This is a genomic window from Enterococcus sp. HY326, assembly GCF_026157065.1.
Classification (GTDB): domain Bacteria; phylum Bacillota; class Bacilli; order Lactobacillales; family Enterococcaceae; genus HY326.
On record NZ_JANLGQ010000003.1, the window covers coordinates 461,371 to 519,041 of the forward strand.

A 57,671-nucleotide genomic window follows, 5' to 3' on the forward strand; every position below is an offset into this window, starting at 1 on the left:
AAAAAAGCCCACAAGCAATTGGCTAAAGAAGCCAAGGAGCGGGCGCAGCAGTTGGCGACAGAGCAAAAATAATCACAAAAATATTCAATGGAAGTCTTTTCATGGCTAAATGCGGCAAAAAGATTTATTATAAAAGAAAGACTTGAGGAAGCTAGTAAAATCTGCAGGCTTATAAAGCATTCTTGCTGATGGCCGTAGGTTTTTAATAGCATGACAGAATGATAAGATGAGTGAGCTAAAGATTGTCTTCAAGTGGATACTTGATATTCGGCGGTCAATCCAATTGCTGCTTCATTTTAAAAATTGCAGCGCCTCAGGTAGTAAAATTTATAATTAATTATTCTAGGAGGAACTCCCATGAAAGAATTTTTTGTTGGGCAAGAAAACTTTTTAAAGGATTACCGCAAAGTTGCCAAAGATGAAGACCGCAGCGACGATGAAATTGTTGAAGGTGTCAGACGTTACTTGGATGAAAACTTCACCAGCCAATATATTTTACCGGCTGAAAAAAGTCTCACCAAAGGGGCCTATAGTTTTCCCTTCGATAAACAAATGTACACCGATGAATTGGATGAAACCTTGAAGAATCGCTATATTTATATCGGTGAAACGATTGAGCTGGAAACTCGCGAAGACGAACAGTTATAAAAAATTTAACCTCTGTAAAATCTATCCCTGCCACAAGGTGGGGTTGGGTTTTACAGAGTTTTTTTTCGCCTTCAGCCGGTTAATTTTTGACAGAAAAATAGCCCCTTGCTACACTAAATGCAGATTGAATATGAAAAATAGGTTGAGGTTATGATGAAATTAAGAAATTGGTTGTTGGGTATCGGTAGTATTTTGTTGCCGTTAGTGATGATGATGATCATTTGGGCCAGTTTAAATGTCGCGCCTTTTGGTGATGGCAATTTACTGGTGAGTGACACCGGAACCCAGTATTTAGAATTTATTCATTTATTTAAAAAATTTTTTGAAGAGGGCTTTAGCAGCTATTCCTTTTCCAATGGCATTGGCGGGTCCATTGAAGCTTTGAGCGGCTATTATTTAATTAGTCCTTTTAATTTAATTGCCTTATTTTTTGCCGATGAGCAGATGCCGATTGCAATTATTTGGATTATGACCACCAAAATTGCGCTGATTGGTGGCAGTATGTATTTTTATTTGGCCCGTCATTACCAAGAGACGAGCCTGTGGACATTAGTTTTTTCATCGGCCTATAGTTTTTGTGGCTTTGTTGTCGCCTATAGTTTAAATTTTATGTGGCTGGATGCGTTGATTTTCCTGCCGCTAGTCGCCTATGGTTTAGAGAAGCTTTGGCGCAGGGAAACGGGTTTTCTATACGGCATCAGTCTGTTGTTAACGATTGTTACCAATTATTATTTAGGTTATATGGTCTGTATTTTTGCAGTCCTCTATAGTTTGTATCTCTATTGGTTGGACAATCCGCAAAGAGAGGCTTGGCGGATAAAAATTTTATGGCAACGCTGGCGTAAGTTTTTAACGATTTCCATAGCAGCGGGGTTGGCCACCGGTTTTGTGTTGATTCCTTCTTTATATGGAATGCTGCAAACAGCTAAGACAGATTTTTCTTTGACCGATTTTCTACCGGTTCCCCGCTTTCTCTTTTCGGCTTTTTCACAGCTGGGGATGGGCACTTATAATTTTGAGATGCGCTTAGACCATCTGCCGACTATGTACACTGGTATTATCGTAATGCTGCTGTTTATCAGCTTTTTTATGGCAAATAAAATTGATCCGCGGGAGAAAAAGGGAGCCGCTTTTTTAGTCGGCTGTCTCTTTGCTTCTTTTATCATTGAATTATTTAATACCGTCTGGCATATGTTCCAAAGTCCAGCGGGATTTCCGTATCGCAATACGTTTATTTTCAGCTTTTTAGTTGTCCGCTTCGCCTATGAAGGTTTTTTACACCTGAAAAAAGATTATAACTATCAGCGGGCAACCCGCACGATTTGGAAGAGCGCTGCTATATTAAGCGGTCTCATTTTAATCGGGCAGCTGGGAATTATTTTTGAGGATGCTTGGTTTAATGAAAGCTATGTTGGCGGGAATTTTGTCGTCGAGTCCCTGCTGGTAATCTGGCTCGGTGGCTTGTTATTGGTTTTATTTTTTCAGCATCAGAAAAAAATCTGGCTGGTCTTAGCAGCGCTGTTGACCTTGGGTGAGCTGGGGGATAATTATCGTTATGCGATTCAAGATTTAGACTACGGCTCGCAAAAACAATATGCCAATTATTATCTAGCACAAGAAAATTTAGTTGATCAATTGACGGATGACCAGCCTCTCTTTCGAATCAATGAAAAAAGCGATGAGGAAAACAACGGCTATTCGATTGGCTATAACAGTTATAATGACGGCTTTTTATATAACTTTTCTGATATCTCCAGTTACACCTCGACTTTAGAAAAGGATGTCTTGGACACGTTAGTTAATTTGGGGATTTATTCAAAAAATGAGCGCCGCTTCACCTATGTAGATGAAAATCCGGTGTTAAATTTATTATTAAATGTCCGTTACTCAATCAAGCCAAATGAAATCAAAGACCGGACGCCAGAATTTGTTGAAAATAATTTATATGTGTATCAAAATGAAGAGGCTTTAGGCATGGGGCTCTTAGTCAATCGCTCAGATGTTGAACTGACCGCTGATCAGGTGATTGAAAATCAAGAAAAAATTCTTCAGTCGATTAGAGCAGAGGTGAACCCGTATTTCCGCAGCGCTGAATTAATTGATGTGGATACAGCCGTTGAAGGGCAAACGACGATGACCTTAAAGACTAGCGCCGCCGGAAATTTATTTATGTATTTGCCGAATGTCCGCTGGCGTCAAATTGATTCCTTTAAAGTCAACGGGGAAGAGCATCAAACCGATATCACGATTATGACCAATCAATTATTTAATCTGGGTTATTTTGATTCACAGGCAGAAATTGTTTTAACCTTTAAAACGGATAACGCATTTGATTATACAGATTGGCAGATTGCCACGCTAGCCCAAGATCAATTCGCTGAGTTATTAGCTGAGCAAGATCAGTTTGCGGTTCAGTTAAATAGCCAGCGGGATGATTATTTATACGGCAGTGTAACGGCGGCCTCTGACAATAAACGATTGTTTCTTTCGATTCCCTATGATGGCGATTGGACGGTTAAAATTGACGGCAAGCCTGTCACAACTGAAAAAGTGTATGGCAGTTTCTTATCAGTGCTAGTACCGGAGGGCACCCATGCCATCAGCCTAACTTATTTATCGAAACCGAATCTTTATGGGGGAATTTTATCCTTGTCGGTGATCGGCTTAACCGGAATTTATTATGGCGTGAAGGGCTTGCGTTGGTTAGTGAAAAGGAGTCGCAAATGAAAAAAATTGCTGTGATTGGCGGCGGGATTATCGGTCTGACCTTAGCAAATTATTTAGATACAACTAAATTTACTGTGACTGTTTACGATGAAGGACTTGGTCAAGCAACAAAAGCGAGTGCTGGAATTATTTCCCCCTGGCTGTCAAAGCGGCGCAATCAAAAATGGTACACTTTGGCTCGTGACGGGGCCGCCTTTTATCAAAAAGTAGTCCGTGATTTTAAATTGGAGCCGACAGTCTATAAAAAAAGCGGCACGTTAATTTTGCGCAAATCTCAGGAGGTAGCTGAGCTGGCTGAATTAGCGCTAGAGCGTAAAAAAACAGCACCAGCTATTGGAGAGATTCAACTTTTAACAGCTGGTGAAACAGCGGAGCGCAATCCGCTGTTAAAGCCGCAGCCGTCCTTATTGATTGACGGCGGTGCCCGCTTAGACGGCAAAGCCTATTTGCAGCAATTAAGAAAAATTGCTGTAGCCAAAGGAATTCAGTTTATTCCAGAAAAAGCGACTGTTCAGCGCAAAGCTTCAGCCTATGAAGTTTTAAGTTCACAGACCGGCAAAAAAGATTTTGATTTTATCGCCTTTACTAATGGGCCCCATCTACAAAACTCCTTAGACCCTTTAGGCTATCTCGCCAAGGTTCGACCGCAAAAGGGCCAGCTATTGGTTTTTCAAACTAATTTTTCTGCTAGCGGAAATTGGCCAGTGGCGATGTTAGATGGTGAAAGTGATTTGATTCCCTTTGAAAATGGAAAAATTTTAGTGGGAGCCACCCATGAAAATAATCAAGGGTTTGATTTAGAGCCAACCCCGGTAGCCTTTTCAGATTTACAACAAAAGACACTACCTTTTTTAGCTGAGGCCGCTTTGTTCAGCCAGCCGTATCACTATCGGGTTGGGACGAGAGCCTATACAGATGATTTTGCGCCGTTTTTTAATTGTTTGCCGGCTGATCCGGCCATTGCTGTAGCCAGCGGATTAGGTTCTTCTGGTTTAACTACAGGACCGCTGATTGGCTTTTTGTTGGCAAAATATTTTAACGAAGGCAGCAACGATTGGCAGCAGTATCAAAAGCCGCTGACAGATTATCTTGCAGTAAAATAAAAAACCGCTACTCAGTGGAACATTCCGATACTTTTGGAATGTTTCAGCTGGTAGCGGCTTTTTTTGCGACTAGCTTAATTATTTTTCAAAATAAACACAGACAGTTTCAGGGGCGAAGACATCTTTTTGTAAAAGTTTTAATTCGCCGGTTTCGCTATTGCGTTTGTAAAGCGTTAAATTGTCGGTATCTTGGTTAGCGGCAATTACGTATTCGCCATTTTGGTCCATGGCGAAATCACGGGGGATTTTACCTTCTGTTGAAACATGTTCAACTAGGGTTAAATGTTTGCCATCATCGCCAACAGCATAAACGACGATTGAATCATGACCACGATTTGAAGCGTAAACGAATAGGCCGTCTGGTGAAACCCGGATAGCAGCGCCGCCGTTAAATTCAGTGAAGCCCGCTGGCAGAGTAGAAATACTTTGCAATTCAGTAAAGCTGCCGTCCTTAGCATCATAGGAAAGGACTCTGACTGTGCTATCTAATTCGCCAAAGAGATAAGCAATCTTTTCATTTGGATGAAAGACGATGTGACGGGGACCTACGCTGGCAGCCGTTTTGAATTGGCTAGCCAAAGATAATTTTCCAGCGTCGCTAACATTATAAGTATAAACGATATCCGTACCTAAATCACAAACTACTAAGCGTTGGTCAGGCGTCAAGTCAGTGTAATGAACATGGGCCGTATTTTGATTTTCATGGGGACCAGTTGCTTCTTCATGGGTCACAGAGTCAGCAAATTCTAAGCTGCCGTCTGCCAAAATTTTATAGACAGTTACTTCGCCTTTATGATAATTAGCGCCATAGACTAATTGTCTTGGCTCATCGACTGCAACGTAACACAAAGGTGCGCCTTCTTCAGTGACAGCATTTAAAAAATTAAAGTCTTGATCATAGGCACCGCAACCGCCTTTGCCATCAACGGCAGTCACCGTGTATAAGTCGCCTTTTGAACTTTTAGTCAAATAAGTTGGACTGTTTTCCTTTGTTTCCAACTTTAAATCTGTCAGCGTTTCAGTCTCAGTATCTAAGACAATCGAATAAATTCCTTCACTGACACGACGGGTATAAGTACCCAGTAAAATTTTTTTCTTCATGCAGACTAACCTCCGTAAATTAATTTCCTTTTTTATTCTAACATATTCTAAAAAGCTGTGGAAAAAAGAACGCTTACTGTGCCAGTGAAATTTGGCTATGTTATAATGTGAAGTGAAAAATACCTTTGGGAGGAAGTTGTAAAATGATTCAAGCGAAAGTCAATGGGATTGGTAAAGCAGCAATGAGTGACGAACCGCTGCTACTTTTTTTTAATGACAGCGTCAAAGAAACAGAGGAATTAAAAAATCATGTCATCATTCAAGAAATTTCCGGAGAAGTACCGGAATTTGATCTTAAAAAAGGCAGTAGCATTTCTTTTGATGACCAAGAGTACCAAGTCGTTCACGTGGGGCCAGTTGCCAATCGCAATTTGACTGATATTAATCATGTGGCCTTTGTATTTACAGATGTGCCAACTGAGGATGCGATTTTAAACGGCGTTTACTTAACGCCGCAAGTTGTGCCGACAATTTCTGTGGGTACAGTGATTACTTACAAATAAAAAAGTCCGGTCGCTATTTTTAGTCTAAGTAGAAAAATGACTATTTGAGTAACACTCAGCTTAGATGGAATCTTGCGTTACCTAGAAATTATTTGGATTTTAAAGCTGAATATCAGCAAATAGGTTGTTATTCAACAGTAGTTTAAAAGCAGCTATAAGTGATTTTGCTGCAAAAAAATTTAAGGAGGCCGCCATGGGAGAGGAAAATAAAAAGAAGTTTTCTTGGTTTTGGCGCTGGTTCTTAAATAATCAAGTTGTCACGGCGCTGTTAATTGTCCTGTTGGTGCTATTAATTATTCTGACCTTTACGAAGGTGTCGTATCTTTTTGAACCAGTTGGTCAGTTTTTAGCAGTCGTTGGCTTGCCGATTATATTATCGGCCATCTTGTATTATTTATTAAATCCAGTGGTTGACTACCTTGAAAAAAAGAAAGTACCCCGCGTTGTCAGTATTATTTTAGTATTTATTTTAATTGTGCTGCTGCTTATCTGGGGAATTGTTGCCTTGATTCCACGGATTCAAGAACAGGTCTTAAGCTTTGCCAATAATTTTTCCAGCTATGCTAATACGCTGAACAATATGATTGATGAAATCACCAGCCATCCGATTTTTGGTGAACTCAGTACCCAGCTGGATGAAATCGGTCAGCAGATTAGCAGTTCAATTGGTAGTATTGTCCAAAATATTTCCCAAACGACTTTTAGAGGTCTGGGCAATATTGTCAGTACAGTCGCTACAATCGTGGTCGCCATTGTCACGATGCCGTTTATTCTTTTTTATCTGTTAAAAGACGGCAAACGCTTGGCGGATTATTTTCTAAAATTTTTGCCAACTAAATGGCGTCAACCGACCTATTCAGTCTTATCTGAAATGAATCAGCAGGTCTCTTCTTATATTCGTGGCCAATTAACGGTGGCCTTTCTGGTTGCCGTGATGTTTATCATCGGCTTTACGATTGTCGGCTTGGACTATGCCGTCACTTTAGGAATTTTGGCTGGCTTTTTAAACTTGATTCCGTATCTTGGTTCTTTTTTAGCGATGATTCCAGCAGTTTTTATCGCTTTAGTCATCAGTCCTTTTATGTTAGTCAAGGTCATCATCGTCTTTATCATCGAGCAAACGATTGAAGGCCGCTTTGTTTCTCCATTGATTTTAGGTAGTCAATTAGCGATTCATCCGGTGACGATTTTATTGGTGCTATTAACTTCTGGTCGACTCTTCGGCGTCGTCGGCGTCATTTTAGGAGTGCCGGTTTATGCCGCCGCCAAAGTTGTCATCAGCCATATCTTTGATTGGTATCGCAGTATTTCTTCTCTTTATCAAGAAGAGCCAGAGACAGATACCCAATCAGATAAAGAAATTAAAGAGTAAAAAAAATGTAGCACTTAGCGAAGACGAAGGTCGTTTTTGCTAGGTGCTTTTTTATTTTGGAAGAAAAAATCCTTTGGCTGGTATCAGCAGGTAATTGCCACGAATGGACAAGCCGTTCTTGAAGAAGTTAATCAAGTCAAACAAAGCCTGCAAGAGGTTTAAAAATAAAAGCGGCGCCAATCTGAAAAAAAACTGGCGCCGCTTTATAGGTTATGTGATAGACATCAAAGTTTTTTTGAGCTTAGAAATTCAAAGCTGCTTCTTTAGCTGCTGCTAAACCAGCGTTTAAGATTTCATCTTTTTGTTCTGGATGATGGTCGATACCTTCGATTTCGATTTTTGTCACGTCTGCAACGCCGACAAAATTCAAGATACCTTTAACGTATTGAGAAGCGAAATCTTGGCCGCCATACATGCCACCTGCAGATTGAATGTGCATTGCTTTTTTGCCAGAAGTCAAAGGACGAGGGCCATCAACTGTATAACGGAAGGTTTTGCCTGCCACGTTAACAGTATCAAACCAAGCCTTCAAGCGTGTTGGAATATTCAAGTTCCATAAAGCATTGATGATGACGACTTTATCAGCCGCTAGGAATTGGTCAGTTGAAGCATTAAAGCCGGTGATTTTACCTTGTTGTTCAGGTGTTAAGGCTGTAAATTCAGTACCAGTTCTTAAAGCTTCCCAGCCAGTTAAAACGTCTTTGTCGATTTCAGGCACGCCGTCTTCGAATAAGTTAATAGTGATGATTTCATCACTAGGATTTTTTTCTTTGTAAGTATCTAAAAAGACTTCTGCAGCCTTCAAAGATTTTGATTCCAAACCAGTTAATGGATGAGCATTGATAACTAAAACTTTAGACATGTAGTAATTCTCCTTTAAATTTTAATAACTAAAAGTAAGTAACGGGATTATTCTACCTGATAAATTTTTAAATGACAATAGTAATGCTCAAATAAAAACTTATCCCTCAAAATTAACGTAAAACAGCAGGAAATTTTCTGTATTTTTAAGCAAAAAAATTAGCGCATGCTGATAAGAAAATTTTTTTGTCGTAATTGTTTTTTTCGTGAATTAGTATATTTTTTCACAGTCCATTGGTGTAAAATAATTTTTATTGAGATTGTTTCAAGAAAGGATAGTGACATGTACACTCCATATGAAATCGGCGAAATCGCTGTCGAAACGGGCGTTAAAAAAACCAAAAAAACTTTATTAGAAAAATTAATTTTAGGCTTTATCGGCGGGGCGATGATTTCCCTCGGCTACCTAGCGTATATCCGGGTGATTTCTTCGGTGGCCCACGAATTAGGCAGCCTCGCATCTTTTATTGGTGCCTGTGTCTTTCCAGTTGGGCTGGTTGTTATTTTGATGGCTGGTGGGGAACTAATTACCGGCAATATGATGGTGGTAGCGATTAGTTTTTTTGCAAAAAAAATTAGTTTTCTAGATGTTGTCAAAAATTGGTTGGTGATTACTTTTGCCAATTTAGTAGGCGCCTTTTTTGTGGCTTACTTTTTTGGACATATTGTTGGCTTGACTGGTTCTGGGGTCTATCTTGAAGAAACGATTGCCGTGGCAGGAGCTAAAATCGATGCCACTTGGCTGCAGGCTTTTGTTTCTGGGATTGGTTGTAACTGGTTTGTCTGCTTAGCTGTTTGGTTATGCTATGGGGCAAAAGATGCCGCAGGAAAAATTTTAGGCATCTGGTTTCCTGTGATGACCTTTGTCGCTATTGGCTTTCAGCATAGCGTGGCCAATATGTTTGTGATTCCCGCTGCCATCTTTGAAGGCAGCTACAGCTGGTTAGATTTTTTTAACAATGTGATACCAGTTTACTTTGGCAATATTGTCGGTGGGGCAATTTTTGTCGGCTTCTTTTATTATATGATTTATTTGCGGAAGCCTCATTAAGAAAAAATTGAATGAAAAAACCTACTAAAGCTTAAGATAACCAGTCTTCCTATGACTGTTCTTAAGCTTAGTATGTTTTTTTATTTCTTCAACTGTTTTTTCAATTTCCAATATTTGTAAGCGAAGAAACCACCGCCGCCAATTGCCAGCGCAACAGCAATCACAATCACGATATAAAGTAAGGAATTATCGGTTGCCGTTGTGGCTGTTGCCGGTTCGGCACTCGTTGCATTCAAGTCAGCGGCCGTTTCTGGTGAAATCGTAAAATCAACCGTCTCCTGCCATTCCTGCTGCCCAGATATCGCTGTGACAACCATCTGATAATCGCCAGCTGTTAAGCTTTGATTTTCCATAGGAATAAAAAAATTAAAACGGGAGCTAGGAGCAAATTGTAAATTTTGACTGCTGTCTTCAAGAACTGTTTCATTCTCTCGTGTAATTGTGTAGCTGAGGTTAACCTGATTCAAATAGGCAGCTGCCTGATTATTGATTAGCAAATTAATGCCGTTGCGACCATTTTCTTGGGCAGCTTCGGCGTCTTCAAAAGTTAGCTCAGGTGTCACTGCAGTTTGATTTTCCTGTAGCAGCAACGCAATTTCTCGAGAAAATCGCTGTTTGACATTACTGTCTTCGCCACTCGTTTCAGCAGAGGAAATATAAATGCCACCGGCTAAAACCCCATCAAAGGATGTTTCTGGCATTGTGACGGTGAGGGGGACTTGAGCCGTTTCACCGGCGGCTAATGTTAATTGGCTAGTCTCCAGCTCAACAAAGTCCTCAATGTTTAAAGTCGGCTGACTTAAATCAGTATTGTTACCGGAATACTCCACCACGCCAACAATATTTGTGACAGCGCGATTAAAACTGAGATTCAAATTCAACTCCTCAGTCGAATCATTGGTCACATCAATTAGCAATTGGCTGCTGGTGCCGGCTGTTTGCAAAATATCAAAATAACTCGTGTTGTTGCCAATTTGATTTTCTGGGACTTCAATGGTAGCTGTGAAATTTCCTAAACTCGTGCTAGACGCCTGAGTAAAGGTCGGCTGAAATAAACAGAAGAAAATCCCTGCAATCAGCAGGGATAATAATTTTAACCAAGAACAACCTTTTATCTTCATAACTTCTCCTTATTATTTAGCAGAATTTGCTGGGGCAGAACTGAAAGTCCAATCCAATGTTGTGGTATATTCAGTCGCTAATTTCCGAGTGTTTTCCGCAATGTTCATCGCAAATTGGCTCAAGTCAACCGATGTTTCTCCTAAACCTTCACCAGCGCCAGCATTCAACACATCGTACGTAGTTCCTGGAATTAATGCTAAGTCACCAGCAGTTGCAAAATTACCGGCAATTGTGTTTTCTGTAAGGTTAGTGACTGCTGCATCGTGGGAAATAATTAATGACGTATTGTTTAAGGCTTCTCCGGTAGTTGCCGCAAATTGACTTTCTTGAGTCAATTTAATCGACCATTCACCAGCTGCATCGCCACGGTTATCGCTAACTGTGACAGTACCAGTGGTTGCGCCATCACTTTGCGTACCAGTTGTAGTAGCAGTTCTCGTTTCAGCTGCTGTCGTTTGAATGGATAAGGCACCAAAATTTAAACTTGTTGGAATGGTGTTTTCTCCATTAAAGGTGATACCAGCATCCTCATAATTCAACCCACCTGTTGTGGTCGTACTGGCCAATGCAATACTTCCTTGAATAAATAAAGCCCCCGCTAAAACGACCGTCGATAAAATATATTTCGTTTTCATGTTTTTCCTCCAAAAGTTAAAAGTTTTTTCTTTTCTGAGATTTAAAAATAATTCAGAAATGCTTTATGAACAATCTCTTTGCTTTTTCAAAATAATTGGTTGATGAGAGATTTTTATTTTCAGTAGGAAAAAAGGCTGATTTTTAAAGGCTTTATACCGTGATAGTAGCGGAGATGTCAAAATAATTCATTATTTTCCCCAAAAAATAAAATCGGAATCTCAAAAAAATGTGATGAACATTTTTTAGATAAGTGTGAAACTTTCATGCAAAATACTTGCCTTCTGCAACCATCGTGCTATAATGACAAAGCGTCATATGACATGTTGTCATATAAATTTGGTTGAGAGGAGACGAAAAAAATGCCCACCAATACTTTTTTCGGACTGCCACAGGAAAAACAGCAGCGTTTGTTGGATGCAGCCAAGATTGAGTTTTCTAGAGCTTCATTAAACGAAGCTTCGATTTCCAATATTATCAAGCTGGCTGAGATTCCCCGGGGAAGTTTTTATCAGTATTTCGAAAATAAAGAAGACCTCTACTATTATTATTTTGATCAGCTGCGGCATGATACCCGTCAAGAATTGCACAAGTCGATTCAAGCGGCTGATGGTGATTTATTGGAGGGAATAAAAAGCTATTCCAGCAAAATGATTTACGAAATTTTAACAGGAGAAAATTCGGCCTTCTTCAAAAATTTATTTATGAACATGGATTATCGTTTCTCCAGAAGAATGACTGCCCAGATGGATGGCGATGAGAAGGCAGAAAAACGCCGGCATCAACGACATCAAGAGGATTATTCTCTGTGGGATAGCATTGATCAGAGTCAATTGAAAGTTGACAATCAAGAGGACTTTCGCATGCTGCTGCATATGCTGATGACTCAAATGTTTATCATGATTGCCACCGGATATCGAATGCAGCAGAGCGATCCGGATTTTCAAGTGATGGACTTAATTAAAAAATTCCAAACGCAAATTAATTGGGTGCGGGATGGAATTTATCTACAGAAAGAAGGGGAATAAATGCTAAAAATTATTAAAAGAATTGCGCCAGCTTCCGCAATCGCTGCGTTTCTCTTTATGATTGTGCAAGTAATGGCGGATTTATATTTGCCAACATTAACCTCCAATATTATCGACAATGGCGTTGCCAAAGGCGACATTGATTATATTTGGCAAACAGGTTTTGTGATGATTGGTTTTTCTGTCATCAGTATTATTGCCGCCCTTGGCAATACCTTCTTTGCGACACGGGAATCGCAAAAGCTAGGCAAGGATTTACGAAGCGAGATTTATCAAAAGTCAGAAAATCTTTCCACCAATAGTTTTGATAAATTTGGGACAGCGTCTTTAATTACAAGAACGACTAATGACGTCACCCAAATTCAAATGGTCATGCAAATGTTTTTGCGGATGATGATTAACGCCCCGATTACTTTAATTGGTGCCAGCTTTTTAGCCTATCAAAAAGATGCCCAGCTGACTAAAATCTTTTTGATTGTCATTCCAATCATGATTGTGTTAATTGGTGCTATTATGTTTTTTGCAGTGCCGCTTTTTAAGAGCATGCAAAAGAAAAATGACCGTTTGAACTTAGTTTTTCGGGAAGGCTTAACTGGTGTTCGGGTTATTCGTGCCTTTAATAAAGCACCTTATGAAGAAAATCGTTTTGACGATGCCAACAAAGATTATTTGCACACAGCAGTGAAAGTCAACACAATTGTTGCTTTGATGCTGCCAATCATGACTTTGATTATGAGTGGAACCAACGTAGCAATTATTTGGATTGGCGGCCACTATGTAGCAGATATGAGCATGGAAGTCGGTAATTTAATTGCCTTTATGACTTATGCGACGCAAATTTTAATCAGCTTTATGATGCTCTCCATGATTTTTGTGATGGTGCCTAGAGCGCAAGCATCAGCCGCTCGGATCAATGAAGTCTTAGATGAAAAAGATCAAATCGTCGACCCGACTAATCCTGAGACTATTTCACCAGAAGGCACAGCTGCTAGCTTAGCCTTCGATCATGTTGACTTCCGTTACCATGGAGCTGAAAATTTGGCGTTAGAGGATATTGATTTCAAAGCAAATTCCGGCGATGTGGTCGCCATTATCGGCGGGACCGGTTCAGGGAAATCGACATTGGTTAACTTAATTCCCCGCATGTTTGATATCGATGAGGGTGAAATTTCGATTAATGATAAAAGTATCAGCAAGGTGACCCAGGAAAATCTGCGGGACAATATCGGTTTTGTCCCACAAAAGGCCGTCCTGTTTTCGGGAACGATTCGAGAAAATATGCAATATGGTCGTGAAGATGCCACTGATGACGAAATTTGGAAGGCTTTAGAAATTGCTCAAGCCAGTGACTTTGTTAAAAACTTAGAAGAGGGCTTAGACAGTCATGTGGAACAAGGTGGCGGTAATTTTTCCGGTGGTCAAAAACAACGGTTAGCGATTGCTCGGGCGTTAGTCAAACAAGTTGACCTATATGTGTTCGATGATTCCTTTTCAGCATTGGACTTTAAAACGGATGCCAATTTACGAAAAGCGTTGAAAGAAAATGTTACTGACAGTATCGTGGTGCTAGTGGCACAACGGGTTAGTACAGTAATTGATGCCGATACGATTTTAGTTTTAGACCAAGGGAAAGTCGTTGGTCAAGGAACGCATAAAGAATTATTGGCAACGAATGAAACCTATCAAGAAATTGTTCATTCTCAACTGAGAGAGGAGGACTTGGCATGAGCGAGAAAAATAGCACAACACCTCAACAAGGTCGGCCCGGTATGATGGGCGGCGGCCATGGTGGTGGTCCTGGCCGCAACATGGGTGCCAAAGGTCCAAAGGCGAAGAACTTTTGGAAAACCGTCCGGCGTTTGTTTGGCTATATGTCCAGTCGAATGATTGCTTTAGTCACAGTTTTAATTTTGGCAATCGCCGCAGTTATCTTCCAAATCAGAGCACCAAAAGTTTTGGGGGAAGCTACCACAGAAATCTTTAACGGAATTGTTACGGGTGTCAAACAAATGCAAGCTGGTCAAAAAATTACTTCTTATCCAATCGACTTTACTAAAGTCGGTCAGATTGTTTTAGTCGTGATTGCGCTGTATTTGACGGCAGCATTGTTTAGTTTTTTGCAACAGCTAATCATGACCCGAGTTTCTCAACGGACCGTGTATGATTTGCGTAAGGATTTAGAAGAAAAGATGAATCGGGTGCCGATTTCTTATTATGACACCCACACAAATGGTGACATCATGTCTAGGGCGATTAATGATATGGATAATATCGCCAGCACTCTGCAACAAAATTTAACCCAATTTGTGACTAGTATCGTCACATTAGTCGGTGTCATTATCATGATGTGGTCTATCAGCTGGCAATTACTTTTAGTCGCATTAGCAACCATTCCATTAAGTTTGGTTGTTGTGATGGTGGTTGCGCCTCGTTCGCAAAAATATTTTGCCGCACAACAAAAGAGCTTAGGTTTATTAAATAATCAAGTCGAAGAAACTTACGCCGGCCACACGATTGTCAAAACATTCAATCATGAAGATGCCGATCAAGAAGTGTTTGAAAAAGAAAATGAAAAATTATACAATGCCGGCTGGAAAGCGCAGTTTATTTCAGCGATTATTATGCCGTTGATGAACTTTATCAAGAACTTAGGCTATGTCTTTGTCGCCGTTCTTGGTGGGATTAAAGTGGCTAACGGAAATATGACTTTAGGGGACGTTCAAGCCTTCCTACAATATACCAATCAATTTTCACAACCGATTACCCAAATTGCCAGCCTGATGAATACCATTCAATCAACGGTGGCCTCAGCTGAACGGGTCTTTGAAGTGTTGGATGAAGCAGAGATGGATAACGAACCATCGAATTTACCAGTCGAAAAGGATTCACCTTATAAAGTTCGTTTTGAACACGTCCAATTTGGTTATTCTGAAAATGAACCATTGATGACAGACTTTAGTTTGGATGTTGAACCGGGTGAAATGGTGGCGATTGTTGGGCCAACTGGCGCCGGTAAGACCACGATGATTAATCTGTTGGAACGCTTTTATGATGTGAAAGGCGGTAGCGTTCGCTTTGATGGCGTGGATACACGGGATATGAAGCGAGAAGAATTGCGGGAACATTTATCAATGGTTCTGCAGGATACTTGGCTGTTCACCGGTAGCATCAAGGACAATATCAAATATGGCAATGAAGACGCCACAGAAGAACAAGTGTTGACAGCTGCTAAAGCGGCCCATGTGGATGATTTTGTTAGAAAATTGCCTGATGGCTATGACACTATTTTAAATGAGGATGCCAGCAATATCTCCCAAGGACAACGACAATTGATTACCATTGCTCGGGCCTTTCTAGCTAATCCAGATGTTTTAATTTTGGATGAAGCAACCTCCAGTGTTGATACTCGGACCGAAGTCTTGATTCAACGGGCGATGAGTCGTTTATTGGAAAATCGGACCAGCTTTGTCGTGGCCCATCGCTTATCGACAATTCGTGATGCTGACAATATTATCGTGATGAATCACGGTTCAATTGTCGAAACAGGAAATCATGATGAATTGATGGCTAAAAATGGCTTCTATGCTGATTTGTACAACAGCCAATTCAGTGAAGACGTCGCATAAAAATTATTAAACTAATTTGATAGAAACAAAAACGTCCCTGCAAAAGTTAGCTTTTAGCCAAACTTTTACAGGGACTTTTTTTTACAGCCATTTTTTCAGGCGGCGGTTGAAAAAAACCGCCGAAAATAAACTAAATTCAAAATAGATAGCCAACGCTAGCGGGTAAAGCTGATAGCGAAAAACATAAAAGAAATAGACGAGGGAAAACATCCCAAAGAATATGCCGATAATCCCAAAGCGCCAGCGTTGATAAAGAGCTAAGAGAGCGACACTGTAGCCACAGAGAAAAAAGCATAGACAACACAAAGCCAAGGCGACTAATTCAAAGATACTCATCAGTATTCCTCCTTTAGCTAAAGAAAAGCAGTCTTAAAAACTTTTTTTAGCCATAATTTTTTTGGCAATTAGGTAAGAGCAACCTAAAAGCAAAATGCAAAGGCCGAAAACGACAATCACCGATAAAACTGGTTCTTCAATCATTTTTTGTAAAATTGCTAGACCCTTCACCAGCCAGGCTTGCGGCAGCTGTTGAAAACCAAAGAAAATGACAATGATTACACCCATGGTTGCCACCAAGACGATACTTTGATTCTTTTCCCCTTGGAATTTTAATTGCAACGGCAGCGACACAGCTAAATACACACTGACAAAGAGCAAGCCCCCTAAAAGCACCAAGCCAAAACTTGGTAAATCGATGGGATTTTGTTTAATCGCAAAGAGCGCAACAATTAATAAAGCAGCCAATATCAACCCAACAACTGCTCCTATGAAACTCAGCAAGTATTTTTCCCTTGTATAAGTTTTGCGAGAAATCGGCAAACTGAATAGAAAACGCTCGCTGTTATCTGCACCATCCATGGCAATGGTGCCGAGGGTGATGGTCATTGTTAAAAAAGGATTGATAATAACCGCTAAATAAGGAATTGTTTGAACATTGAAGCTAAAGAGGAGCATAATCGCCAGATAGGTGATTAATTTTCGACGGTCGTTTAATAAAGCAATGTCTTTGATAAGTAACCCTTTCATCCTACAACCCTCCCTAAAACAATTTCCAACACATTATCCAATGTAGCTTTTTCAACCACTGCACTAGGATAATTATCCAAGAAAAATTGTCGCTGATTCGTTAAGCATTGATAGCCCCAGTTTTCCTTGGCTGTAAAGAGCAGATAATCTGGTTCCATGGCTTGATATTGCTCTGGCGTTAATTTCACGACGCCATAGAAGTCGGTGATAGCGGCAGTTTCTTCTTTAAAAATAATTTTCCCGTCATCAATTAGATAGATATAATCGCAAAGTCCTTCAAGGTCACTGGAAATATGGGAGCTGATTAAAATCCCGTGATTTTCCTCCTCCATAAACTGATGCAGTCGCTGTAACAAATCATTGCGAGCCATTAAATCAAGACCAGCTGTCGGCTCATCAAGAATTAGTAAATCAGCACCAAAGCTAGTGGCAATAATTATTTTTAATTTTGCCAGCATCCCAGTTGAATATTCTGCTAATTTTTGGCTGGGTTTTAATTTTTGGACCTGACAATCTGTTAAAAATTTTTCCTTTTGAAAATCCGGATAAAAGCCAGCCAAGATTTGTGCCACCTGTTTTAAGGTCAAATCCTTAGAAAAGCCGCTATCTGAGTAGGCGACGCCGATTTTTTCTTTATCCGTCGCTGTCAAAGTAGCAAACTCTCTATCGAAGAGTTTAATTTCACCCGCTTCATAGGACACCAAGTCCATTAATATTTTAAATAAAGTCGTTTTGCCGGCACCATTGCGGCCAATCAAGCCTACAACTTGATTGTTTTCCACCTGTAGGGAACAGTCTAACTGAAAGTCCCCATAATTTTTTTTTAGATGGTTCACTTCCAACAACATTACGATTCCTCCAATAACATTTCAAATAGTTCCAACAGTTCTTTTTTTGTAATACCGGCTTTTTCAGCCTTGGTGATAATCGCCTCAAAGGCTGTTTCAATTTCTTTGTTGACATCTTCTTGTACAAGATTTTGATTATTTGTGGCAATAAAAGAACCTTTACCATGAACCGTCACCGTGTAGCCTTCAGCCTCTAATTGGTCATAGGCCTTCTTGACTGTTAACGAAGAAATTTTGTGATCCTTAGCCAGAGAACGAATCGAAGGCAGCATATCATTTTCTTTTAGCTCGCCGGAAATTAAATTTTCTTTGATCTGTTCAATAATTTGCTCATAGATTGGTACCATCGATGAGTGATTGATAATTAAATGCATTGTCGACAACTCCTTGTAAACAGTATAGAACAGTTTGTATTCTGTTGTCAACTGTTTATAGTGTTTATCGAAAAAACTCCGAACGAAATGAAGAAAGCTCATGAAAAAATTAGTAAAGAGTTATACCTCAGCAGTTAAATGTGGTATATTCTAAACGGACAAAAGTCCAAAAAATATCAGAGTAGGAAACAAAGCGTTAAGTGCTGATGGGATGGGATGTTGCCCGTTGGACGAAGGAATTTATTTCCGCGGTTTTGTTTTCGCATTCGCTGCATAGCATGTAGCAGCTCTAAAAGGAGATGCTTGCAATGAAAAAATTGACGACGTATTCGATTGCAATTATGGGACTTCTAATTGCGTTGACGATTGTCATGACTAGACTGTTCTCTGTTGAAACAACTTTTCTCAGAGTAAGTTTGGGATTTGTCCCTCAGGTGATGATGGGCATTTTATTTGGCCCTCTGTGGTCTGGAATTGGTGGAGTACTGGCGGATTTTATCGGCATCACGCTGCTGGGGAAAGCTCCGTTTTTTATCGGTTTTACAATCAGTGCTTTTGTTGAAGGAAGTATTTACGGCTGGTTTCTTTATAAGAAAAATATTACCTGGCAGCGGACGATTGTCTGTGTGCTGGTAGTTTTTTTGGTCAGCCGATTATTTTTGACGCCTTTATGGTTGGGGCTGATGTATCATGTACCGTTTTTCAGCTGGATTATTTGGGGACAGCGACTGCTTAGTGCAGCAATTTCTTTTCCAATCCAAGTGGCAGTTACTTATCTAGTTGCCAAAAGTGTGCCCTATAAACGTTTGTTAAGAACTGCAAATTTATTTAAATAAAAAAAACTGAGCAGCCACATCCCGACTGCTCAGTTTTTTTTAATCGATATTTCTTAAATCAAGGACCATGCGACCACGAATTTTGCCGGCTTCCATCTCTTCAAAAATTGTATTGATGTCTTCCATGTCTCGCATGTGGTATTGAGGAACGACCTTGCCTTCAGCACCAAATTGGAAAGCTTCTTCCAAATCTTTTCTTGTGCCTACTAATGAACCAACCACTTCGATTCCGTCAAGAACAAGCCGAGGAATGCTCAGATCCATTGATTCAACCGGTAAGCCAACGGCAACCACTCTGGCTCCAGCTCTGACCGCATCGACAGCGCCATTAAAGGCTGATTTACCAACAGCCGTTACCACTGCACCATGGGCACCGCCAATTTTTTCTTGAATCACTTTACCTAAATCTTCCTTCAATGGATCCACAACCATGTCAGCACCAAATTCTTTGGCAAAGGCTAGTTGGTCATCATTGATATCAACAGCAATTACTTTTAAGTTAAAGACATTTTTTGCGTATTGCAAAGCTAAGTTTCCCAGCCCACCAAGACCTGAGATAATAATCCATTCACCAGGATGGACGTTGGATACTTTGATTGCTTTATAGGTAGTCACGCCTGCGCAGGTGATTGAGCTAGCAGCTTCTGAAGATAAGCCTTCTGGCACCTTCACTGCATAGTCGGCACTGACAATACATTTTCCGGCCATGCCGCCATCGGCTGTATAACCGGCATTGCGGACACTACGGCAGAGAGTTTCCCGACCAGTTGTACAGTACTCGCAATGGCCACAGCCTTCAAAAAACCAAGCTACAGATGCACGGTCGCCAACTTTAAGACTGGTGACGTCCTCAGCAACAGCAATGACTTTACCAATTCCTTCATGGCCTAAAATGACTCCAGATACATCGCCAAAATCTTGGTTTTTGACGTGCAAATCTGTGTGACAAACCCCACAGCATTCCATATCTAATAAAGCTTCTCCTGATTTTAAAGGACGGAGATCCTTTTCAACTACTTTGGCTCTTTTGTCTTCTCCAGCTACGATTGTTTTCATATAAATACACCTCTTCAAAAGTTTGTTATTTATTTCACATGATTATTACAACTCTGTAATTTTTATTTGTAAACGTTTTTTTTAGGAATATATTACGTTATTTATTTTCGGAAAATAAGTTGAAATTATCGGCTAGAATTACTTGTAAATTTTTTCCTTTCACAGATAGACCATCTGTGGGAAAATAAAGAAAAGAGAATTGAGGAGGGAAAGCAAATGAAAGCAAAACATCTTTTAGCCGCTGCCGGCCTTTCTGGTGCAGCTTATTTTGGTGCTGGAACTTATTTTTATGATTTAGCAATGAAGCGGGGGGATAAATTTTTTCTGCAGGACAATCCAAATTTACCGATGGGGACTAGCGGTACCGCAGAAGAGCAGGCGGACCGCCAAGCTAAAGTCAGTCAGTGGGTGGAAACGACCCCGAAAAAGAATATGGAGATGCTCTCTTTTGATGGGTTGCAGTTAAAAGGCACCGCCTTTTTGCAAGAGGGCGGCTCCCACGGCTGGATGATTATGGTCCATGGTTATATGGCTGATCAAAAAGCAATGTATCCCTTTGCCAGAGAATTTTATCAATTTGGTTTCAATATTCTAACAATCGATTGTCGAGGCTGCGGCAGCAGTGAAGGTGAGTATACGACGATGGGCTGGTACGATCGTTTGGATGTGAAAGAGTGGGCGGAGGCAATTGTCCGTTATGATTCAGACAGTGAAATTGTTTTATTTGGAATCTCAATGGGGGGCACAACTGTTATGATGACCGCTGGCGAAGAGCTGCCAGAAAATGTCAAATGTATTGTGGAAGACTGTGGCTATACCTCGATTCATGATATTTTAGCCTTCCAATTGAAACAAATTTTTAAACTACCGGAATTTCCTTTGATGAATGCTGCTAGCACAGTGGCCAATCTACGGGCAGGCTACCATTTGAAAGAAGCTTCCGCAGTCAAACAACTAGCGAAAAATAAACGGCCGATTATGTTTATTCACGGAGATCAAGATGCATTCGTGCCTTATGAAATGCTAGCAGAAGTTTATGCTGCCACTGATGCTCCGAAGGAAAGTTTAACTGTCGTTGGTGCTGCTCACGGTATGGCTTATGAAAGCGATCCAGAAACTTATGTCGCTAACGTCATGAATTTTATCGTGAAAAATATTTTATAAAAATAAACTCCTTTGCAAAAAGCGAATTGGCTTAATGCAAAGGAGTTTTTTCTTTATCTAAGCAAATAAATCGAAATTGGTTCTTATTCGCTAAATTGGGCATGGTAAAGCTGAGAATAATAACCGTCAATTTTTAATAAATGGTCATGGGTGCCGGCTTCAACAATTTGTCCTTGATCCATCACTAAAATTTTATCGGCATTTTTTATGGTCGACAGGCGATGGGCAATCACAAAACTGGTCTTGCCCTCCATCATTGCTAGAAAAGCCGCTTGAATATTTTTTTCTGTTAAGGTATCGACAGAACTTGTTGCTTCATCCAAAATCAGCATGGGTGGATTACTTAACATGGTGCGGGCAATTGTCAGCAATTGCCGCTGACCTTCGGAAATTTTTAAGCCAGAGGTACCGATGATACTATCGAGTTTTTTCGGTAATCGCATCACAAAATCATACATATACGTTTTTTTCAGAGCTTGATAAATTTCTTCATCACTGGCTTCAGCATTGCCAAATTGTAAATTTTCTCGGATGCTAGCGTCAAACAGCCAAGTATCCTGTAGCACCATGCCAAATTGTTGCCGTAGATTATCCCGCTTTAAATCGGTAATATTCGTATCATCAACCGTTATTTTCCCTTGATCAACCTCATAAAAACGCATCAGCAAGTTGACCAAAGTGGATTTGCCTGCACCAGTCCGCCCAACTATTGCAATTGTTTCACCAGGTTCAGCAACAAAATTAAAATCACTGATTAATTTTTGCTTTGGGTCATAGGAAAATGCCACATTTTCAAAGCTAACTTTGCCAGCAACTCTCTCTAAAACAAGTTGGCCATCATCTTTTTCCACTGGATTGTCCAAAATTTCAAAGGCCCGATCCAAACCGGCAATCGCCGTTTGGATTTGCGTGGTAATCCCTGATAGCTCAATAAACGGCTTGGAAAACTGGCTAGAATAGATAATAAAACTTGAAATCACACCGACAGTCACAGTCGAACTGCCATTTAACACCAATAGGCCGCCAATTAAGCCAATCATCAAATAAGCGCCGTGGTCGACAAAACGAGACAGCGGGTTTGTCAAGGAGGATGAAAACTGAGCTTTTTGTCCCTTGACGTTTAATTCCTGATTAAGAGTTTCAAAATTTTGCTGATTTTGTTGCTCCCTTTGAAAGGCAATCACAATTTTTTGATTGCTGACCATTTCACTGATAAAGCCAGACAGTTCACCGACAATCCGTTGCTGATTACCAAAGTTTTCTTGAGAAGCCTTCGTTACCAGCCAATTTACGATGAAAATAATCGGTGTGGTAACTAAAACAATCAAGGTCAGTGTCGGACTAAGATAAAGCATAAATCCAAGGGAGGCAATGACAACAGCAGCCCCGGAAAATAATTGATTAAAGACAGCAGAAGCGGCTACAGAAATATTATCCATGTCGTTGGTAAAGCGGCTGACGATATTGCCATGGGGCGTTTGGTCATAATATTTTAAAGGCAAAAAATTAAGGTGTTCAAAGACTTTTTTTCGTAAATCAGCAACAGAAAGATAAGCCAAATTATTACCTAATTTTTGAATGAAAAACTGACTGATGCTAGCGACAAAGACAATTGCGACAAACATCATCAAAATGGCTGCCAGTTGACTAAAGTCGACTTGGCCAACGCCAATCAGCTGATCAACACTGTGGCCGATTTCATAAGTTAGTAAAACGGTGGCGATTCCGCTGATGATTCCCAAGAAAATAGCGGAGATAATTTCCTTTTTATAAGGCATTAAAAAAGGTAGAAATCGTTTTAATGAGCTAAAAGTTCCTTTAGTTTTCATCGCTGACCTCCTGATCGGTTTCCGCTTGAGAAGCGACAATTTCACGATAGACCGCTGATTGCTGTAGCAAATCTGAATGGCGGCCCATATCCGCCAAGCGACCATTTTCCATGACCAAAATTTGGTCAGCCGATTGAATCGAGCGTACTCGTTGAGAAATGATGATGACGGCACCTTGATAGTCACGTTTTAAGGCTTGGCGTAAAAGTAAATCCGTTTGGTAATCCAGTGCGCTTAAGGAATCATCTAAAATCAAGAGCTGGCTTTGGGCCATCAAGCCACGGGCGATACACAGGCGCTGTTGTTGACCGCCGGAAAAGTTTTTGCCGCCTTCTTCTACTTTAGTGTCGAGTCCATTAGGAAGTTGCTGGACGAATTCTAGACACTGGGCGATGGCCAGCGCTTGATAGCATTCCTCGTCTGTGGCAGCGGCTTTTCCCCATTGTAGATTTTCTCTAATTGTTCCATTGAAGAGAACCGCTTTTTGCGGAACCATTGCAACTTGGCTGCGAAGTTTTGTTAAAGACCAATCTTTGACATCAATCTCCGCAAAGGTCACTTGCCCTGCTGTGGCATCATAGAAGCGGGGAATTAACTGTGTGAGAGTCGATTTGCCGCTACCGGTAGCGCCGATAATTCCTAAGATGGAATTATTTGCCATTGTGAAGCTGATATTTTCTAACGCTAAACCAGAATCCGCTGTGTAGCGAAAGTCAACATTGTTAAACGCCAATAAGGTTTTTGTTGAGCTAGTTTCTATCGCTTGACTGCCGTCAGCACTTAAATTGGTTTCACTTGCTAAGACTTCTTTGATCCGAGTGCTGCTGGCGGCCGCTCTGGTGAAAATTACCACCAAATTGGAAACGACAATTAGAGCCAACAGCATTTGGTTCATATAATTGACTAACGCAACGACTTCTCCTTGTTGCAAAGAACCGATATTAACCCGAATACCACCGAAATAAAGTAAGGCGACAATCCCCATGTTCATGATGAAGGTTGTTGCCGGACTTAAGAGGGCCGAAATATTTGAGACCCGCAGATAAACTTTCGACAAGTCATCTGTGCTGTCATTGAAATTCTTTTTTTCAGTATTGCGACGGGCAAAGGCGCGAATTACTCTGACCCCACTTAAATTTTGGCTGACCAGCTCATTAATTCGGTCAAGTTTTTGCTGAACTTGGCGGTATAGAGGAACGGTTTTAGTGACAATAAAAAATAAAATAATACAAAAAAGCGGTAGCAGCAAAAGAAAAATTAATCCCATCTGCCAGTTGATATAAAAGGCCATCACAACGGAGCCAATACTTAAAAATGGCGCCCGAATAACGAGGCGAATCAGCATCGCTAAGGCCAGCTGTAATTGATTAATATCGCTGGTCATACGGGTAATTAAAGTATCCGTGCCAAATTCATTTAGCTGGCTGTGGGAAAAATGATTGATTTTGTTCATTAGCTGATTGCGCAGCTCAGTCCCAAAACCTTGGGAAGCGATGGAAGCATAGTATTGGCAAATCATGGCACAAATCAATCCGACCACCGATAAGACAATCATCCAAATTGTCATGCGGATGACTTCGCTGCGATTGCCAGCCGTAATTCCTTGATCGATTAGGGCGGCCATTAATAAAGGCAGCAGCAGTTCAAAGACCGCTTCTAAAAATTTAAAAATTGGTCCGAGAATCACTTGTTTGCGATAATTTTTTGCATATTTTAATAATTGAACCATTTTGAACTCCTTTGCAGCAGTAAATTATTTAGTTTTACATAATAATAGAAGAAAGATACTCGTCTATTGTAGACTAACTTTTCCGGCAAAGAAAGTCTGGTGCTATATTTTAAGGCTGAAACGAGTGCTTTTTCGATTTTTTTGCTAAAATAGTTTTAAAATGAAAATAGAAATTGGAGAAAAATATGGATGAGTTTATTAAGGTAGTCTGGCTATTTTACATTTATTCTTTTATTGGATGGCTGTGGGAAACGGTTTATTGTTCTTTAAAGGCGAGGCACTTTGTTTATCGCGGCTTTTTAATCGGACCTATTACACCGATTTACGGCTTCGGAATTTTAGGGGTTTTGTATTTTATTGAACCTTACCAAAACAATTTGCTTCTATTATATGTATTGTCTGCTATTTTGGTGACAGTTTTAGAATATATTACTAGTTTTGCTTTGGAAAAACTCTTTAATGCTTCTCTGTGGGATTATTCCAAGGTACCGTTAAATATTAATGGTAGAGTGGCAATTCCCGTTTCCCTTTTTTGGGGTGTCGGTTGTGTCTTGATTGTCAAAGTTATCCATCCTCGGGTTTTAATGGCTGAAGGCTGGTTGGCTGCTCACTTTGGTGTCGTCATGCCGATTATTATGATTGTCATTACCTTAGCTGATTTAACTTATACAGTCACCAATATGGCTTCCTTCAAGAAAGTTACTAAGGAGATTGCGCAGGTGATTGAAACTTCGCAAGCAGAATTTGAAGCTCGCCGTCAAATGCGTCATCAAGAACTGCAGACAAATCTCCAAAATGTAAAGGATAAAATTGCCGGCCAAATTTCCGATGTCCAAAACGATTTAAGTCAAAGACGGAGTGAAGCCGCTAAATCTTGGCAGGAATACTTAACCAATAATCCTGATTTAAGAGAAAAATTGCCGAAATTCAACTTTAATCAACGGCGGATTGTGCGGGCCTTTCCTAATTTGAAGTATAAAAATCGCAGTAATATCAAAGATATCCAAGAACTGCTCTTGAAAAAAAGAGAAAAATAAAAAACTTCCAGAAATGTTACCAGAATGTTACAAGAAAGAAAATTAGAAAAAATTAAGAAAAACCTTGATTTGTTAAGGAGTTCTCCAGACTCTTAAAAAACTTTCATCGAATAAACTGGATTTCTGCTTTTTTTGTAACAAAATGTAATCTCACTGCAACAAAAAACCTTTTATTAATCTGTATAATTACTGCGGAGATCAAGTTGAGAAACTTTGATGAAAGGTGTGGGATTTAGTGAAAGCAAGAAAAAGCATAGTGTTACTATCTGCGTTACTTTTAACCAGTACGGTTTCACCAATGTTTGTGGGTGCCGATACAATTGATGATTTAAATTCACAAGAAAGTGATTTAAACAATCAAGCAGATTCAATCAACTCGCAAATTACCAGCGCAATGGATCAAGCGCAAGCAACTGCAGATCAAATCGATGCTTTAAGTACTTCGGTTGCCGATAACCAAGAAAAATTAGTACAAACCCAAGCGGATATCGAAACAACCAAAGCCAATATTGAAGAACGCAAAGCGGCGGTAGCCGAACGGATGCAGGATATTCAATTAAATGGTTCCAGCGAAAGAGACTGGCAGGCATTATTAGACGCGGAAAGTATTACTGACTTTGTCAACCGTGTATATGCAATGACAGTTTTACAAAGCGCTGAAAACGACAAAATTGAAAGTCTGAATACAGAACAAGCCAAGTTAGAAGAATTGGAAACACAATTGGCTGATACCCAAGCTGAGCTTGAAGCCAATCAGGCTGACTTGGAAACTCAAAGTGCGGCATATATCACGCAAGTGAATGACTTAAAAGTTCAGCTAGCGAATAATCAAGATGCTTTAGCCGGTGTTGTTGCCAGTAAAGAAGAAGAGGAAGCTCGCATTGCCGCTCAAGCAGAAGCGGATCGTTTAGCAGCCGAACAAGCTGCTGCAGATGCTCAAGCAGAAGCGGATCGCTTAGCCGCTGAGCAAAATCAGGCCGCTGAAAATACTGTGACTGAAACTGATACGGCTTCTAATACAGGCAACAGCGGTTCAACTGGAACAACTAACAATGACACTAGCAACAGCGGTTCAACTGGCGGTTCATCGACAGTTACTGATGCAGAAGAATTAGCAGCCAAAGAATGGATTGCCATGAAGGAATCGGGCGGTTCATATACTGTTTATTCTGCAAGCGGTCAGCATTATGGTCGCTATCAATTATTATTAAGCTATCTTGGCGGCGATTTATCTCCGGAAAATCAAGAGCGGGTTGCTGATAATTATGTGAAACAACGATACGGCTCATGGGTGGCTGCAAAAGCGTACCACCTAAGTCATAACTGGTATTAAAAAACTGACGCAAGTCAGTTTTTTTTTGCACTTTATTTAAACGACAGCCAAAAGGAAAACTTTTGTTCCCATCGTTTTTTATGTATAATAGAGAAGGATTAAGTGAGGGGAAGGACATGGCAAAAAAAAGAAAAACAAAAAAACAGCAAAAACAACAGGAACAGTTGATGCTAATTTTGATTGGCATTGGCTTTATTTTTTTAGCAGGCTTTAGTTTATTTCAATTAGGCTTTTTAGGACGCTTGGCCGCCAATGGCTTAAGATTAATTGGCGGCAATGCCTACCCGATTTTATCGGTACTCTTAGTGATTTACGGCGGCTTTTTAATTCTGCAAAACAAAACCTTCAAAATAAAAAACCCCCGACGACTTGCCGGTGGATCAATTTTTCTTTTGGGAATTTTACTTTTCCTGCACATCCGCTTATTCAGCGGAATGCAAACCGAAGGAAACGTCATTACGATTACGTGGGATCTTTTATTGCAGGATATCCGCCACAATCAAATTTCAGCTAATGTCGGCGGTGGGTTACTTGGGGCTGTTTTATACAGTGGTAGTCACTTCTTAGTAGCTGATTTTGGTAGCTATATCATTTGTTTAATATTATGGCTAATAGGAATTTATCTTTTCAGTGGCATGGGGCTGCAGCGGATTTTGGACTTTTTGCAAAAGATCAATGAGTGGCTTCAAGGAGATCCAAAGAAAGAGCAGAAAGCAACTAGACAGCAGAGAGCTACTGAGAAAAAAGCAGCAAAAACTAAAGCAGCTCCAGCTGAACCATCGTTCGCTGAGGGTGCTACGGATGATGAAGATTTAAGCTGGGCTCAAAAACGAAAACTAAAAAAAGCAGAACGAGTGGCAGCTCAACGGGAAGCTGCTGAGGCAGAAGTGGCCCGCCGCAAGCAAAATCAAGTGCGACCGTTGTCTCCTGGTGAAGAATTAGCTCAAGAGATGTATCGGGAAGAAGAAAACGAGCCGGTACCCGTACAGCTGGAAATTCCGATTGATAGCTTTCAAAATAATTCGGTTTCAACATCAGCTCAAAAGCATTACGAAGAGCCGGAAGCTGATAATGAAGATTTAGAATTTGCGATTCAAGCAGAACCGGAAGACCGGGATTATCAATTGCCGCCCTCCACCTTGTTAGATTCGATTCCGACAGCGGATCAAAGCGGTGAATACAAAAAAATTGAAGAAAATATCGGCGTGTTAGAAAATACTTTCAAAAGTTTTGGGGTTGAGGCCCGAGTGGTTAAAGCCAGCCTAGGACCATCGGTGACAAAATTTGAAATTCAACCGGCTGTCGGTGTTAAAGTCAGCAAGATTGTCAATCTTACTGACGATATTGCCTTGGCTTTAGCGGCCAAGGATGTCCGGATGGAAGCACCAATTCCAGGAAAATCACTGATTGGTATTGAAGTGCCGAATTCAACAGTCAGCACTGTTTCCTTCAGAGATATTATTGAAGCACAACCAGATCATCCAGATAAAATTCTGGAAGTGCCGTTAGGTCGAGATATTTCTGGCTTAGTTCAGGTGGCAGATTTAACTAAGATGCCCCATCTTCTGATTGCCGGTTCGACTGGTAGTGGGAAATCGGTAGCCATTAATGGAATTATTACGAGTATTTTAATGCGGGCCAAGCCCCATGAAGTAAAATTGATGATGATTGATCCGAAAATGGTGGAGCTAAATGTCTATAACGGGATTCCCCATCTGCTAACGCCGGTGGTGACTAACCCGCGAAAAGCTGCGCAAGCTTTGCAAAAAGTAGTCAAGGAAATGGAAGAGCGCTACGAAAAATTCGCTGCAACTGGAGTTCGTAATATCAGCGGATATAACGAATTGATTACCCAAAAAAATCTTGAGGATGGTCAAAACCATCCGATTTTACCGTTTATTGTGGTAATTGTCGATGAATTAGCCGACTTGATGATGGTAGCTAGTAATGAAGTCGAAGACGCAATTATTCGTTTAGCACAGATGGCTCGGGCTGCAGGAATTCATATGATTTTAGCAACGCAACGGCCAAGTGTTGATGTTATCACAGGGATCATCAAAGCCAACGTGCCTTCACGGATTGCCTTTGCGGTTTCCAGCGGGACTGATTCTCGGACGATTATTGACAGTAATGGCGCTGAAAAATTATTGGGTCGAGGGGATATGCTCTTTTTACCGATGGGAGAAAATAAACCGATTCGGGTGCAAGGAGCTTTTATCTCTGATCATGAGGTTGAACGAATCGTTAAATTTGTCACAGATCAACAAGAAGCTGACTATCAAGAAAGCATGATGGTGACAGAAGAAGAGGAGCCAACCTCAAATCCCAGCGAGCATCCTTTAGATGATCTATACGAACCGGCCAAAGAGTTGGTGGTGGATATGCAAACCGCTAGTATTTCTTTTTTACAGCGGCGTTTTAGAATCGGCTATAATCGGGCAGCAAGAATCGTCGATGAGCTAGAGGAAAATGGTGTGATTGGACCTTCAGTTGGCAGTAAGCCCCGGGAAGTCTATCTGCAAAAAGAACCGGAGACAGATGAGCCGGAGGTTTTTGAATAAACAGATTTTATTAAAATTGTGTTGGTTGATATAAAGTTCAACTGACACAATTTTTTTGTTTTTATTACGCTGCTTTTTGTTAAAATAGGGAGGAGTAAATAGAATGGGGTGGTTATTATGAAGAAAAATTTAAATCAGGCTGCTGCTAAGAATTTATGCAATGTCACTTGAATTAGATAAGAAAGAGGTTCTATGACACACTCAAATATCACATTAACACCAGTTACCAGGGAAAATATCGAGCAGATTTTGGCTTTGACTGTGGAAAAAAATCAAGAGAGCTACGTGGCGAGTACCTGTAAAAGCTTAGCCTATGCCTATGTTATGCGGGATTTCGTCAATCCCTATGGTATTTATTTAGCCGAGGAACTGATTGGCTACGTCTCAATTGTGTTTGATGAAGAGGACCAGATGTATAATATCTGGCATTTTCTAATAGACGCCCGTTTTTAAGGCAAGGGCTATGGCAGATTAGCTTTACTGGTTACCCTTGAAATTGTTAGAGAGAAAGCTCAAGGTCTAACAGAAATGTTGGCTCTAAGCGTTGAGCCGGACAATCAAGCTGCAATTCGTTTATATGAAGCAGTTGGCTTTTATAAAACCGGTGAAATTATCGAAGGGGAAAGCGTGATGCTTTTCAAATTGACATAAAAAAATTGCCGCTGATGAAAGAGCTGAAACAGCCCTCATCAGCGGCAATTTAGATTTATTTTTTACCAGCCGCCTGAGGAGCCACCGCCGCCGGAAGAACCGCCGCCGAAGGAACCCCACGAGCCGCCGCTACCAGATCCGGAGTTATTATTGTCGGACCAGTTGCTGGAATTATAGTTTGAAGCTAGATAAGCTGTTGTTAAAATGGTCCCGTCACTTGAATACAAGGTGTCGCCAATCAGCACGCGGCCTAAGCCTTTCGCTGTGGCTCCGGAAGTGTTCAAGAGCCGTCCTTGAATTACGGCACGCCGTATGCCTTGAAGAGTTAGGGCTAAGAAGAGACCGCTTTTTAAAATGTAAAATAAATCGGTTTTGCGAATGGCACTTGTTGATAACCGAGCAGTGTTTGCTTCAGAAATTTTTTCCTGATAATCCTGCAGATAATGTTTTAAGTAGCTGCGACTTCTTAACAAAAGAACAATCATCAATAGACTAATGAAGGCGAGTAGCAGCATGCTGATAATCAGCAGCCAATGAATTAATTTGGCTGTGCCTAGCTCGTCTTCAATTCGTGCAATATTTGAATCTACCAAAGCGGTTTTGGAATTCATCAAATTGAAGGTTTCATCCAGCACTTGATTGACGCCAGTATTGTAATCCTCATCTCTAAAAGCCTCAACCACAGCATCATCTTCGGTAATATCGCTAGCTAAGCTATCGGTAATCGTACCTTCCAGTCCATAGCCAACCTCAAGACGAAATTCTCGGTCGTCAACGGCGACTAAATACAAGACGCCATTGCTTTCTTCAGCGTTGCCGATTCCCAGCTGATTAAAAATATCATTCGCCAGTTCATCAATATCTTCACCAGCTAAATCCGGCAAGGTGACGACCATCAGTTGTGCGCCATTGGTACTGGCAGCCAATTCTTTATTTAAGGTGTATATTTTTTCCTTCGTTGCACTGTCTAAAATTCCCGCATTATCAGTGGCAAAAATATTGTTGCGATTGATGGCTAAGGTAATATTAGTGCCATCAATAGGAACCTGATAGCTGTCTTCATTGCTAGGATAATCCTTGAGATTAGCTAGATTATCTTCTAGTGTCTGATCAAAATCAACCGTCTCAGGCTCAATCGTGCCATCTAAAATGCCCTGACGCTGTTCAGATAACGTATTTAATTGTTGTGAGTAGTCTGACAGTCTGTTTTGATACGAAGTATTGTTGACAGCAGTTTTAAAAAAGATAAAACCACTGACAGCGAAAGCAATTAGAAACAGACCAGCAGCAATCAAACTACGTCGTCGCAGATGCTGGTAATTTGCTATTACCTGCTGATTTAATGCAGTAGCATCTTGAGAAGTCTGCTTAGTTTTCATCTGCTTCACCTCAATTAAAGCTGACATCTGGAGCTTGGTCAGCACCTTCTTCGGCGGCAAAGTTAGCCTTTTTATCAAAGCCTAACAAGCCGGCGACAATATTTTTAGGAAAAGCAACTAGTTGTTGATTGTAGGTTTGCACTTCGTCAATATAATTTTTTCGCTCGACAGAAATGCGGTTTTCACTACCTTCTAGCTGTGTCATTAAGGTTTTGACATTTTCATTGGAGCTTAATTCTGGATAGCTTTCTTGAATCACATTTACTAAAGTACCAACGCTTTGCTCTAGTTGGTCATTGGCTGCAATTTGTTCCTCTGGTGTAGTGGCATCATCATAGGATTTGCGGGCTTCGGTAATTGTTTGAATAATCTCGCTCTCATGATCCATGCTTCCTTGGACGCTACTCACTAGATTTGGAATCAAATCAGCCCGCCGCTGCATCACATTTTCTACTTGTGACCAGGTGGCATCTACATTGTTCTCTGCTCGAGCCAAAGAATTGTAAGTGGTGACAAAGTAACCGCCAATTGCGATGATAATTACTGCAACGACCCCTAAAATAATCCATCCCGTTTTACTTTTTTTCATATTTTTTCATCCCTTTCGTTCCACTGTTAGCAAGTGCTTGAATTTTAGTGGAATGATTTAATAATATCAGAATAAAAAAAACTAACATCAGTCTTTAGGAGTAGAAAAAAGACTAAGACATTTATTTCAAATTGTCTTAGTCTAGCCAATGAGGCGGCAAAGGGTGAAATAAGCCGGCTACTCACAGGGTGGATGCAATAAATTTTGAGGTTCGTGTATTGTGTGTCTGGGCAAGACGACTATTCTAAAATATAAAGTGTCTCAATTTTTTCTAAGAAAACCTTGGTGTCAGGAATTTCGCGATCTTGATAAGCAATTAGCGAACCTTTGCCGACAATATAATACCAAAACATTTGGAACATGGCATTGCGCTCATCTTCTTCTAAACTGTCATAGTCGTGCTGTTCCTTGGCAATTTGATTGAAGTAGCCACGGATATAGCCTTCAACCCGCATGCTGCATTCAGCATCTTCAACGAAAAACCGCAGAAATTCTTTTGGATATTTTTTAGCATAGGAGCTAACGGTAGCTGACAATCCTTCTAAAGAGGTAATGCTATTCTTTTTAAAATAATTTTCAATTTTGGCGATGATAAAATCACAGAGGCTGTCCTTGAACTCTGTCAAGTTCGTAAATTCACGATAGATTGGCTGCGTCGAGCACTTGATTTGTTTAGCGACATTCCGTGCATGAAAATTTTTAAAACCTTCTGCAACAACCAGTTGATAAGCACCGTTTAATAAGTGCTCCCGATAAATCTTTTTGGTTCTGACCATATTAAACCTCCTTTGATACAACAACACCCAAAACGTTCAAAATTTTTCATTACGTAGAGACTTTTATCTCTTAAAGTAATTTTATCACATTTATTGGCATTATTTAATCTTTTTTCTTCACTAAATGAAATTTAACAGTTTTTTTATGGGAAATATATATGAGATTTATCAATCAAGGTAAAAAAAAGAAAAACTGTCATAGATTGTGACAGTTTTTCCAAAGTTGTTCAATTATCTGGCGTCATGACCATTGAAAGAATCATCGGATGACGTTCTGTTTGTTCAAACAAGAAGGGCTGGATTGTTTCAGTCATAACATCTCGTAATTTTTGTTCGGTGCAATCTGTTTCTTTAAGAGCTTCTCTTAAGGCGTTAAATAATAACCGTTGACCGGTATTAATCATATCGCCTGATTCCCGCATGTAGACAAAGCCGCGGGATAAAATATCCGGACCGGCTAAAATTTCTTTTTTAGCGATATCGATAGTCGCTACTACTAAGACTAAGCCTTCTTCAGATAAAATGCGGCGGTCCCGTAAGACCACATTGCCGATATCACCGATGCCGCTGCCGTCAACATAGACGTCGCTGGCATTAAAATGGCCAGCTTGGCGGGCAGAGTCTGCTGTCAGAGCTAACACATCGCCGTTGCCCATGATAAAACAATTTTCAGCTGGCACGCCGGTATCTTGGGCCAATTGGGTATGGATTTTTAACATCCGAAATTCCCCGTGAACTGGCATAAAATATTTTGGCTTCATTAAGCGCAGCATCAATTTTTGTTCCTCTTGGCCACCGTGACCAGAAGTATGAATATTATTAATTTTTCCGTGAATTACGTTAGCGCCAGCCTCTGATAATAAATTAATCAGCTGGTTAACACTCGTGGTATTACCAGGAATTGGCGAGCTAGAAAAAATCACCGTATCATCCGGTTGAATTTGAATTTGCCGGTGGGTACCATTGGCAATTCGACTTAAAGCCGCCATTGGTTCTCCTTGAGAGCCGGTACATAAAATCATTGTTTCATTTGCTGGCATCCGATTGATTTCATGGGATTCCACAAAAGTACCATCGGGGACATTGATGTAGCCGAGGCGTTGGCCATTTACAATCGCATTTTCCATACTGCGGCCAAAGACGGCAATTTTACGGCCGGTGGCGACAGCGGCATCGGCTGCTTGTTGTAACCGGAAAATATTGGAGGCGAAGCTGGCAAAAATAATACGGCCATCAATTTTTTCAAAGATTTTTAAAATAGATGCGCCAATTGTTTTTTCTGATTTTGTAAAGGTCGGAATTTCTGCATTGGTACTATCTGATAGTAAGCAGAGGACGCCTTCTTCACCGATACGGGCCATCTTGTGAAGATTGGCCGGCTCGCCCACCGGAGTGAAATCAAATTTGAAGTCTCCAGTTGCTACGACATTACCGGATGGAGTTTTAACGACAACACCCAAGGCATCTGGAATACTGTGGGTGGTTCTAAAGAAACTAATCGACGTTTTACGGAAACGCAAAATGGTGTCTTCATTAATTTCATGCAATTCAGCATCCCGCAATAGGCCGTGTTCATCTAGTTTATTGGTAATCAAGGCTAGTGCTAAAGGGCCAGCATAAATTGGAATATTAGCCTGCTTTAAGAGATACGGCACACCACCGATATGATCTTCGTGGCCGTGGGTGATGACTAAGGCTTTGACTTTTTGAATATTGTTAACGATATAGCTGTAATCGGGAATGACGTAATCAATCCCTAATAGATCGTCTTCTGGAAATTTAATACCGGCATCAATAATGATGATTTCATCTTGGAATTGTACCCCATACGTGTTCTTCCCAATTTCACCAAGACCACCAATGGCAAAAACGCCCGTCTCGTTGTTTTTTATGGAAGGTTTCATATTAGAAGTCCACCAATTTGAATTCAGTATTTTCTTTTTCATAGTCGAGATGGTTACCCGTTAATCCTTGAAGAAATTCAATATTGTATGGGGTGTTTTCTTCAACACGTTGACGAGCTTCGACTTCTGTATCTGCTTCGATGTAAAGCGATTGGGTTTCTTCTCGTTTTGGGTTTCTTTCTTTGCTTTCTTGATAAAAAACTTTGTAAATCATAAAATATTCTCCTTCAGCCAAAATTGGCAAATTTTTTAATTTTCAGTTCACAATAAAAAAGCTACATGCAAAACCGTTGTGACATAAGTCAAAACAGAATCGAAAGCCGAAAAAAGGCTAAGCTTTATAGCCCTGCAAAAAAAGGGAAGTAGCAACAGAGAATTTTTGAGATTCTCAAGGCAAAATTTTATTTTTGCAGACAGCCAGCTTGTCAATCGACTTATGGCACATCCATTTGAGTTATTTTCAGTGATGAGGGCCAGCTAATCACTAAAGGAAAGTCTTGGATTACTTTCTTTGATGTAGGAATTTCTTATTCACCGAGTGTGTTAAATAGTTAGGCTAATTCTATCATAGTTAATGAAAGAAGTATAGAAAGTAAGCCAAAAGAAGATAGCCATTGAAAAATTCGTGTGGTATAGTGGGGATAAACGGACTTTTTTCATTTGATCAATAAAATTCTGGATCATTTGGGGAAATTTGAATCAGCGGATGGGCCTGTTTGAGAAAGGGGATGACAAACAGGGCGTCTGGAAGTTGAAAAGGAGAGTAATAAACGAATGAAATTAATGTGGCAGTATACCATGCACAATAAAAAATTACTCCTAGGAGATTTCATTTGTGTGTTTGGCTTTATTTTAATTGAGTTGGGTCTGCCAACTATTTTAGCGAGAATGATTGATGTTGGGATGGCCAATAATGATTTTGACTACATCAAACGCCAAGGCCTGTGGATGATTGCCATTGTCGTGGTTGGGATTGTGATGAATATTTTACTGGGCTATTTTAGCGCCCGCATCACAACGAATATCGTCCAGGAAATTCGCAATGATTTATTTGCTAAAATTCAAACGTATTCACATTTAGAATATGAACGTCTGGGTGTCTCATCATTGATTACCAGAACAACAAATGATGCGTATCAAATCATGCTCTTTATGCAAAATATTTTGCGGACTGGGTTTATGACGCCAATGATGTTTGTCGTTAGTTTATATATGGTCATGCGCAGCAGCGCCTCTTTAGGGATGTACGTGCTGCTTGCTCTACCAGTGCTATTGGTTTCAGTATTATTGATTGCTAAATTTTCTGAACCATTGTCCACCAAACAGCAAAAAAATCTTGATAGCATCAATGGTATTTTAAGAGAAAACTTATCCGGCTTGCGGGTTGTTCGGGCTTTCGTCAATGAAAAATTTGAAGAAGATCGCTTTGAAGTAGTCAATGACCAATATACCCAAAGCTCGAAAAGCTTATTCCGCTTGATGGCAGTTGCCCAACCGGGATTTTATTTTCTATTTAATATCGTAATGGTCATTATCATTTGGAACGGAGCTGTGCAAATTGATTCAGGTGCTATCCAAGTTGGGGACTTGATTGCCTTTATTGAATATATTTTCCATGCTTTGTTTTCATTTATGATGTTTGCCAGCATCTTTATGATGTATCCGCGGGCGGCAGTTTCCGCTAAACGGATTCAAGAAGCCTTGGATGCCAATCCGGCGATTAAAGATGATGCCGCTGGAGTTACCACCACGGAAAAACATGGCTACATCGAATTTAATAATGTCACTTTTGCTTATCCGGGGCATTCAGAATCTCCAGTGATTCGCAATGTCAGCTTTACGGCGAGCCCTGGCGAAACGGTCGCCTTTATCGGTAGTACCGGTAGCGGAAAATCCACATTGATTCAATTAATTCCTCGCTTTTATGATGTCACTGAGGGAGAAATTTTAATTGATGGTGTCAATGTCGAAGAGTATAGTTTGCGAGCCTTACGCCAAAAAATCGGTTACATTCCTCAAAAAGCGATTTTGTTTACCGGCACAATTGCCGACAATCTTCGCTACGGAAAAGAAGATGCAACCATGGAGGAAATGGAAGCTGCAGCAGATATTGCGCAAGCCTCTGATTTTATTAGCCAAAAAGCTTTAGGCTATGATGAAGAGTTATCAGAAGGCGGCTCGAACTTTTCTGGCGGGCAAAAGCAACGTTTGGCGATTGCTAGGGCCGTGATTCGTCGGCCGGAAATTTATGTCTTCGATGATAGTTTCTCGGCTCTGGATTACCAAACGGATGCCAAACTACGGGCTCGTTTGAAAAAAGAAACAACAGAATCCACTGTGCTGATTGTGGCACAGCGGGTGGGGACCATCATGCACGCAGATAAAATTATCGTCTTAAATGAAGGTAAGGTTGTCGGCGAAGGTACCCATGAAGAATTATTAAAGAGTAGCAGTATTTATTATGATATTGCCGCATCCCAGCTTTCAGAGGAGGAATTGGCATGACAAAATCATTTTCTTCTTTAAAACGCTTATGGATTTATGTAAAACCTTATAAGATGACCTTTTATTCAGTCTTGTTCTTTGTTGTAGTCACAGTAGCTTCTAATGCGTTGATGCCTTATGTGACTGGCTTACCGATTACACGGATTACAGCGAATGTTTTAGCTGGTGAACCGCTAGACTTCGATTACGTAATTATGTGTTTGATTTGGATTGCGATTATCGGTGTCGTCTATTGTATCGCCCAATTATTATCAGGGGTTTTGATGGCCAATGTCGTTCAAAATTCGATGAAGGATTTGCGGACGGATATCGACGAAAAAATTAACCGTCTGCCGGTTTCTTATTTTGACACCCATCAACAGGGAAATGTTTTGTCACGGGTCACTAATGACGTCGATGCTGTCAGCGGTGCTATGCAGCAGGCTGTTATCAACATTGTTTCCGCCTTGTTGAGTATCGTGATGGCGTTGGCGATGATGTTTTATATCAACTGGATTATGGCGTTGATTTCAATAATTATGATTCCAGCGTCGTTATTTATCAGTCGGACGATTGTTCGAATTTCACAAAAGTATTTTCAAAACATGCAAAACGCTTTAGGGGATTTAAATGGGTATGTTCAGGAGAATATGACCGGCTTTAGCGTCTTAAAATTATACGGGCGGGAAAAAGAAACGTTAGAAGGTTTCAAAAAAGTTAACGGTCGCCTGCAGCATTTTGGTTTTAGAGCAACATTTATTTCTGGTTTGATGATGCCCTTAGTGCAATTAACGGCCTACGCAACTTATATTGGGATGGCTGTACTCGGTAGTTATTTTGTAATTGGCGGCATCATTGTAGTCGGACAGTTACAGGCCTTTATCCAATATATTTGGCAAGTATCTCAGCCAATGGGGAATATTACGCAGCTGTCTTCAATGCTCCAAAGTGCTTCGGCTTCTACTAATCGGGTTTTTGAAATTTTAGATGAACCAGAGGAAATTCAAAATGAGGTCGATTTACCGTTGCCACAACCTTTAGAAGGCAATGTTGTCTTTGACCATGTGGCCTTTAGTTATGATCCGAAAAAACCTTTAATTAAAGATTTAAATTTTGAGGTGAAGGCCGGACAAACGGTAGCGATTGTCGGACCAACCGGCGCCGGTAAAACGACGCTGATTAATTTATTGATGCGCTTTTACGATGTTGATTCCGGTGCAATTAGAGTGGACGGTGTTGATACGAAGGCCATGAACCGTAGCGATGTCCGCTCAGTTTTCGGGATGGTGTTACAAGATGCTTGGCTGTATGCCGGCAGCATCGCTGATAATATTCGTTTTGGTAAATTGGATGCAACCGATTATGAAGTTGTCGATGCCGCCAAAACCGCCAATGTCGATCACTTTATCCGTACGATGCCTGATGGTTACGAAATGATGATTAACTCAGAGGGGGATAATGTCTCTTTAGGGCAAAAACAATTGTTGACGATTGCCCGGGCAATTGTTTCTGATCCGAAAATTTTAATTTTGGATGAAGCAACTTCTTCAGTGGATACCCGTTTGGAGGCTTTGATTCAAAAAGCGATGGATCGAGTGATGGAGGGGCGCACCAGCTTTGTAATTGCCCACCGCCTATCAACGATTCGCGATGCTGATTTAATTTTAGTCATGAACCAAGGGGAAATTATTGAAAAAGGCACCCATGAAAGCTTGCTGGCTGAAGGCGGCTTTTACGAAAAATTATACAATAGTCAATTCGCTGAAGATGGGGATTACGACTAGCAAAAAGAAGTCTGCGGACTTCTTTTTTTGTTTTAAATAGGGTAAACTATAAGCAGTTCTTAAAAAAAATTTCGTTTATTCTGAAAGGAGTTTAATATGCGCTATATTGCAAAAAGTGCTGATGTAGTTGGAAAAGTAACTCTAGGTGATGAGGTGACTGTGTGGTTTCAGGCGGTCATTCGCGGCGATTATAATACGATAAAAATCGGTGATCGGACCAATGTGCAAGATGGTACCGTCGTTCACGTGGATACTAATTCGCCGGTCGTTGTTGGCGACGATGTGACGATTGGCCACAGCTGTATTATCCACGGCTGCACCGTTGAAAACGGCGCCCTGATTGGGATGGGCACCACGATTTTAAACGATGCTGTCATCGGTGAAAATTCTTTGATTGGCGCAGGCTCTCTGGTGACAGAACGAACTGTGATTCCGCCGAATTCCTTAGCTTTCGGCCGACCAGCCAAAGTGATTCGCCAATTAACTGAAGAAGAAATTGCCAAAAATCTTGCCAACTCTCAACATTACGTTGAAGCCGGCTATGAATATCTGGCACAGCGTTACGAAGAAATTACGGATTAATAAAAAAAGCCTCCTTCGCATTTTTACGAAGGAGGCTTTTTATTTAATCTAAACAGTTTATTTCAATTTACCGCTGTTTTCCATAACTTCATCAATCAAGCCATAAGCTTTAGCTTCTTCGGCTGTCATAAAGTTGTCCCGGTCGGTATCTTTTTCGATTACTTCTAGTGGCTGACCAGTCCGTTCAGCTAAAATTTTATTTAAGCGTTCACGAGTTTTTAAGATGTGACGAGCCGCAATTTCGATTTCAGTCGCTTGTCCTTGAGCTCCACCAAGTGGTTGGTGAATCATGATTTCAGCATTTGGCAAAGCAAAACGTTTGCCTTTAGTACCAGCTGTCAACAAGAAACTACCCATGGATGCTGCCATCCCTAAGACGATGGTCTGCACGTCAGCTTTGACAAAGTTCATCGTGTCAAAAATGGCCAAGCCGGCTGAGACGCTACCGCCAGGAGAATTGATATAGATGTAAATATCTTTTTCAGAATCCTGTGCGTCCAAGAAAAGCAATTGGGCAATCACTGAATTTGCCACATTGTCATCAATTGGGCCGCTCAACATAATAATACGATCTTTTAATAAGCGTGAGTAAATATCATAAGCACGTTCCCCACGGGATGATTGTTCAATAACTGTAGGAATTAAATTCATTTGTAAGGTCCTCCTTTGATTCGTTCAAAAGTAGTTTACCACAAAGTTGGCAGAACGAGTATCTAAATGCTAGTATACCCAAAAGGTCAATAAAGGTCAAATGATAAAACCCGTTTCTGGATACTTTTTAGAACAGGAATATGCTATCATAAAAACTGCAGCAAGTCTTCAAAAACGCAGGAGGAATAATCAGTGGATAATTTAAACATGACAATTTTAATTGCGGCAATCGCCGGTTTTTTTGGAATTTTAGTTGGGGCAATTTTAGTAATTTTTGCCTTTAATTTACGCATCAAATATGACGAGGGCAAAGAACGCCGCAGCCGGGAGCTGGAATACACTGTCAAAGAAATCGAAACCTTGAATTTATTAAATCAAAAGGTCAATGAAATTCTGCAAAAGCGCAATCTCTTTCGCTCGGATTATGTCAGCTTTGATTCCTTTGACGATAATTACATTACGATTGATGATTTTGTATTTCTGCAAACCTTCACCTCGCAAAATAATTTTTATTTGCCAACCTATCTTGTTGAGGAATTTTTTAAAAATAATTCCCATCGTCGGGTGATTTTGTCGCCTGAGGAAACGGTTCGCTTAGGAGGGTATACTTATAAAGGCGGTCGGGCTTTAATGGAAACTTTTTCTGATGATTTAGTCAGAATCATGGAGGAGAAAAAAATCTACTTGAAGCAGCTTTCCAATCAACCGCTGAGTTATTTTGTCTCCTAATTAAAAAGCACCTGCCCTCTTAACGAAAGTTGTCAAAGCTCCGTCTTCACCTGCTTTAACTTTTGTGAAAGAGGCGGTGTTTTTTTACTTGCAACAAAATAAAAGATTGATAAATCAGCGGCGAAAACAAACTTAAGGATTAGGCTGTTTTAAAGGGCCATTCAATGATAAAATAAAACAGATTGGAGGTTGCAAAATGACTGAAATTTTTGCTCATCGAGGCTTTAGCAGTGAGTATCCAGAAAATACTTTACCGGCTTTTTCAGCGGCGTTAGAATTTGCTGACGGCCTTGAGCTGGATGTTCAGCTGTCAAAAGACCAACAACTAGTGGTCATTCATGATGAAACTTTGGAACGCACCACCAACGGTCAAGGTTTTGTGGCGGACTATACTGCCGCCCAATTACAAACCTTCAATGCGGGAGCGCATTTTGCAAAGAATCCGCTGGCGACGCAAATTCCCACCTTTAAAGAAGTCTTGGTGTTATTAATTCGCCAAAATTTCCAAGGGACTTTAAATATAGAACTAAAAACAGATATTATTCATTATCAAGGAATCGAAGCGATTTTGTTAGATTTATTGCAGGAATATCGCTTGGATTTTCCCATTATTTTTTCTAGTTTTTATCTGCCGACTTTAGAAAAATTGGCTCAGCTTTATCCGGCAGGAAATTACGCCTATATATTTCGTAATGAAACAGACAAAGTGCTGCTAACAGAAGAAACTAGTTTTTTAACGGCGATGCATCCGAAAATTGTTTGGCTGAGAAAGCATCAGCAATTTTTTACAAATGAAGCGCCAAAGAAAAATTGGATACAGCGAAAAGCACCTGGAAAAATAACCATTACCAAGCCGCAACGTTTTTGGACTGTTAATGAAGAAGCCGATTTAAAATTATGCTTTGCCAATCAGGTAGCGGGGATTTTTACTGATAATCCCCGATTTGCTAGAGAGGTACAGGCAAAAATGTATGGATAAAGTTTTGGTAATTGTCGGGCCGACCGCCGTTGGTAAAACGGCTCTCAGTATTGAATTGGCCCAAAGATTTGACGGTGAAATTATCAGCGGTGATTCCTTGCAAATCTATCAAGGGCTAGATATCGGCACCGCCAAAGTCACGGAAGCTGAGATGGCGGGCATCTCCCATTACTTGATTGATGAAATTTCGATGGCTGAAAATTATTCCGTCGCCGATTTTCAACGCAAGGCCCGCCAAAAAATCAGCGAGATTACCAAACGTGGCAAGCTGCCGATTGTAGTTGGCGGCACGGGTCTTTATATTCAAGCGCTGCTCTACGATTTTCAATTAGGCGCTCCGACAACGGCTGCTGAGGTGGCCAGTCAGCGGATTCGTGAAAAATACGAAGCCTTGGCCGAAAAAATTGGCAATCAAAGACTCTGGGAAACGTTAGCGGCAGTGGATCATGAAGCTGCTGCCAAAATTCATTTTAATAATCGCCGCAAGGTTATAAGGGCCTTAGAAGTTTTTGAGCTGACCGGTAAAAGTATTTTCGCCCAAGAAAAACCAAAAGCTTTGTATGATTATTTGATGATTGGTCTAGACACCCAAAGAAAAAAGCTTTATGAGCGGATAAATCTGCGGGTAGATTTAATGCTGGAGCAGGGCTTGTTAAAAGAAGCCGAGCTGTTGAGCCAGCATCCTGAATACCAATCAGCACAGGGCATTGGTTACAAGGAATTTTTTGCCTATTTAAAAGGCGAAGAAAATTTAGCGGATGCCGTGGCGGCAGTGAAGCAAAATTCCCGCCGCTACGCAAAACGACAATTAACCTGGTTTCGTAATCGCAGCCAGGCTCAGTGGTTTGATTTATTAGAAGATTCTGCAGCTCTAGAGAAAATTATCGAGCTGACTACCAAATGGCTGACTGAAGGAGGGCAAGGGTAAGTTGGAAAAAGTTATCTTAGTCGGTGTGGAGACACCGGAAAACAATCGCAATTTTACAGAATCGATGCTGGAATTAAAAGGCTTGACTAAAACAGCTGACGGCGAAATTGTCTATACGCTGATTCAAAAACGGCCGAAATTTGATTCCCAAAGCATTATCGGCAAAGGGAAATTAGCCGAGTTAGCGCAATTAGCGGAAGCCCATGAAGCGGATTTAATTATCTTTAATCACGAATTAAGTCCCCGCCAAAGCCAAAATATTGCCGAAGTTATCGCCGTGCCCGTCATTGATCGTGTCCAGCTGATTTTAGATATTTTTGCCTTGCGGGCCCGTTCAAAAGAAGGCAAGCTACAGGTGGAATTGGCTCAGCTGAATTATTTATTGCCAAGGCTTGTAGGGCAAGGAAAAAATCTTTCCCGATTAGGCGGCGGTATCGGTACGAGAGGTCCCGGGGAAACTAAATTAGAAACAGACCGGCGCCATATCCGCAATAAGATTACTGCTATCAAAAAAGAATTAAAAGAAGTGGCAGCGCATCGGGAACGCAGTCGCCAAAAACGCCAAAATGAAGTGTTCCAAATTGGTTTAATCGGCTACACGAATGCCGGCAAGTCAACCGTGTTGAATTTGTTGACTAGTGCGGAAACTTACGCCAAAGACCAATTGTTTGCGACTTTGGATCCTTTGACAAAGAAATGGAAGCTGCCACAAGGGATGGAAGTGACCATTACTGATACGGTTGGTTTTATTCAAGATTTACCGACGCAATTAGTCGATGCCTTCCACTCTACCTTAGAGGAGAGTGCCACGGTTGATTTACTTTTACATGTAGTGGATGCCTCTTCACAAGATCGCCTGTTGCAAGAAAGCACGGTCTTGTCTTTGATGGAGGATTTAAAAATGGCCGGCAAACCCGTGCTGACCATCTACAATAAAGCGGACAAAATTAATCCCAATGAATTTATTCCCAGCTTGTTTCCAAGCGTGTTGATATCTGCGAAAAGTTCCACCGGCCGGGAAACAGTCACAGAGGCTATCCGCCGGCAGATGATGGAAATTTTGCAGCCATATCAAATCAGCCTGCCTAGTTCCAGTGGCAAAGAATTAAGTGAATTGAAGCGACAGACATTAGTTGTCGATGAAAAATTTGATGAGTTTAATTCGACTTACAACGTTCGCGGTTTTGCCCAAGAAGGTTCCCGTTGGTTACCACGGGACTTGCCGAAGGAAGAATTTTAAAAAATGCGCTAACCTTAAGAAAAAGACAAATACTCTTTTTCTTAAGGTTATTTATTTTTTTCTGATTAGTTTTCAGACAGGGGATGTATCCGATGTCTGAAAACTAATTTTCTTTATGTTAGAAAATGTCACATAAAAGGGTTGACAGCAAAAAAAGAAATTGGTATTCTAAAAACAGCTTAAAAAGATATACCTGTTGCAAGAGAAAATTGTCGGGAGGTAGCACCATGCAAGAAAAAGAGCTCCGACGCTCCATGTCTGTTTTTCCAATTGGTACAGTGATGAAGCTCACAGACTTATCTGCACGACAGATTCGTTATTACGAGGAGCAAGATTTAATTCATCCAGAGCGGAGCGAAGGCAATCGCCGGCTGTATTCTTTAAATGACATTGACGTGTTGTTAGAAATTAAAGATTATCTCTCGGACGGCTTGAACATGGCCGGCATTAAACGAGTGTATGAGATGAAAATCGCCGAAGAAAAGAAAGCCAAAGAAGCCAAGCGTCATTTGACTGACAATGACGTCAGAAGAATTTTACATGATGAAATGCTGGCTCAAGGGAACATGCATCAACAAAGTCCATTTCAAACAGGTCCCAGATTTTAAGACCCGTTTGTGGAAATAAAAAAAATGAAGTACAAGGAAGGGATATTATGCCAAAAAAAGATTATACTGCAGCCGACATTAAACGAATTGTTGAAGAAGAAAACGTGCGCTTCTTGCGCCTGATGTTCACTGACATTATGGGAACAATTAAAAACGTGGAAGTTCCAGTCAGCCAATTAGATAAAGTTCTAGAAAATAAAATGATGTTTGATGGTTCTTCAATTGAAGGCTTTGTGCGGATTGAAGAAAGCGACATGTACTTATTCCCAGATTTAAGCACTTGGATGATTTTCCCTTGGGAAAGTGATCACGGAAAAGTTGCACGCTTAATCTGTGACATTTACAATCCAGATGGTACTCCATTTGCAGGCGACCCTCGGGGTAATTTAAAACGGGCATTAACTGACATGCATGAGTTAGGTTTCACTTCCTTTAACTTAGGACCTGAACCAGAATTTTTCTTATTCAAGTTAGATAAAGACGGCGAAATTACAATGGACCTTAATGACAAAGGTGGCTACTTTGACTTTGCGCCAACTGACTTAGGAGAAAATTGCCGTCGTGATATCGTTTTAGAATTAGAAAGCCTTGGCTTTGAAATGGAGGCCTCTCACCACGAAGTTGCTCCAGGACAACACGAAATTGATTTTAAATATGCTGATGCAGTAGAAGCATGTGATAATATCCAAACCTTCAAATTAGTTGTAAAAACAATTGCTCGCAAACACGGTTTGCACGCAACCTTCATGCCAAAACCATTATTCGGGATTAATGGATCAGGTATGCACTGTAACATGTCTTTATTTACAAAAGATGGCAATGCCTTCTTTGATGAAAATGGTCCAATGCAATTGAGCCAAACTGCATACCATTTCTTAGGCGGTTTATTGGAACATGCGCGGGCCTTCACTGCAGTATGTAACCCAACTGTTAACTCATACAAACGTTTAGTACCGGGTTATGAAGCACCAGTTTATGTTGCTTGGTCTGGTCGCAACCGTTCACCACTAGTGCGGGTGCCTGAATCTCGTGGTTTATCCACTCGTTTAGAATTGCGTTCCGTTGATCCAGCGGCTAACCCTTACATGGCTTTAGCTGTATTATTGCAATCCGGTTTAGATGGAATCAAACGAGAATTAACGCCGCCACCAGCAGTTGACCGCAATATCTATGTGATGGACGAAAAAGAAAGAGAAGCCGCACAAATTTCTGACCTGCCTTCAACTTTACACAATGCTGTTAAAGCATTACGAAAAGATCCAGTTGTTCTAGATGCTTTAGGCGAACATATTGCTAACAACTTTATCGAAGCTAAACGTTTAGAATGGGCTAGCTTCCGTCAAACCGTTTCTGAATGGGAAGTTGACCAATACTTAGAATTGTATTAAACACTAGTTTAACCGTTAGGAAGGGTATCGTTTCCTAACGGTTTTTTTGTGGCATCAAAAGCCGAACTTGTGTCAACTGTCTAATGATAAAAAATAAATTTAGCCTACTGTACTGGCAAAAAAGAAAAAGAAAATCATCTGCTAATTTCTGATAGCAAAGTTCTCATTTTTCTTTTGACAAATAAAAAATATATTATAATAGAAGAAAGATGGTAAGCGCTTTGAATTTTGCGTTTAAAACTGACATGAAGAGGTGAAGGAGAAATGATTATTGGCATTCCCAAGGAAATTAAGAACAACGAAAACCGTGTGTCGCTGCCGCCTTCTGCAGTCTATGAATTGGTGCACCAAGGTCATGAGGTATTAGTCGAAACCAATGCCGGGCTGGCTTCTGGTATTACCGATGAGGACTATCAAAAAGCAGGAGCCAAAATTGTTCCCGACGGTCAAACGGCTTGGTCAGCGGAGATGGTCGTCAAAGTGAAGGAGCCTGTTCCCGCCGAGTACGCTTTTTTTCGGGAAGATTTATTGCTGTTCACCTATTTGCATTTAGCGGCCAATCAGCAGTTAACAGAGGCTTTGATTGAAAAGAAAGTCACGGCCATCGCCTATGAAAGTGTCGAATTAGCAGATGGTGCCTTGCCGCTTCTAACACCAATGAGTGAGATTGCTGGCAGAATGGCAGCACAAATTGGTGCCTATTATTTAGAAAAAGTTAACGGCGGCAAAGGGATTTTATTAGCCGGTGTTCCTGGTGTCAGAAAAGGTCGAGTTGTCATCATCGGCGGCGGTGTTGTCGGCGAAAATGCGGCTCAGATTGCTTTAGGTCTCGGTGCTGAGGTTACGATTTTAGATGTCAATATCAAACGGCTAAAGGCTTTAGAAAATAATTTCAATCAGCGAATTCAAACCTTAGTTTCTAATCAAACGAATTTGACTTCGGCTTTAAAGCGGGCAGATTTAGTGATTGGTGCGGTGTTAATTCCTAATCACAAAGCACCGACCTTGGTTTCGAAAGAAATGGTGGCCGGTATGGAGAATGCTTCTGTAATTGTCGATGTGACAATTGACCAAGGGGGAATTTTTGAAACCGGTAGCGAAGTGACGACCCATGATCAGCCGACTTATACAAAAGAAGGCGTGGTTCATTATGCAGTGGCTAATATGCCGGGGGCTGTGCCGCAAACGGCAACCTATGCCCTGAGCAATCTAACTTTGCCTTACGTTTTACGTTTAGCCAATCAGCCTTTAGAAACACTACTAAAAGAAGATTTAGCTCTGCAAAAAGGAGTCAATTTATGGCAAGGAAAACTAACAGTTGCAGCGATTGCTGATGATTTAAATTTGGCGAAATATAATTTGCTAGAGTTGCTTTAACTCAGTATATCCTGCAAGAAAAATTCTTAACAAAAGATTAGCAGTTTAAATCCCTGCTTGACTTTCGAAAACCAACCTTGTATTATACTGTTTGGGCACCTTTAAAGAGGTCAAGATTTATTTTGAATTCACGCTCCCTGTTCATTTGAATGGGGAGCTTTTCTATTTTTAATAAATTTTCCTACCAAAGAAAAGAAGAGGAGCATTACTACTTATGACCAAATACATCTTTGTTACAGGCGGCGTTGTTTCATCAATCGGAAAAGGAATTGTCGCAGCATCACTCGGCCGCTTGTTAAAAAATCGCGGGCTCAAGGTGACAATTCAAAAATTTGATCCTTATATCAATGTCGATCCCGGGACCATGAGTCCTTATCAGCATGGAGAAGTTTTTGTAACAGATGATGGTGCGGAGACGGACCTAGATTTAGGTCACTATGAACGGTTTATTGATATTAATTTAAACAAATATTCTAATGTTACCACAGGAAAAATTTATTCAGAAGTCCTGCGCAAAGAACGCAAAGGAGAATACTTAGGCGCAACTGTCCAAGTCATTCCCCATATCACCAATGAAATCAAAGAAAAAATCATGCGGGCTGCTAAGATGACTGATTCAGACGTGATTATCACTGAAGTCGGCGGGACTGTCGGCGATATTGAATCGCTGCCATTTTTAGAAGCACTGCGTCAAATGAAGGCCGATGTCGGTTCAGATAATGTTATGTATATCCACACAACATTGATTCCTTATTTAAAAGCTGCCGGTGAGATGAAAACTAAACCAACGCAACACAGCGTTAAGGAACTACGGGGCTTGGGAATTCAACCGAATATTTTAGTCGTGCGGACAGAACAGCCGGTTTCTCAAGATGTTAAAAATAAATTAGCTCAATTTTGTGATGTGGCGCCAGAAGCCGTGATTGAATCCCGTGATGTGGAAACTTTATATTCTATTCCGCTAGCATTGCAAGCGCAAAATATGGATCAGATTGTCTGTGACCATCTGAAATTAGACGCACCACAGGCTGACATGACGGAGTGGCGGGAACTGGAAAAACGTGTGCTAAACTTGAAGAAAACGGTAAAAATTGCTTTAGTCGGCAAATATGTTGAATTACCAGATGCCTATCTTTCTGTTGTGGAAGCCTTAAAGCATTCTGGCTTTGCGTATGATGCAGACATTGATTTGCAATGGATTAAAGCCCAAGATATTAATGCTGAAAATGTTGCAGAAACATTGAAGGATGCCGATGGAATTTTAGTACCTGGTGGCTTTGGTGACCGGGGTGTTGAAGGAAAAATCGAAGCCATTCGCTATGCACGGGAAAATGATATTCCATTCTTAGGCATTTGCTTAGGAATGCAAATGGCCTGTGTCGAATTTGGCCGCAATGTTTTAGGTCTAACTGATGCGGCTTCAACAGAAACCAATCCAGATACCAGCAACAATATCATTGACTTAATGGCTGACCAAGAAAACATCGAAAATCTTGGGGGGACTTTACGCCTTGGATTGTATCCTTGTAAAGTCAAAAAGAATACCAAAACAGCTGCCGCTTATGACAATGAAGAGGTTGTACAGGAACGTCATCGCCACCGTTATGAATTTAACAACGGCTACCGTCAAATCTTTGAAGATAACGGTATGACCTTCTCAGGCGTTTCACCAGACAATCGTTTAGTTGAAATTGTCGAGCTTACCGATAAAAAATTCTTTGTGGGTTGCCAATTCCACCCAGAATTAATCTCTCGGCCAAATCGTCCGCAAAAACTAATCAAGGCGTTTGTCGGAGCAGCGATTGAAAATCAATAAGTAGACTGATTGCCAGTAGATGGGAGTCCTTGGTTAATCCGTGACAAACGGATTGACCAAAGGACCTGTCCGCTGGCAATTTTTTGAGATGAAAAAGCCCTTATCAAACTTCACCGCAATCGGCGAAGCTCTGATAAGGACTTTTTAGTTTTTGGCAAAGGTCAGGATGATTCTAAACATTTCCTGCTGGTAATCGGCAGCTATTTTCCCTCCCTGCAGCTCCATTAATTGTCGGGCAATATAGAGACCTAAACCAGTTTGCCCTTGACTGCGGCTGGTGTCAGCCGAATAAGAGCGCTGGAAAATTTTTTGACTGTCGGGTACGGGAAAATCGGTATCATTTTGAAAAGTTAAACTAAACTGTCCTGACTCCGTTAAAGTGCCGCTGATTTTGACAAAGGAGCGGCTATAACGCAAACAATTTTGCAAAATATTTGTGATAATTCTTTTGGTATAGAGGGGATCTACCAATAATTTTTGATTTAGATTCGTTTCCTCTAAAGTAATAGTCAGTCCCCTTTTCTCGAAATCCTGTTGAAAGGGCATGACGGCCTCCGCCAATAACTGTGGCAATGAAATTTCCTGATAATGCAGCTGAATATCCGCAGATTCAATTTTAGCTAGGTCATAAAACTGTTCAATCATCTCATTGAGGCTGATAACTTTTTGCAGGACTAGCTCAGTGTATTCTTGCCGTTCAGCTGAAGATAAGTCCCTCTGCAATAGCTCAGTAAAGCCCTTGATTGAGGTTAGCGGTGTGCGCAAATCATGGGAAAGGTTGGTGACTTCTTGACGCAGGGCATCATTATTTTTTTGCATCCTTTGCTGCTCTTGTTTGTAGCGCTGAATCAATAAATTGACCTGCTCAGAAAAGCGATTCATTGCGGCATCAGGTAAACTAGTCCGCAATAATTCATTGGTGCCGAAATTTTCTAGAATTTCCCTCAGCTGCTGATTTAATCGGCGAATATTGCGGCGCCTTAACAGATTTTGGCTGAGGAGAAAAAGAATGAATAAAATAGCAATGCCCAGTGCTAGCCTCATAAGTCACGTCCTTTTTTATAACTAAATATCAACTCGCTTAAATTTATAAGCGCCTACTGCTAATGTGGTAACAGTTAAAGTAATGCCCACCAGCCAGCAAGTTGGATTGAACTGGCCGCTGCCATTTAAATAATCATCAAGAATATCTGCGATTAAGCGGTCGGGGAAATAGCCGGCAATTTCTTGCAGAGAGCTATTAAAGGACAACAGCCGTTCTAATAGTGAGCCCAGTCCGCCAAAAGCTATCAAGGTTAAGATAAAATTGGCAACATCGCTGACTGCTAATAAGCTCAGCACATAGCTGAAGGAAAAAGCAGCTAAAATTAGTGGCGCTGTGTTAAGCAGTGAAATCAAAAACTGTGAGTTTGCCTGGGGCTGAACTTCAAGAAGACTGCTGCCCAAGCCAATAAGCAACACGCTTGCTAGAAGACAGAGGACCGAAAAGGCAGCTAAAGCTAACAACCATTTGCTCCAAAAAATGATTTTCCGCTGAGTGCCAAAAGAAATTGACTGACCGATAATTTCGTGGTTGTGGCTAGTCAGCATCAAGGCGAATAGATAGCTGACAATAATCACCAAGCCACTCAAGCCTAACACATTGGAATAGAGAAAAGCATTGGTTCCATAAGGAAAATTAGGATCGCTGTTAGCAAAAAAGGAAACCGTCAAGCCGGCTGCAGCAATCAATCCAAGACAAATGCCGCTGACCACATAGAAATTACGGGTTCTCAAAAGTCGATAGATATCGCTAGTTAAATAATTCATCATTTTTCCTCCTCCACTAAATCCAAAAAATAATCCTCTAAAGAGCCGCCACTTTTATGCATTTCCTCGACTGTGATGTTTCCTTGGCTCAGTAAACGGTTGATTGTGCCGCTTTCTTCTAAATGATTTTCTAAAACCAGCCAATTATCCGGCAACACCTGGTAGCGGATATCGGAATAACTGCGTTCTAAAATTTGGACCGCTTGGCTAGGATTATCCACCTGAAGCTGTAAAGATTTTCGGGTTTTTGTCAGCAAGTCAGCTTGTGATAGATCCTCCACCAGTTTCCCTTGATGCAAAAAGACAAAACGATTGGCTAGCAATTCTAACTCCGCCAAAATGTGACTGGAAATCAAAATCGTAATTTGTTGTTCTTGATTCAGCCGTTTTAACAAACGGCGAAAGTCATTAATTCCTTGGGCATCCAAGCCGTTAATTGGTTCATCCAACACGAGACAATCAGGACTCGCTAAAAGGGCTAAGGCAATTCCTAGGCGCTGTTGCATCCCCAGAGAATATTCTGCAAAAATTTTCTTGCGGGCATCGCTAAGCCCGACAATTTCAATCACTTCCGCCACACGATTTTGATTGGTGATGCCCCGCTGCCGGCGAAAATATTCGAGATTTTGGGTAGCTGTAAAATCATCAAAAAAGGCTGGGGTTTCAATTAAAAAACTCATTTTATGGCGTTTACCGGTCAGATTGCTACTTTCAAATAATTGAAAGCTACCCTCAGTCGCTGCTGTGCGCCCCGCTAAACATTTGAACAGGGTGGATTTGCCGGCACCGTTTTTGCCGATGAGACCACAGATTTCACCTTGTTCTAAAGTGAAGTTAATATCGGTAATCCCCGAACCGTTTTTGTAAACTTTGCTGAGATGTTGTGTCTGAATAATCTTCATTTTTTCACTCCCTTTACTTGATACATTTACTATAAGGGATGCCCTTTTAATATAATTTAAGCAAATCATAAAGAAATCATAAAGCCAATCAGACGAGCATAAAACCAATTCCCCAAATGGTTTTAAGGTATTCCTCAGAGGTTACTTGGGCAATTTTTTTTCTTAAATTAGAGACGTGAACGCTGATGGTGTTGTCATCGCCGTAATAGGTTCCCTGCCAGATAGCCTCGTAAATTTTTCCCTTTGAAAAGACTTCCTCAGGGTGAGCCATCAATAAAGCCAAAATATCAAATTCGGCATTGGTTAATTGCAGCAGCTGTTCTTCAATAAAGGCCTGATGCTTTTCTTTCAAAAGGGTCAGCTGCCGCCAAGTCAATTGATTATTTTGACTGACAGGCTGACTTTTTCGCAGCTGCACTTCAATCCGAGCTAAAACCTCTGCTTGGTCAAAGGGCTTCGTAATATAATCATCTGCACCTAATTTAAGCAGTTTCACCTTGTCACTGACTTCTTTTTTTGCAGAGATAATGATGACCGGCTGTTGCGGTGGCAATTGCTCCAATAATTCCTCACCACTGAGTCCTGGCAGCATCAAATCAAGTAAGACCAAATCAAATCTCTGCTGATTAAGCAGCAACAAGCCTTCAGTGCCAGAAAAAGCACTTACCACTTGATAAGTATCCTTTAATAAAATAGTTAACAATTTATTGATGCCATTGTCGTCTTCCACAAGTAAAATTTTTTTCATGACGGCCTCCGTTTTAAGACTATTGAGTTAAGTATAAAAGATGATGATTGAAAGGGGAATAGCCAGCTTTTATAAAGCTACGACTATCAAGAAAAATTATGGCTAATAAAAAAGCCCTGCAAAAACGCAAGACCTTACTGTTCTATTGAAATCCAGTATCTGAGTACCCGTTGATTATCCTCTGGATCGAGGATAGAATTTTCAAATCGGCCACCATTTGCTTCAATAATTTTTTGAGAGGGCAGATTTGTTTCATTGCAAACTAGTAAAACTTTTTCTAGATTCAATTCACGGGCTTTTTCTAAACCTAAGCGCAGAATTTCTTTTCCCAGACCTTTACCCCTTTCAGAAGGTGCAATCGAGTAACCAATATGACCACCGAACTTTTCCAAAGTAGCGTTTAATTCCGTTCGCAGATTTAACATACCTAAAATTTTTGTTGAATGCTCAGCAACTAAAAGATATTCAAAGCCCGGCACTAAATTATCTGGAATAGTTTCTTTGCTTTCAAATTTTTTTAAATCTGCCAGCCAATCAGAAATGCTAGTGGCAAAGGACAGATAAGAAGTCCCAGCGATGCCTTCAGCAGAAGCTGGGAATTCATTTTTATAAGCTAGAATTTCTTTTTCTAAAGAAATTGTTGGCGGGATAAGGTGATAGGTTATTGTCATGGAGGACCTCCTAAGATAATGATATAGTATTTGTCTGGTGAGCAACTTTTAATGTGTTTTGGTCTTTCACTTTAGTAAGTTGCTTTTAGCAAAATTATTATAATTTTTGTTTAGTCTTTTTATGAGAAAAAAACGAACTGCATTGTAGAGGTGACTGCTTTTGAATTATCTTATAGTTTAACCGGAGCAAACAAAAAAGACAACGCTATTTAAACGTTGTCTTGAAAAAGCCACTTGACGGGCTCGAACCGTCGACCTCATCCTACCATGGATGAGGTTTACATTTTGTTTCAGTGTTATTAAACCCGTTATATCAATGTTTTTATGAAAAGTCAAGTATCTAAAAGTGTTCAAAAATGTCAACTTTTGTGTAGACTTTTTGCATATCTTCAAAAAGTTAACATTAAAAGCATAAGAAAAGGATAATTTTTTGGTCTTATAAACGTTATTATAGAGAGGTTTAGACAAAAATGAACATCCACCGTAAAAAGTGGATGTCTATATATCGCTTTTTTTAATAATCTATAGCAGCTTCATAAACTAATTCCTTAGGTGTATTTGCATACACATTTAACGTAATGCTAATATCTTCATGACCAACAATTTTTGCCACGACTTCAACATCTATTTTTTTAATTAACAAGAGATAGGTGATAGCAGTTGCTCTTAAATCATGTAACGTAGTCTGATTTTGAATAATTCCATCTGCCTTCAATTTATTTCTTAATTCACCCCAAGCTCTTGTGAAGTTTTCGGGTGTGTAAGCTCGTCCTTCGTCATAATTAAAAATTAGGTTATGTGCCTTACCATTAGTGTCTCTCCATAAAGTATCATTGCCATATTTTTCTTTAAAATATTTTAACCCTTCAACTAATTCACTACTCATAATAGTATCACGTTGATTTCCGCTTTTGGTCTCAGATTTAAATTCTATTTCATACGTTATTGCATTTTTTGTTAATGTTCCATTGATATGAATAATTTTGTTTTCAAAATCAATATCTTCCCATGTTAATGCTACAATCTCACTTCTTCGCATTGCAGATATTAAAGCAAATAAGAAAAATAGAGCTTCTCTTGAACTAATTTCATCACTCTCATAGAGTTGTTTAAACAGCAACTTCTTAACCGGTCCATATTCAGTTTTAACATTTAAACTTGTTTTATTTTCCTTTTTCTTCGGCGGACTACCAACTTTAATATTTGGCATCGGATTGGTTCCAGCTTTTCTCAAAGGGATAGTAGTTTCTAATGCTTTAAAAGCAATGTTTAAAGAACCTCTGTATTTTTGCATTGTCGCAACAGAGACTCCTCTGTTTTTTATTTTACTAAATAGTTCCTGTACATCTTTAGTATCAATATCAATTACCCGCTTCGAATGAAAATCTGCGTACTCGTTCGCACATATCAATTTTAGCTGCGACTTATGATTTGCAATTGAGTTGGAAGAGTAGGACTTGTCCCCGTTCAAAGGGTAGTTATCCCAAATCAGTCCTCTTTCATTTATCGAATTATAATATACCAATTCATAAAAAGTGAGTTGCTTTAAATCATCATCTGCATTTTCATTCAAGTATTGTTCATTTACTATCTCTTGGCGAGTTGTTAACCTTACTTCTTCTTCATCATATAGCTTCTGAACCTCTTTTTTAAATTGCTTCCATCCTTTTATGGCTTCGTCTAAACTGTTTGCTTTAATACTTTTTTGTTTAGCAAAAAGTGGTTTAATTCTATTATGATTAACTATACGTACTTTAAGTTGATATTTTCCGTTTTTATCATAGATACCGTTGGTTTTATCGCCCCAAATCGGCTTTGCAGTTTTTTTAGCCATTTTCAACACCTCTTTTCTTTATTTTAGCTCAAACTACCACTGTAGTATACTAAAAAAAGAGAGAAATACCACTGTGGTGGTATTTAATTTTAAAGTAGGTGGGAAGTCAAATCCTTGATGTATCAGTATTTCTTAAAGTATAGACTTTTGACATAAGCGTTTAATAATTGGGGATTTTCAGTTTCAATTGGGTCTAATGGTAGTAACTTTTCATCATTTAAATAGTATTCCCTACTGAAAAAACCTATACAGTAATTACTAAAGCTATCATCAATATTTTTCATTGATATGTAGCTAAAGGTAGGGCAATAAAAGGTAAATTGTACACAAACCTCATCATCAAATTCATTCAACTCTACAAAAAAAATTTTAGCTTCATTTTCTTCACTTAGTTCATCTGCCAATAATTCTAATTTCGATATATTATCCATAATATTTTTATCCTTCCATATCCTTATTTTGATTGACTGGAGGATAGCTTGAGATACAATCAATAGCAAGTCTTTTCTACCATATTTTATGGTATGATTACCACTGTAGTGGTTAATATGAGGAGGATAAGTTTATGGGAACAATAGCTGATATAACTAAAATAGAATCGATTTTAAAGCAGTATACTGCTAAAGAGATAGCGTTAAATACTGGGATTAGTAAATCTACCATTTCAAAATTAAAGAGCGGAGAGAGACAAATAGAGCGTATTAATTTAAAGGACGCTATTATACTAACTGATTTTGCTGCAAAGCATTTAAAAGCGGATATCGAAATCTGGAGATATAATAAGTGAAGATAGAAATTAGCTTCTATCTTCACTTATTACTTCTTCAAGATATTTCTGTATTTGAATTAATTTTCCCTTGTCTAAAAAATCTATATAATACATTAAATCTTCAACATCTACTTTATCAAATCCATCCTTAGACCTCATGAATTTCCAGATTGCATTATCAACAATTCTTGTATCTTTACCCAGTTTATTTGATACTTTTTCAATAGCTCTGATTGCTTTTTCTTCACTAAATTCTTTTTTCAATACTTCCAAAATAAAATTCTTGATATGTACGTCTGGTTTACACGTATTTACTCCTAACAAAATTCTCAAATATTGAAATGTTGCTACCCCGATACCGTTCACTTTAAATATTGAGTCTTCAGTATCAGTAAAATCAGACATTTCTGCCCACTTTTTCATAGATTTTAAATCATCTTCGCTTGCACTGCTTTTCTTTTCTACAAATGCTACAGCCACTTGCCTAATTTCAATAATTCGCTTTTCATCTCTATACCCAATTATTCTTCCTATTTCTTTTGGGGTTTCTTGGTCAATAATTTCTATTAAACCAATTAAAGTATTTATTTTAGGATAACATTTTTCAAAATTTTTTATCCATTTTTGTACACTATTATAATTTCTATTTTTAGATAAAACAGCATCAATTATAATTAAATTTGGATTTGAATAAATGTATTCTTCAGAGAGAGTATTAGGTAAATGAATATGCTTCTCCACATATTTTTTCAAAACTTTTAAATCATTTTCGTTTACCACTGTTTTATTTGTCATAGGGTCTAATAATTCTCCTCTCCTATAAAAGATATCGCAAAATCTTATAAAAAAAGAGATATAAACCAAGGTTCTATATCTCTGATGAATAATTAATAACGTGTTAACGGAGTATAGACATTATCATTTAATAATTTAGTATAAGTATAAAAAAGATTTATGGAAAAAACAATCACGAGAAACACCTAATTTAGATTAATCAAATTATTTTCTTCAAACATTTTCTTTGCTCTGTTAGCGATAGTAAAAGTGGTTGCATAATCAAATGTAGCACCTATTCCCGCTCCAACTACAGGTACTGATTTAGTTAAGTTTATCGTTCCTTTGGTTCCAGCTTTTGTAATAAATCTAAATCCCACTTTCTGATTAATTTTCAAAAGTACTGTCCCTGGAATTTTTTTCACTATATTTAGAGCAACTTTATTACCTACTTGAATCCCTGATTTCTTTAATATATCAGTTATTGAAGTTCCGACTAGACAAGCATATACAAATGTCTGCACAGCATCATCTTTTAAATCATATCCTCTTATGATTGCGATAGAAGCTATCATCCGCATTTGGACATATAAGACTGAAGTAACATTTGCTGGCAATGTCACTGGCATAGTAATGATTCCACCAAACCCAGTAATAAATCCGTTAAGGGTATTCTTACTCAATTGATTTTTAACTAATTTGTTGATAGCTTTATCAGTTTTTCCATACTT

General features: G+C 40.0%; 55 protein-coding genes, 1 pseudogene and 1 riboswitch (2 of these 57 only partly in view). Of the genes and pseudogenes, 30 read left to right on the forward strand and 26 right to left on the reverse strand.

Annotation, left to right across the window (positions count from 1 at the left end; all coding sequences use genetic code 11):
* From ORH16_RS10005 to ORH16_RS10020, 4 genes are all read left to right on the forward strand, one after another.
* A protein-coding gene (locus ORH16_RS10005; protein ID WP_265458498.1) for an endonuclease MutS2 crosses the window boundary here: on the forward strand, positions 1–72 show its 3' portion. Its footprint begins 1,833 nt before the window's first position; the window shows 72 of its 1,905 coding nt (coding positions 1,834–1,905); its start codon lies beyond the left edge, outside the window; it ends in the stop codon at positions 70–72.
* Between the two features lie 285 nt (positions 73–357).
* Positions 358–648, forward strand: coding sequence for a hypothetical protein (locus tag ORH16_RS10010; protein ID WP_265458500.1), 291 nt, complete (start codon positions 358–360; stop codon positions 646–648).
* Between the two features lie 153 nt (positions 649–801).
* The gene (locus ORH16_RS10015) at positions 802–3,375 is read left to right on the forward strand and encodes a YfhO family protein (protein WP_265458502.1); all 2,574 of its coding nucleotides are present in this window, start codon (positions 802–804) and stop codon (positions 3,373–3,375) included.
* Positions 3,372–4,478 carry an NAD(P)/FAD-dependent oxidoreductase gene (locus ORH16_RS10020; protein ID WP_265458504.1) on the forward strand — a complete coding sequence of 369 codons (1,107 nt, stop codon included), beginning with the start codon at positions 3,372–3,374 and terminating at the stop codon, positions 4,476–4,478. The genes ORH16_RS10015 and ORH16_RS10020 overlap by 4 nt, the downstream gene beginning before the upstream one ends.
* Before the next feature lie 78 nt (positions 4,479–4,556).
* Here ORH16_RS10020 and ORH16_RS10025 read toward each other — a convergent pair whose 3' ends face one another.
* Positions 4,557–5,579 carry a lactonase family protein gene (locus ORH16_RS10025; protein ID WP_265458506.1) on the reverse strand — a complete coding sequence of 341 codons (1,023 nt, stop codon included), beginning with the start codon at positions 5,577–5,579 and terminating at the stop codon, positions 4,557–4,559.
* Between the two features lie 143 nt (positions 5,580–5,722).
* Here ORH16_RS10025 and ORH16_RS10030 point away from each other — a divergent pair, with 143 nt between their 5' ends.
* The 3 genes from ORH16_RS10030 to ORH16_RS10040 all read left to right on the forward strand — a co-directional run bounded on the left by ORH16_RS10030 (position 5,723) and on the right by ORH16_RS10040 (position 7,616).
* Positions 5,723–6,082, forward strand: coding sequence for a PTS glucitol/sorbitol transporter subunit IIA (locus ORH16_RS10030; RefSeq protein ID WP_265458508.1), 360 nt, complete (start codon positions 5,723–5,725; stop codon positions 6,080–6,082).
* Positions 6,083–6,275: 193 nt separating this feature from the next.
* A complete protein-coding gene (locus ORH16_RS10035) occupies positions 6,276–7,454 on the forward strand; it encodes an AI-2E family transporter (protein ID WP_265458510.1) in 1,179 nt (392 codons plus the stop codon).
* 36 nt (positions 7,455–7,490) lie between these two features.
* Positions 7,491–7,616 (forward strand): hypothetical protein, encoded by a 126-nt coding sequence (locus ORH16_RS10040; protein WP_265458512.1) that lies wholly within the window; start codon positions 7,491–7,493, stop codon positions 7,614–7,616.
* A gap of 79 nt (positions 7,617–7,695) precedes the next feature.
* Here ORH16_RS10040 and ORH16_RS10045 read toward each other — a convergent pair whose 3' ends face one another.
* A complete protein-coding gene (locus ORH16_RS10045; protein WP_265458514.1) occupies positions 7,696–8,316 on the reverse strand; it encodes an FMN-dependent NADH-azoreductase in 621 nt (206 codons plus the stop codon).
* 282 nt (positions 8,317–8,598) lie between these two features.
* Between ORH16_RS10045 and ORH16_RS10050 the strand changes: the two genes are divergently transcribed.
* On the forward strand, positions 8,599–9,366 hold the full coding sequence (locus tag ORH16_RS10050; protein WP_265458516.1) for a formate/nitrite transporter family protein: 768 nt from the start codon (positions 8,599–8,601) through the stop codon (positions 9,364–9,366).
* Positions 9,367–9,446: 80 nt separating this feature from the next.
* On the opposite strand, the gene ORH16_RS10055 is transcribed toward ORH16_RS10050, so the two are convergent.
* Both ORH16_RS10055 and ORH16_RS10060 read right to left on the reverse strand, forming a co-directional pair.
* Complete coding sequence (locus ORH16_RS10055) at positions 9,447–10,487, reverse strand: DUF916 and DUF3324 domain-containing protein (protein ID WP_265458518.1); 1,041 nt, start codon at positions 10,485–10,487, stop codon at positions 9,447–9,449.
* Between the two features lie 12 nt (positions 10,488–10,499).
* Positions 10,500–11,123 carry a WxL domain-containing protein gene (locus ORH16_RS10060; protein WP_265458520.1) on the reverse strand — a complete coding sequence of 208 codons (624 nt, stop codon included), beginning with the start codon at positions 11,121–11,123 and terminating at the stop codon, positions 10,500–10,502.
* 360 nt (positions 11,124–11,483) lie between these two features.
* Here ORH16_RS10060 and ORH16_RS10065 point away from each other — a divergent pair, with 360 nt between their 5' ends.
* From ORH16_RS10065 to ORH16_RS10075, 3 genes are read left to right on the forward strand one after another with little or no spacing between them, the layout of a single operon-like run.
* Positions 11,484–12,149, forward strand: a complete 666-nt coding sequence (locus tag ORH16_RS10065; protein ID WP_265458522.1) for a TetR/AcrR family transcriptional regulator — start codon at positions 11,484–11,486, stop codon at positions 12,147–12,149.
* Positions 12,150–13,877 carry an ABC transporter ATP-binding protein gene (locus ORH16_RS10070; protein WP_265458523.1) on the forward strand — a complete coding sequence of 576 codons (1,728 nt, stop codon included), beginning with the start codon at positions 12,150–12,152 and terminating at the stop codon, positions 13,875–13,877. It begins immediately after the preceding gene.
* On the forward strand, positions 13,874–15,775 hold the full coding sequence (locus ORH16_RS10075; protein WP_265458525.1) for an ABC transporter ATP-binding protein: 1,902 nt from the start codon (positions 13,874–13,876) through the stop codon (positions 15,773–15,775). Before ORH16_RS10070 ends, ORH16_RS10075 begins: the two co-directional genes overlap by 4 nt.
* Before the next feature lie 81 nt (positions 15,776–15,856).
* Here the strand turns inward: ORH16_RS10075 and ORH16_RS10080 are convergent, their stop codons facing one another.
* From ORH16_RS10080 to ORH16_RS10095, 4 genes are read right to left on the reverse strand one after another with little or no spacing between them, the layout of a single operon-like run.
* Positions 15,857–16,111: a hypothetical protein gene (locus tag ORH16_RS10080; RefSeq protein ID WP_265458527.1), complete on the reverse strand. Its 255-nt coding sequence runs from the start codon at positions 16,109–16,111 to the stop codon at positions 15,857–15,859.
* A gap of 33 nt (positions 16,112–16,144) precedes the next feature.
* Entirely contained in the window at positions 16,145–16,801 is a 657-nt protein-coding gene (locus tag ORH16_RS10085) for an ABC-2 transporter permease (protein ID WP_265458528.1), read from the reverse strand.
* The gene (locus ORH16_RS10090; RefSeq protein WP_265458530.1) at positions 16,798–17,649 is read right to left on the reverse strand and encodes an ATP-binding cassette domain-containing protein; all 852 of its coding nucleotides are present in this window, start codon (positions 17,647–17,649) and stop codon (positions 16,798–16,800) included. The genes ORH16_RS10085 and ORH16_RS10090 overlap by 4 nt, the downstream gene beginning before the upstream one ends.
* Positions 17,649–18,023: a GntR family transcriptional regulator gene (locus ORH16_RS10095; protein WP_265458532.1), complete on the reverse strand. Its 375-nt coding sequence runs from the start codon at positions 18,021–18,023 to the stop codon at positions 17,649–17,651. Before ORH16_RS10095 ends, ORH16_RS10090 begins: the two co-directional genes overlap by 1 nt.
* 175 nt (positions 18,024–18,198) lie before the next feature.
* Positions 18,199–18,297, forward strand: a riboswitch (THF riboswitch).
* A 34-nt stretch (positions 18,298–18,331) separates the two neighbouring features.
* Here ORH16_RS10095 and ORH16_RS10100 point away from each other — a divergent pair.
* Complete coding sequence (locus ORH16_RS10100) at positions 18,332–18,859, forward strand: folate family ECF transporter S component (RefSeq protein WP_416207851.1); 528 nt, start codon at positions 18,332–18,334, stop codon at positions 18,857–18,859.
* Between the two features lie 39 nt (positions 18,860–18,898).
* Here ORH16_RS10100 and adhP read toward each other — a convergent pair whose 3' ends face one another.
* Positions 18,899–19,915 carry an alcohol dehydrogenase AdhP gene (gene adhP / locus ORH16_RS10105; protein ID WP_265458536.1) on the reverse strand — a complete coding sequence of 339 codons (1,017 nt, stop codon included), beginning with the start codon at positions 19,913–19,915 and terminating at the stop codon, positions 18,899–18,901.
* Between the two features lie 216 nt (positions 19,916–20,131).
* On the opposite strand from adhP, the gene ORH16_RS10110 reads away from it, so the two are divergent.
* Complete coding sequence (locus tag ORH16_RS10110) at positions 20,132–21,079, forward strand: alpha/beta hydrolase (protein WP_265458538.1); 948 nt, start codon at positions 20,132–20,134, stop codon at positions 21,077–21,079.
* 83 nt (positions 21,080–21,162) lie between these two features.
* On the opposite strand, the gene ORH16_RS10115 is transcribed toward ORH16_RS10110, so the two are convergent.
* Positions 21,163–22,908: an ABC transporter ATP-binding protein gene (locus ORH16_RS10115; protein WP_265458540.1), complete on the reverse strand. Its 1,746-nt coding sequence runs from the start codon at positions 22,906–22,908 to the stop codon at positions 21,163–21,165.
* Positions 22,898–24,637 (reverse strand): ABC transporter ATP-binding protein, encoded by a 1,740-nt coding sequence (locus tag ORH16_RS10120; protein ID WP_265458542.1) that lies wholly within the window; start codon positions 24,635–24,637, stop codon positions 22,898–22,900. Before ORH16_RS10120 ends, ORH16_RS10115 begins: the two co-directional genes overlap by 11 nt.
* A 185-nt stretch (positions 24,638–24,822) precedes the next feature.
* Between ORH16_RS10120 and ORH16_RS10125 the strand changes: the two genes are divergently transcribed.
* The 5 genes and pseudogenes from ORH16_RS10125 to ORH16_RS10145 all read left to right on the forward strand — a co-directional run.
* The gene (locus ORH16_RS10125) at positions 24,823–25,674 is read left to right on the forward strand and encodes a putative ABC transporter permease (RefSeq protein WP_265458544.1); all 852 of its coding nucleotides are present in this window, start codon (positions 24,823–24,825) and stop codon (positions 25,672–25,674) included.
* 235 nt (positions 25,675–25,909) lie between these two features.
* Positions 25,910–27,007, forward strand: a complete 1,098-nt coding sequence (locus ORH16_RS10130) for a hypothetical protein (protein ID WP_265458546.1) — start codon at positions 25,910–25,912, stop codon at positions 27,005–27,007.
* 116 nt (positions 27,008–27,123) lie between these two features.
* Positions 27,124–29,568 carry an FtsK/SpoIIIE family DNA translocase gene (locus tag ORH16_RS10135; RefSeq protein WP_265458548.1) on the forward strand — a complete coding sequence of 815 codons (2,445 nt, stop codon included), beginning with the start codon at positions 27,124–27,126 and terminating at the stop codon, positions 29,566–29,568.
* Positions 29,569–29,760: 192 nt separating this feature from the next.
* Positions 29,761–30,021 (forward strand): hypothetical protein, encoded by a 261-nt coding sequence (locus tag ORH16_RS10140; protein ID WP_265458550.1) that lies wholly within the window; start codon positions 29,761–29,763, stop codon positions 30,019–30,021.
* 12 nt (positions 30,022–30,033) lie between these two features.
* Positions 30,034–30,219: pseudogene (locus tag ORH16_RS10145) on the forward strand (GNAT family N-acetyltransferase); the annotation flags it as partial.
* 62 nt (positions 30,220–30,281) lie between these two features.
* On the opposite strand, the gene ORH16_RS10150 reads toward ORH16_RS10145, so the two are convergent.
* From ORH16_RS10150 to ORH16_RS10170, 5 genes are all read right to left on the reverse strand, one after another.
* Complete coding sequence (locus tag ORH16_RS10150; protein WP_265458552.1) at positions 30,282–31,598, reverse strand: TPM domain-containing protein; 1,317 nt, start codon at positions 31,596–31,598, stop codon at positions 30,282–30,284.
* A gap of 10 nt (positions 31,599–31,608) precedes the next feature.
* Positions 31,609–32,187, reverse strand: coding sequence for a LemA family protein (locus ORH16_RS10155; RefSeq protein WP_265458554.1), 579 nt, complete (start codon positions 32,185–32,187; stop codon positions 31,609–31,611).
* Positions 32,188–32,426: 239 nt separating this feature from the next.
* Complete coding sequence (locus ORH16_RS10160; RefSeq protein WP_265458555.1) at positions 32,427–32,963, reverse strand: TetR/AcrR family transcriptional regulator; 537 nt, start codon at positions 32,961–32,963, stop codon at positions 32,427–32,429.
* A 227-nt stretch (positions 32,964–33,190) separates the two neighbouring features.
* The gene (rnjA, locus tag ORH16_RS10165; RefSeq protein ID WP_265458557.1) at positions 33,191–34,867 is read right to left on the reverse strand and encodes a ribonuclease J1; all 1,677 of its coding nucleotides are present in this window, start codon (positions 34,865–34,867) and stop codon (positions 33,191–33,193) included.
* Position 34,868: 1 nt separating this feature from the next.
* A complete protein-coding gene (locus tag ORH16_RS10170; RefSeq protein WP_265458558.1) occupies positions 34,869–35,081 on the reverse strand; it encodes a DNA-directed RNA polymerase subunit epsilon in 213 nt (70 codons plus the stop codon).
* A 560-nt stretch (positions 35,082–35,641) separates the two neighbouring features.
* Between ORH16_RS10170 and ORH16_RS10175 the strand changes: the two genes are divergently transcribed.
* The 3 genes from ORH16_RS10175 to ORH16_RS10185 all read left to right on the forward strand — a co-directional run bounded on the left by ORH16_RS10175 (position 35,642) and on the right by ORH16_RS10185 (position 39,717).
* The gene (locus ORH16_RS10175) at positions 35,642–37,372 is read left to right on the forward strand and encodes an ABC transporter ATP-binding protein (RefSeq protein ID WP_265458560.1); all 1,731 of its coding nucleotides are present in this window, start codon (positions 35,642–35,644) and stop codon (positions 37,370–37,372) included.
* The gene (locus ORH16_RS10180) at positions 37,369–39,135 is read left to right on the forward strand and encodes an ABC transporter ATP-binding protein (protein ID WP_265458562.1); all 1,767 of its coding nucleotides are present in this window, start codon (positions 37,369–37,371) and stop codon (positions 39,133–39,135) included. The genes ORH16_RS10175 and ORH16_RS10180 overlap by 4 nt, the downstream gene beginning before the upstream one ends.
* 96 nt (positions 39,136–39,231) lie before the next feature.
* A complete protein-coding gene (locus ORH16_RS10185) occupies positions 39,232–39,717 on the forward strand; it encodes a gamma carbonic anhydrase family protein (protein ID WP_265458564.1) in 486 nt (161 codons plus the stop codon).
* Between the two features lie 57 nt (positions 39,718–39,774).
* Here the strand turns inward: ORH16_RS10185 and clpP are convergent, their stop codons facing one another.
* Positions 39,775–40,368, reverse strand: coding sequence for an ATP-dependent Clp endopeptidase proteolytic subunit ClpP (gene clpP / locus ORH16_RS10190; protein ID WP_265458566.1), 594 nt, complete (start codon positions 40,366–40,368; stop codon positions 39,775–39,777).
* A 207-nt stretch (positions 40,369–40,575) separates the two neighbouring features.
* On the opposite strand from clpP, the gene ORH16_RS10195 reads away from it, so the two are divergent.
* The 8 genes from ORH16_RS10195 (at position 40,576) to ORH16_RS10230 (ending at position 49,433) form a co-directional block, all read left to right on the forward strand.
* The gene (locus ORH16_RS10195) at positions 40,576–41,097 is read left to right on the forward strand and encodes a hypothetical protein (protein ID WP_265458762.1); all 522 of its coding nucleotides are present in this window, start codon (positions 40,576–40,578) and stop codon (positions 41,095–41,097) included.
* A gap of 196 nt (positions 41,098–41,293) precedes the next feature.
* Positions 41,294–42,076 carry a glycerophosphodiester phosphodiesterase family protein gene (locus ORH16_RS10200; RefSeq protein WP_265458568.1) on the forward strand — a complete coding sequence of 261 codons (783 nt, stop codon included), beginning with the start codon at positions 41,294–41,296 and terminating at the stop codon, positions 42,074–42,076.
* Positions 42,069–43,004 (forward strand): tRNA (adenosine(37)-N6)-dimethylallyltransferase MiaA, encoded by a 936-nt coding sequence (gene miaA / locus ORH16_RS10205; RefSeq protein ID WP_265458570.1) that lies wholly within the window; start codon positions 42,069–42,071, stop codon positions 43,002–43,004. Before ORH16_RS10200 ends, miaA begins: the two co-directional genes overlap by 8 nt.
* A 1-nt stretch (position 43,005) precedes the next feature.
* A complete protein-coding gene (gene hflX, locus ORH16_RS10210) occupies positions 43,006–44,244 on the forward strand; it encodes a GTPase HflX (protein ID WP_265458572.1) in 1,239 nt (412 codons plus the stop codon).
* A 227-nt stretch (positions 44,245–44,471) separates the two neighbouring features.
* Complete coding sequence (locus ORH16_RS10215) at positions 44,472–44,852, forward strand: MerR family transcriptional regulator (protein WP_265458574.1); 381 nt, start codon at positions 44,472–44,474, stop codon at positions 44,850–44,852.
* Between the two features lie 47 nt (positions 44,853–44,899).
* The gene (glnA, locus tag ORH16_RS10220) at positions 44,900–46,240 is read left to right on the forward strand and encodes a type I glutamate--ammonia ligase (protein WP_265458576.1); all 1,341 of its coding nucleotides are present in this window, start codon (positions 44,900–44,902) and stop codon (positions 46,238–46,240) included.
* A 264-nt stretch (positions 46,241–46,504) separates the two neighbouring features.
* A complete protein-coding gene (gene ald, locus ORH16_RS10225; RefSeq protein WP_265458577.1) occupies positions 46,505–47,617 on the forward strand; it encodes an alanine dehydrogenase in 1,113 nt (370 codons plus the stop codon).
* 214 nt (positions 47,618–47,831) lie between these two features.
* Positions 47,832–49,433, forward strand: coding sequence for a CTP synthase (locus ORH16_RS10230; protein WP_265458579.1), 1,602 nt, complete (start codon positions 47,832–47,834; stop codon positions 49,431–49,433).
* Between the two features lie 144 nt (positions 49,434–49,577).
* Here the strand turns inward: ORH16_RS10230 and ORH16_RS10235 are convergent, their stop codons facing one another.
* From ORH16_RS10235 to ORH16_RS10265, 7 genes are all read right to left on the reverse strand, one after another.
* Positions 49,578–50,477, reverse strand: coding sequence for a sensor histidine kinase (locus tag ORH16_RS10235; RefSeq protein ID WP_265458581.1), 900 nt, complete (start codon positions 50,475–50,477; stop codon positions 49,578–49,580).
* A 21-nt stretch (positions 50,478–50,498) separates the two neighbouring features.
* Entirely contained in the window at positions 50,499–51,242 is a 744-nt protein-coding gene (locus tag ORH16_RS10240) for a hypothetical protein (RefSeq protein WP_265458582.1), read from the reverse strand.
* Positions 51,242–52,144 carry an ABC transporter ATP-binding protein gene (locus ORH16_RS10245; RefSeq protein WP_265458584.1) on the reverse strand — a complete coding sequence of 301 codons (903 nt, stop codon included), beginning with the start codon at positions 52,142–52,144 and terminating at the stop codon, positions 51,242–51,244. Before ORH16_RS10245 ends, ORH16_RS10240 begins: the two co-directional genes overlap by 1 nt.
* A gap of 88 nt (positions 52,145–52,232) precedes the next feature.
* Complete coding sequence (locus ORH16_RS10250) at positions 52,233–52,892, reverse strand: response regulator transcription factor (RefSeq protein ID WP_265458586.1); 660 nt, start codon at positions 52,890–52,892, stop codon at positions 52,233–52,235.
* 134 nt (positions 52,893–53,026) lie between these two features.
* A complete protein-coding gene (locus ORH16_RS10255) occupies positions 53,027–53,563 on the reverse strand; it encodes a GNAT family N-acetyltransferase (RefSeq protein WP_265458588.1) in 537 nt (178 codons plus the stop codon).
* Positions 53,564–54,077: 514 nt separating this feature from the next.
* Positions 54,078–55,397: a tyrosine-type recombinase/integrase gene (locus tag ORH16_RS10260; protein WP_265458590.1), complete on the reverse strand. Its 1,320-nt coding sequence runs from the start codon at positions 55,395–55,397 to the stop codon at positions 54,078–54,080.
* Positions 55,398–55,519: 122 nt separating this feature from the next.
* On the reverse strand, positions 55,520–55,828 hold the full coding sequence (locus ORH16_RS10265; RefSeq protein WP_265458592.1) for a hypothetical protein: 309 nt from the start codon (positions 55,826–55,828) through the stop codon (positions 55,520–55,522).
* A 134-nt stretch (positions 55,829–55,962) separates the two neighbouring features.
* Here ORH16_RS10265 and ORH16_RS10270 point away from each other — a divergent pair, with 134 nt between their 5' ends.
* The gene (locus tag ORH16_RS10270; protein ID WP_265458594.1) at positions 55,963–56,184 is read left to right on the forward strand and encodes a helix-turn-helix domain-containing protein; all 222 of its coding nucleotides are present in this window, start codon (positions 55,963–55,965) and stop codon (positions 56,182–56,184) included.
* Positions 56,185–56,193: 9 nt separating this feature from the next.
* Here the strand turns inward: ORH16_RS10270 and ORH16_RS10275 are convergent, their stop codons facing one another.
* Positions 56,194–56,961 carry a hypothetical protein gene (locus tag ORH16_RS10275; RefSeq protein ID WP_265458596.1) on the reverse strand — a complete coding sequence of 256 codons (768 nt, stop codon included), beginning with the start codon at positions 56,959–56,961 and terminating at the stop codon, positions 56,194–56,196.
* Positions 56,962–57,146: 185 nt separating this feature from the next.
* Positions 57,147–57,671 carry the 3' portion of an EcsC family protein gene (locus ORH16_RS10280; protein ID WP_265458597.1) on the reverse strand. 123 nt of this gene lie beyond the right edge of the window, so only the last 525 of its 648 coding nucleotides appear in the window; the start codon falls outside the window, past its right edge — the gene reads right to left on this strand; it ends in the stop codon at positions 57,147–57,149.

Bases quoted from the DNA above. Each gene is read 5' to 3' on its own strand.
- ORH16_RS10185 (WP_265458564.1), top strand. From the start codon at position 39,232: ATGCGCTATATTGCAAAAAGTGCTGATGTAGTTGGAAAAGTAACTCTA.
- ORH16_RS10180 (WP_265458562.1), top strand. From the start codon at position 37,369: ATGACAAAATCATTTTCTTCTTTAAAACGCTTATGGATTTATGTAAAA.
- ald (WP_265458577.1), top strand. From the start codon at position 46,505: ATGATTATTGGCATTCCCAAGGAAATTAAGAACAACGAAAACCGTGTG.
- ORH16_RS10025 (WP_265458506.1), bottom strand. From the start codon at position 5,579: ATGAAGAAAAAAATTTTACTGGGTACTTATACCCGTCGTGTCAGTGAA.
- ORH16_RS10150 (WP_265458552.1), bottom strand. From the start codon at position 31,598: ATGAAAACTAAGCAGACTTCTCAAGATGCTACTGCATTAAATCAGCAG.
- ORH16_RS10160 (WP_265458555.1), bottom strand. From the start codon at position 32,963: ATGGTCAGAACCAAAAAGATTTATCGGGAGCACTTATTAAACGGTGCT.
- ORH16_RS10200 (WP_265458568.1), top strand. From the start codon at position 41,294: ATGACTGAAATTTTTGCTCATCGAGGCTTTAGCAGTGAGTATCCAGAA.
- ORH16_RS10255 (WP_265458588.1), bottom strand. From the start codon at position 53,563: ATGACAATAACCTATCACCTTATCCCGCCAACAATTTCTTTAGAAAAA.
- ORH16_RS10230 (WP_265458579.1), top strand. From the start codon at position 47,832: ATGACCAAATACATCTTTGTTACAGGCGGCGTTGTTTCATCAATCGGA.
- ORH16_RS10170 (WP_265458558.1), bottom strand. From the start codon at position 35,081: ATGATTTACAAAGTTTTTTATCAAGAAAGCAAAGAAAGAAACCCAAAA.
- ORH16_RS10050 (WP_265458516.1), top strand. From the start codon at position 8,599: ATGTACACTCCATATGAAATCGGCGAAATCGCTGTCGAAACGGGCGTT.
- ORH16_RS10060 (WP_265458520.1), bottom strand. From the start codon at position 11,123: ATGAAAACGAAATATATTTTATCGACGGTCGTTTTAGCGGGGGCTTTA.
- clpP (WP_265458566.1), bottom strand. From the start codon at position 40,368: ATGAATTTAATTCCTACAGTTATTGAACAATCATCCCGTGGGGAACGT.
- ORH16_RS10045 (WP_265458514.1), bottom strand. From the start codon at position 8,316: ATGTCTAAAGTTTTAGTTATCAATGCTCATCCATTAACTGGTTTGGAA.
- ORH16_RS10075 (WP_265458525.1), top strand. From the start codon at position 13,874: ATGAGCGAGAAAAATAGCACAACACCTCAACAAGGTCGGCCCGGTATG.
- ORH16_RS10240 (WP_265458582.1), bottom strand. From the start codon at position 51,242: ATGAATTATTTAACTAGCGATATCTATCGACTTTTGAGAACCCGTAAT.
- ORH16_RS10175 (WP_265458560.1), top strand. From the start codon at position 35,642: ATGAAATTAATGTGGCAGTATACCATGCACAATAAAAAATTACTCCTA.
- ORH16_RS10110 (WP_265458538.1), top strand. From the start codon at position 20,132: ATGAAAGCAAAACATCTTTTAGCCGCTGCCGGCCTTTCTGGTGCAGCT.
- ORH16_RS10265 (WP_265458592.1), bottom strand. From the start codon at position 55,828: ATGGATAATATATCGAAATTAGAATTATTGGCAGATGAACTAAGTGAA.
- ORH16_RS10085 (WP_265458528.1), bottom strand. From the start codon at position 16,801: ATGAAAGGGTTACTTATCAAAGACATTGCTTTATTAAACGACCGTCGA.
- ORH16_RS10020 (WP_265458504.1), top strand. From the start codon at position 3,372: ATGAAAAAAATTGCTGTGATTGGCGGCGGGATTATCGGTCTGACCTTA.
- ORH16_RS10100 (WP_416207851.1), top strand. From the start codon at position 18,332: ATGAAAAAATTGACGACGTATTCGATTGCAATTATGGGACTTCTAATT.
- rnjA (WP_265458557.1), bottom strand. From the start codon at position 34,867: ATGAAACCTTCCATAAAAAACAACGAGACGGGCGTTTTTGCCATTGGT.
- ORH16_RS10270 (WP_265458594.1), top strand. From the start codon at position 55,963: ATGGGAACAATAGCTGATATAACTAAAATAGAATCGATTTTAAAGCAG.
- ORH16_RS10010 (WP_265458500.1), top strand. From the start codon at position 358: ATGAAAGAATTTTTTGTTGGGCAAGAAAACTTTTTAAAGGATTACCGC.
- ORH16_RS10140 (WP_265458550.1), top strand. From the start codon at position 29,761: ATGACACACTCAAATATCACATTAACACCAGTTACCAGGGAAAATATC.
- ORH16_RS10070 (WP_265458523.1), top strand. From the start codon at position 12,150: ATGCTAAAAATTATTAAAAGAATTGCGCCAGCTTCCGCAATCGCTGCG.
- ORH16_RS10245 (WP_265458584.1), bottom strand. From the start codon at position 52,144: ATGAAGATTATTCAGACACAACATCTCAGCAAAGTTTACAAAAACGGT.
- ORH16_RS10080 (WP_265458527.1), bottom strand. From the start codon at position 16,111: ATGAGTATCTTTGAATTAGTCGCCTTGGCTTTGTGTTGTCTATGCTTT.
- ORH16_RS10095 (WP_265458532.1), bottom strand. From the start codon at position 18,023: ATGCATTTAATTATCAATCACTCATCGATGGTACCAATCTATGAGCAA.
- glnA (WP_265458576.1), top strand. From the start codon at position 44,900: ATGCCAAAAAAAGATTATACTGCAGCCGACATTAAACGAATTGTTGAA.
- ORH16_RS10065 (WP_265458522.1), top strand. From the start codon at position 11,484: ATGCCCACCAATACTTTTTTCGGACTGCCACAGGAAAAACAGCAGCGT.
- ORH16_RS10155 (WP_265458554.1), bottom strand. From the start codon at position 32,187: ATGAAAAAAAGTAAAACGGGATGGATTATTTTAGGGGTCGTTGCAGTA.
- ORH16_RS10015 (WP_265458502.1), top strand. From the start codon at position 802: ATGAAATTAAGAAATTGGTTGTTGGGTATCGGTAGTATTTTGTTGCCG.
- ORH16_RS10260 (WP_265458590.1), bottom strand. From the start codon at position 55,397: ATGGCTAAAAAAACTGCAAAGCCGATTTGGGGCGATAAAACCAACGGT.
- ORH16_RS10115 (WP_265458540.1), bottom strand. From the start codon at position 22,908: ATGAAAACTAAAGGAACTTTTAGCTCATTAAAACGATTTCTACCTTTT.
- ORH16_RS10055 (WP_265458518.1), bottom strand. From the start codon at position 10,487: ATGAAGATAAAAGGTTGTTCTTGGTTAAAATTATTATCCCTGCTGATT.
- ORH16_RS10135 (WP_265458548.1), top strand. From the start codon at position 27,124: ATGGCAAAAAAAAGAAAAACAAAAAAACAGCAAAAACAACAGGAACAG.
- ORH16_RS10030 (WP_265458508.1), top strand. From the start codon at position 5,723: ATGATTCAAGCGAAAGTCAATGGGATTGGTAAAGCAGCAATGAGTGAC.
- adhP (WP_265458536.1), bottom strand. From the start codon at position 19,915: ATGAAAACAATCGTAGCTGGAGAAGACAAAAGAGCCAAAGTAGTTGAA.
- ORH16_RS10275 (WP_265458596.1), bottom strand. From the start codon at position 56,961: ATGACAAATAAAACAGTGGTAAACGAAAATGATTTAAAAGTTTTGAAA.
- miaA (WP_265458570.1), top strand. From the start codon at position 42,069: ATGGATAAAGTTTTGGTAATTGTCGGGCCGACCGCCGTTGGTAAAACG.
- ORH16_RS10120 (WP_265458542.1), bottom strand. From the start codon at position 24,637: ATGGTTCAATTATTAAAATATGCAAAAAATTATCGCAAACAAGTGATT.
- ORH16_RS10215 (WP_265458574.1), top strand. From the start codon at position 44,472: ATGCAAGAAAAAGAGCTCCGACGCTCCATGTCTGTTTTTCCAATTGGT.
- ORH16_RS10235 (WP_265458581.1), bottom strand. From the start codon at position 50,477: ATGAGGCTAGCACTGGGCATTGCTATTTTATTCATTCTTTTTCTCCTC.
- ORH16_RS10195 (WP_265458762.1), top strand. From the start codon at position 40,576: ATGACAATTTTAATTGCGGCAATCGCCGGTTTTTTTGGAATTTTAGTT.
- ORH16_RS10035 (WP_265458510.1), top strand. From the start codon at position 6,276: ATGGGAGAGGAAAATAAAAAGAAGTTTTCTTGGTTTTGGCGCTGGTTC.
- ORH16_RS10125 (WP_265458544.1), top strand. From the start codon at position 24,823: ATGGATGAGTTTATTAAGGTAGTCTGGCTATTTTACATTTATTCTTTT.
- ORH16_RS10090 (WP_265458530.1), bottom strand. From the start codon at position 17,649: ATGTTGTTGGAAGTGAACCATCTAAAAAAAAATTATGGGGACTTTCAG.
- ORH16_RS10250 (WP_265458586.1), bottom strand. From the start codon at position 52,892: ATGAAAAAAATTTTACTTGTGGAAGACGACAATGGCATCAATAAATTG.